We start from the raw sequence: 57,671 nt of genomic DNA, 5'->3' as shown, positions 1-57,671 counted from the left end.
GGTCACCCGGCAGGAAACCGAGCTTCTCACCGGCCTCAACCGCCGGACGCACCAGCAGGATGCGGCGGATCTGCTCGCGTTCCAGGGCATCAACTGCGCAGGCCACAGCCAGATAGGTTTTACCCGTACCCGCCGGGCCAATGCCGAAGTTGATGTCGTTGCCCAGGATCTCTTTGACGTAACGCTGCTGGTTGATCCCGCGAGGGCGGATCATGCCCTTTTTGGTGCGCAGCGAAACACTGGCTTCAGCCACCGGGTTGCTGGCGAGGTCTTGTACCGCAGACTCTTGCAGGAACAGGTGAACCATGTCCGGCGAAAGCTCGGTGGCCTTGGTTTCGCGGTACAGGCGGCGCAGCAGGTTTTCTGCCGAAGAAGTGATTTTCGGGTCGCCGATCAGCTCGAACTGGTTACCGCGATTGCGGATATCGATCGTCAGGCGTTGCTCGATCAAGCGCAGATGCTCGTCGAATTGCCCGCACAGATTGGCGAAACGGCGGGCCTCAAAGGGCTCGAGAAGGAAGCGATGTGGTTCGATGGGTGCGTTCAAGGTCGTATTTAGCCGCCCTTAGGCAATTGATATGAAATTAAGGATAACGCTAGCAGGTCAAGCGTGAAAGGACTTCACCAAATGTTTGATGTGGGAGCGGGTTTGCTCGCGATTGCACCACCGCACTCATCCAGCCGGACCGTGTTGCGTGCATCGCGAGCAAGCCCGCTCCCATAAGGGACGATGGCGTGTGGTCAGTTCAGCAGCGAGCCCCGCAACGAGTGCGGCTGGGCCGCATCAATATGCACATCGGCGAATTGCCCGATCAACTGCGGGTTGTCGCAGCGGAAGTTGACGATGCGGTTGTTCTCGGTCCGGCCCTGCAACTCGCCCGGGTCTTTTTTCGAGTAGTCAGTGACCAGGATTCGCTGGGTCGAGCCCACCATCTGGCGGCTGATCTCGAAGCCCTGCTGGTTGAGACGATGCTGCAGCGCGTTCAGACGTTCTTTCTTGCGCTCTTCCGGGGTGTCGTCCGTCAGGTCTGCTGCCGGGGTGCCCGGGCGCTGGCTGTAGACAAAAGAGTAGGAGAAGTCGAAACCCACGTCTTCGATCAGCTTCATGGTCTGTTCGAAGTCTTTTTCGGTTTCGCCCGGGAAGCCGACAATAAAGTCGGAGCTGATGCAGATCCCCGGTACGGCAGCGCGCAGTTTGCGCAGCTTGGATTTGTATTCCAGGGCCGTGTGATTGCGTTTCATCGCCGACAGAATGCGGTCGGAGCCCGATTGCACCGGCAGATGCAGGTGTTTGACCAGTTCCGGGACTTCGGCGTGGGCCTGGATCAGGCTGTCGGAAAACTCCAGCGGGTGGGAGGTGGTGTAGCGGATACGCTCGATACCGTCGATCGCCGCAACCACACGGATCAGCTCGGCAAGGTCGGCGAGGCGGCCACCTTCGGTCAGGCCGCGATAGCCGTTGACGTTCTGGCCAAGCAGGGTCACTTCACGCACGCCGTTTTCAGCCAGGTGGATCACCTCGGCCAATACATCATCGAAGGGCCGGCTGACTTCTTCGCCGCGGGTGTAAGGCACCACGCAGAACGTGCAGTACTTGCTGCAACCTTCCATGACCGACACGTAGGCGCTTGGGCCGTCGATGCGAGGCTCTGGCAGGTGATCGAATTTCTCGATTTCAGGGAATGACACATCAACCTGCGGCAGTTTGGTGATGCGCGCGGCGTCAATCATTTCCGGCAGGCGGTGCAGGGTTTGCGGGCCGAATACCACGTCCACATACGGGGCGCGATCGCGGATCGCCGCGCCTTCCTGGCTGGCCACGCAACCGCCCACGGCGATAACCATGTCGGGGTTGGCCAGTTTCAGTTCGCGCCAGCGACCCAGTTGGGAGTACACGCGGTCCTGGGCACGTTCACGAATTGAACAGGTATTCAGCAGGATGACATCAGCGTCTTCGGCGCGCGCTGTGACTTCCAGGGCCTGATGTTCACCCAGCAGGTCGACCATGCGCGAGCTGTCGTACTCATTCATCTGGCAACCGTGGGTTTCGATGTAAAGCTTCTTGGCCATGGGTGTTCATCAAGTGGTTCAAAGAACCGCACATTATAGGGGTCATAGCCGTTGCTTCCTAGCGTTGTGCGTCTGATGGCTATGCTATAGTTCGCGCCCTCTTTTTTACCTTCAGATGCTTACCCGCCCACCATGACCAAACGTGAAGCTCCAATCTACAAGGTGATTTTCCTCAACCAGGGCCAGGTGTTCGAAATGTACGCCAAGCAGATCTATCAAAGTGATCTGTGGGGGTTTCTGGAAGTAGAGGAATTCGTCTTCGGTGAGCGCACACAAATGGTTGTCGACCCCAGCGAAGAAAAGCTCAAGGCTCAGTTTGAAGGTGTGGTGCGCAGCTTTGTGCCGATGCACTCGATTGTCCGTATCGATGAGGTTGAGCGGCTGGGCACGCCTAAAATCAGTGAAGCCCGTGGTGTCAGCAATGTGATGCCGTTTCCGTTTCCGATGCCGGACAAGTAAGGGCTTTTCTTTCCCTTCCCGGGCTCGCAATCCCTTCATGGCGACAGCAAGTCCCCTTGTCGATACGCCTGCGCCCCGGCGACATGGGCAATGGTCATTCCCGCAGTCGCCATGCGCCGCAATGAGCGGACATAGAGCAAGCCTTCGCGTTGACAGACCACTGGAGTAATACGGTCCGTGATGGGGTCAATGATGTCTGCCACCACAGCCCCCGCCTGCAGGTAGTCACCCGCTTGCGCATAAAACACCAGCAAACCCCCCGTGGGACTGTTCAACGGCTCGACGCCCGCTAGCGGGGTCGGCGGGTTGAGCAATGCCGGAAGTGCTTTTGGCTGCCCTTCGACTGCACCCGCATGGGTCAAGTAGTCGATCAGCGCCTGGCTATCGTCACGCGCCAGTTCGTGGGTCACATCCGCCACCCCTCGCAGCTCAACGGTCACGGCAAAGCTGCAGCACGTCAGGGGGAAACGTGGCGCAAAGCGCGCTTGCATCTGCGCCCAGAACAGGGTGAACCATTCATCGAAGGACTGCCCGCCCGACTCGGTGGCCATAAAGCAGGCTCGGGCCCCCAGGTAACGGGCCAGGGGCTCTACCTGCGGCCAGAAGGCCGGGGCCAGGTACAGGTGTTGTACAGCTTCGAAGTCGCAGTGCAGGTCCAGGACCATATCGGCATCGCACGCCAGGGTCTGCAGGGTCTGACGCAGGGCCTGCACGTGGGTCAGCGGCTGCGTGGCGACCAGGACACGGCGCAAGACCGAGCGAATCAGTTGCGTATTGTGCTCTGGATCCTGGGTCAACTGGCCCTCGACACTATCGCCCACCTCCTGACTGACATCCACAAAGAAGCGGTTGAAATTCTGTCGGCTTTCGTTATCAAAACGCCCCTGGGGCACGTCCATCAGCACCTGCTCCAGCCCCGCCGGGTTGGCCACGGGCACCAGCACTATGTGCTTGCGCAACAGGCCGGCCTGCTCGAGCTCCAGCATGCGCTGCTTGAGATGCCAGATCACCAGCATTCCCGGCAGCTCGTCCGCGTGCAGCGACGCCTGGATATAGATTTTCCCGTGCTCTGGCGCTGGTCCGTAATGAAAACTATGGATTTGCCGACAGGTGCCCGGTACGGCGGCCAGCACATCATGACGTTGGTGGTGCATGGGGGTTCTCCTATCGGCGCGGGCCGAGAAATGCCAGCCAGCGCCGCTCGGCCAGGCGAAACAGTCCCACCAGGGCAAAGGTGGCGATAAGGTACAGCCCGGCAGCGATGACAAACGAAGGGAAGGTCTGAAGGGTGGCCGCGTTGGCATCCCGGGCGACTTTGAGAATGTCAGGGACCGTGGCGGTGAAGGCCAGGGTGGTGGAGTGCAGCAACAGGATCACTTCGTTGCTGTAAACCGGCAAGGCGCGGCGCAGTGCCTGGGGCATGACGACGCGGCGGTAGAGCTTCCAGCCATTGAAGCCATACGCCCGGGCAGCTTGTACCTCCCCCCGGGCGATTGAACGGATCGCACCGGCGAAGATTTCCGTGGTGTAGGCGCACGTATTGAGGGTGAAGGCCAGCAGGGTGCAGTTGATGGCATCGCGAAAAAATGCGCCCAGCAACGGCTGCGACTGAACGGCGGCAAGGCTGTAGATGCCCGAGTAGCAGATCAACAGCTGGATATACAGCGGCGTGCCGCGAAACAGGTAAGTAAAGCCATGCACCGGCCAGCGCACCCAGCGGTTTTCAGAAACCCGGGCAATGGCCAGCGGGATCGAGAGTACAAAACCCATGCCGATGGAAGCAGTGGTCAGCCACAAGGTCATGGCCAGACCGCTGATCTGCTGGCCATCGCTATACAAAAAAGGCTGCCAATACGACAGCAATACTTCGATCATCGCGCACCCCGCTCGAACCCCACGGCGAAGCGCCGCTCAAGCCTGTGCAATACGCTGTTGGAGGCAACGGCTATCAGCAGGTAGATCACTGCCGCCAGCACCAGGAAGTTAAACAGTTGAAAACTGCTTTTTCCCGCGTCGCTGGCTGCCTTTACCAGCTCGGCCAGGCCAATGATCGACACCAGCGAGGTTGCCTTGAGCAGCACCAGCCAGTTGTTGCCCAACCCCGGCAGCGCAAAGCGCATCATCTGCGGGAACAGCACACGACAAAAACACTGCATCGGGCTCAGGCCGTAGGCCCTGGCAGCCTCAATCTGCCCAAAGGGCACTGCGAGAATGGCGCCGCGCAAGGTTTCGGTGAAGTAAGCACCGTAGATAAAGCCCAGGGTCATCACCCCGGCAGTGAAGGCATCTATCTCTATATAGGCCCAGCCCAGCCTGTCCGTGAGTTGGCCGAGCCAGGTTTGCAGGCCGTAGAAGATCAGCAGCATCAGCACAAGGTCGGGCACGCCGCGGATCAGGGTGGTGTAAAGCCGGGCCATCCATCGCGCCGCACGGCTTGTGGATAACTTGGCTCCTGCGCCCAGCAGCCCCAGAAACAGGCTCAGCAGCAGTGATATCAGCGCCAGCTTGATCGTCATCCAGGTGCCCAGTGCCAGCAATGGCGCGTAAACCTGAAGGCCGCTCATTTATTGCTGTACAGAACAAGATCCCCGAAATACTGCTTTTGCAGCCGTGCGTAGGTGCCATCGGCATGCAGTTGGGCGAGGCCTTTATCGAGCAGAGCCTTGAGTGCTTGATTGCCCTTGAGGATGCCAATGGCGCTGGTGCCCGGCATCAGGTCGCTTTCAATCGCCTTGCCGGCCTCAAAGGCAGCACCCTGGGGAGAGCGCAAAAAGCCCAGCTCGGCTTGAACCAGATCCTGGAGGGCCGCGTCCAGTCGCCCGACTTGCAGATCAGCGTAGGCCCGATCCTGATCCGGGTATGCCACGAGTTTCGCCCCGGCCTTGGCCAGCACCGCCTTGGCATAGACCTCCTGGGTGCTGCCCTGCAGGTAGCCGATGGCTTTGCCTTTTACCGCCTGCAGGCTGGCATCCAGGCCAGCGCCTTTTTTGAACACCAGCGCATTGGGCGTGGTCATCACCTCGGACGAGAAATCAATGACCCTTTGCCGCGCCGCCGTCACCGCCATAGTGGCCAGAATGCCGTCGATCTTGCGAGCATTGAGGCTGGGGATCATGCCGTCAAAATCGATTTCGACCCACTTGCAGCTCGCCTGCACGCGCTCGCACAGGGCGTTGCCCAGGTCAATTTCAAAGCCCACCAGTGAGCCGTCGGCACTTTTCGAGGCAAAGGGCGGGTAGGTCGGGTCGGTGCCAAAACGTATGACTTGGTAATCCTTGGCCAGCGCCGGGGCAATGACTACGACACAAGCCAGCACGGCCACCACCAGCAGTGCCAGCATCCACAGTATCTTTTTCATGGATTGATTCCTTATTGTTGTTGTAATAACCGCCCGTCGGGTCGCTATTACCCGTCGGGCGACAGGTTGACCACTCAAGAAAGAACTCAAGGCGCCGGCCAGTCTTCCAGCGCCACCAACTCCCGGCGCATGCGAAGCAACCCGGGGGGGGCGTCGAACTCCCGGGCAAAGCGATGCCCGGAGTACACCGCGGCAGCAATTGTGCCCGGAGCCAGGCAATCACCGATCTGGATCACCTGCTGCACACCCCGGAGCTCGGCCTGCAGGGCGTCGAACAGACCCTGCTCAGGCTCGCGGGAGGTCACCAGCAGCACCCCTGCGGCAGGAATGAAACGCGGGCGCCCGGTGTAGGTGCACGCTGCCTGTACACCGTACGGCGTGAGGCTGCACAGCGTATGGGAGGTGATGATGGTGACATCCAGTTCCAGCAAGCGGCGCTGGATCCGGTGCTGTTCAAGGGTATTGTGGGTCCAGGGGGCAACATCTGCGGCCGGGGTGACATACAGCACCTCGACTCCCCGGGCAATCAGGCTCTCGGCCAGTACGCTGCCCATGTAGTAGTGGTCATCGTCGAACACCACCACGGGCGAAGGCAGCACAGCGCCTGCCATCACATCATCCGGCGTGAATACGGGCAGGTTTTCCAGCCCAGGGAGAGGCTGGCGCAACACACGGCCCAGGCCATCGTTGCGCCAACGCGAACCGGTGGCGACAAACACGTGGCTGGCTTCAATGTCGAGAACGTCCTGCACTTCAAGGCGGCTTTCACGGTAGATCTCGACATTGCCCAGACGGCTCAAGGCATCCACCCTGTAATCGACCACCCGCGACCAGCTCGCCAGCCCCGGTAGCCGGGACTCGCTGGCCACGCGTCCGCCCAGGGTGCGAGTGGCTTCAGCCAGCATCACTTCCAGGCCGCGAGCGCCGAGAACCCGGGCACACTCAAGACCGGCAGGGCCTGCGCCGATTACCAGCGCTCGCCCCTCGGCACGCCGGACCGGAACCTGCTCCGGATGCCAGCCGCGTCGCCATTCCTCGCCCATAGTCGGATTTTGTGTGCAGCGCATTGGCGTGCTGGTGTGATCGCCGCTGACGCAAACATTGCAGCCGATGCACTCGCGAATTTCGTCGGTGCGCCCCTGGTCGATTTTGTTGGGCAGGAAAGGATCGGCTATAGAAGGGCGGGCCGCGCCGATCAGGTCCAACACCCCGCGGCGCACCAGCGAGGCCATGGTATCGGGCGAGGTGAAACGTCCTACACCCACCACCGGCTTGCTGGTCAAGGCCTTGAGCCCGGTGAGGAATGCCTCCTGATAACCCTCTGGGGCAAACCGCGAGGTCACGCTGTCATTGGCCCAGTCGGCAACATTGATATCCCAAAGATCCGGCAGCTCGGCCAGCATGGAAAACACTTCGACGCCTTCGCTGTCCCGGGTCAGGCCGGCGCTGCCCTGCTGCTCGTCAACGGCCAGGCGCACGGCAACGGCGCAGCGGTCACCGACGGCATCCCGGGTGTCTTCAATCAACTCGCGCAGCAGGCGCACACGATTGAACAGCGCTCCGCCATATTCATCCGTGCGGCGATTGTTGCGTTGCGTCAGAAAGTGGAACGGCAAGCCCAGATCATGGCCAGCGTATACATAAATGATGTCAAACCCTGCATCACGGGCACGCAAGGCCGCAGCCCTGTGCAACTCGCGCAGTTGCTTGATGTCGGCGCGGCTCATGGCGCGGGCCTGCACCGGGTCGTAGCCGCGCACGGGGGTATTGGAGGGGGCCCAGGGGATTTCGCGGCTGGTGCGATTGGGCGCGGAATAGCCATTGAAGGCCAGTTCCACACCCGCCAGGCTACCGTGCCGGTGAACCGCGTCACACATGCGAGCCAGCGCCGGTATGTCGCGCTTGTCCCACAGGCGTGCTTCGATATAAGGCGAGAATTCGCTCAAGGGGCTGATTTCGCACTCTTCCGTGCAGACAACACCCCACCCGCCCTCGGCCTTTATTGCGCGCATACGTGCCATAGCCGAAGGATGTACATGCCCCATGCCATTACAGTGCGGTACCTGGTAAAAACGATTGCGCGTACGCACGGGCCCTATCTGGACCGGCTCAAACAAAATGTCATATCTCGGATCACGCACAGGTATTCCCCCGTTTAAAGAGTGAACTGCGTGATGACACGCCAATAGCTACTGCGCAGCGCAAGACCGTGGGCAGCGAGAGGAAATCATGAGTTGTTTCTTGTAACGGGTCAAACCCGTTAAATCGAGGGTCGCGGCCTATCATCATATTCTGTTCAAGGCTCTAAAACAGGGCTTTGAACAATGATGGGCATAATAATCATGGGTGAAAACAACGTAATCAAGTTAACTTAAGCTTAAGTAAGGTTAATCTTTATTTGGCGTAAGAATAATTACCTAGATATATATTTAACAGCTTCAAGCTGCAGCGCTCAGCCCATGAATCACCCCGTGTGCATAATGCATAAGACGAGGTTGGTCTTCACGTAGCGTTTGAGGTTGTGCAGGCGCAGCATTAAGTTGAGTTGGGTAAAAAATGTTTTCGGTGCAGGGTTAAGTGATGCGCTATGAAAAATTCATGCGTCGCTCTATTAGTGCCACTCACCATCAGTCGAGTCATGCCCTATTACGGAATAACATTCTTGCGGACTTTGGTGGCTCACAAGCACGCGAGTGACCTGGCGTTGATTTCGTATGTGCTGGCGATTTTTTCTGTAGTGGCCGTGATGCTTTCAATGTCATTGGGGGCGACGGGTAATTTAATCGCTGAACATTCGGATGACATCCAGGAAAAGCCGTATCCGGCACAGGCACGTTGTCGCCAGCAAACCAGTAAGGGTTTGAAATCAGGGCAATGGTGAAAACGGCGAGCGGGCGTCGGTAGATTGCAGCTCCTGCAAATACTTGCGGAAGATCTGTCCGAGTATCTGGGTAGCCGTTTCGAGCTGGTCGCGCGGCATTTGCTCGGCCACCATGTCGGCGGTGTCCAGGGCGTCTTCGGCGCCGTTGACCGCAGCCATTTTCAGCACGATATAGGCCTGAATGTTGTTGGCCGGCACGCCTTCGCCTTTGAAAAACATGGTGCCGAGCTGGAACTGGGCCATGGCGTGGCCTTGCAGCGAGGCTTTTTCGAAGTAGCTCAGCGCCTTGTTGAAGTCTTGCGGGGTGTTTTTACCGTCGTAATAGAACTCGCCCAACTCGTATTCGGCTTCTGCATCCCCGGCTTTTGCCGCCTCTTCACAGGCTGCAAGCGCCTCGGCGAGGTCCTCAGGCTGAGTATTGAGGGTGCAGCGACCCATCGCTGGGATCAACAACGAGTTACCGCCTGCCTGGGCAAGCAACGGCTGTAGGAGCAACAGGCAGCCCAGTGCAAGGGCGCGGCCGGTGCGGTTCATGGGAATCGACGTACCTCTGGATGACGGGTTAACCCGATCATGGGATGTATAGGCGCGCATTATGAAATAAGCAGAGGCAACCTTACAAAGTCTTTACTCGTTTTTCTGCTGCCTGAGCGCGATATCCATTGATTTAAGACGATTATGGACGGGTGGGCTAAAAGATCTGCTCATTACTGGCATAAAAAAACGGCAAGGGCGCTCGCCCTTGCCGTTTCTTGGATTATTTCAGTGCAGCAAATGCGCGTTCTGCGGCGTCCAGGGTCAGTTGCAACTCGGCTTCGCCGTGGGCGATCGAGGTGAAACCGGCTTCGAAGGCGCTGGGTGCCAGGTATACGCCTCCTTCGAGCATCAAATGGAAGAAGCGCTTGAACAGGTCGGCATCGCTGGCCATGACGTCGTCAAAGGTGACAATGTCATCGGCGCCGCTGAAGTACAGGCCAAACATACCGCCGGCCTGTGTGGTCACGAAGGGGATGCCGGCCGCGTCGGCGCGCTGTTGCAGGCCATCGAGCAGGCGGGTGGTGTAATCGCTCAGCTCGGCGTGGAAGCCCGGGCGGCTGATCAGGCGCAAAGTGGTCAGGCCGGCGGCCATGGCCAGCGGGTTGCCGGACAGGGTGCCCGCCTGGTAAACCGGGCCCAGCGGCGCGATGTGCTGCATGATCTCGCGTTTGCCGCCAAAGCAGCCGACGGGCATGCCGCCACCGATGATCTTGCCGAAGGTACTCAGGTCCGGCGTCACGCCGTAGTGGGCTTGGGCACCGCCGAGGGCGACGCGGAAGCCGGTCATCACTTCGTCAAAGATCAGAACCACGCCGTGCTGGTCGCACAGGCTGCGCAGACCTTCAAGGAAGCCTGGCGCAGGCGGCACGCAGTTCATGTTGCCGGCAACCGGTTCGACGATGATGCAGGCCACGGTGTCGCCGACTTCGCTCAGCAGCTGTGCAACCGCGTCGATATTGTTGAACTCGGTGGTCAGGGTGTGCTTGGCGAAATCTGCCGGCACGCCAGCCGAGCTTGGCACGCCCTGGGTCAGCAGGCCGGAACCGGCTTTTACCAGCAGGCTGTCGGAGTGACCGTGGTAGCAGCCTTCAAACTTGAGGATATTGTCGCGGCCAGTGAAGCCACGGGCCAGACGGATCGCGCTCATGGTCGCTTCAGTGCCGGAGCTGACCATGCGCACCATTTCCATTGACGGTACGATGGAGCACACCAGATCGGCCATTTCGGTTTCCATGGCGGTCGGGGCGCCGTACGACAGGCCGTGCTCCAGTTGCGCCCGTACTGCGTCCAGCACGTCAGGGTGGCTGTGCCCAAGAATCATCGGGCCCCACGAGCCGACGTAATCGACATAACGCTTGTCGTCCTCGTCAGTCACGTAGGCGCCTTCGGCGTGTTTGAAGAACAACGGCGTGCCGCCCACGCTTTTGAAGGCACGCACTGGCGAGTTCACGCCACCGGGAATGTGTTTCTGGGCGTTGGCAAACAGGGTTTCGGAACGAGACATGGTGGGCTCTCTCAGAATCAGGATTCGGTATTTAAATAGACAACAAGGTGTTGAAGGCCTTGGCGCGCAGGGTGACTTCCCGGGCGCTTTCGGCGCCAAACAGGCCATGCACCACGGCCAGCAGGTCGGCACCGTGGGCCACCAGCGACGCGGCATTGTCCAGGGTAATTCCGCCTATCACGCAGATCGGCAGGCTGAGGCGGGCGCGGGTCTGGTCCAGGGTCTCAAGGGTAGCGGTTGGCGCCCCGGGTTTGGTGCTGGAATTGAAAAAGCGGCCAAAGGCGACATAACTCGCACCTTCTTTGGCGGCTTGCTCGGCCAGTTCGACCTGGCTGTGGCAGGTCGAACCGATAATTGCCTGTGGCCCCAGCAGGGCGCGGGCAGGGGTCAGCGGGCCGTCGGTCTGCCCCAGGTGCACGCCGACACCCAGGCGGGCGGCCAGCTCGCCATCATCGTTGATGATCAGGTGTGCCTTGTAGCGTTCGCACAACCCGCGCAAGGCTTCGGCCTCGCGCAGTCGGCGGGCGTCGTCAGTGCTTTTGTCGCGATATTGCAACAGGGTCAGGCCGCCATCGAGGGCCGCCTCCACATAGGGCAGCAGTTTGCCAGCCAGCAACTGGCTATCAGTGATCGCATACAGGCCGCGAAGCGTCATGGGGTGAGCCTCATTGGTTACGAGCAAAAATCCAGCGGCAAGCGGCGCGGTACAAATTGCCCTTGCCCCAGTTGCTCTGCATCACGCAGGGTGCGCCATGTGTAATTGAGCGCGGTTTGCACGGCGCTGACCAGTTCTTCACCGATGGCCAGGCGCCCGGCCAACGTGCTGGCCAGGGTGCAACCCGAGCCGTGGTAACTGCCCGGCAAGCGATGGCAGGTAAAGGTGTGGCGGCTGCCGTCGCGGCTGTACAGGCGGTTATGCACTTCGTGCTCATCACCGTGACCGCCGGTGATCAGCAGGTGCCGACAAAATGGCAGGAGTTTTTCAGCGCACTCATCGGCGCTGCCATCGGGCAGTTCGGCCAGGATGCGGGCTTCGGGAAGGTTGGGGGTGGCAATGGTGGCCAGGGGGAGCAGGCGTTCGCGCATGGCGTAACCCACTTCGTCCTTGCCCAGTCGTCCGCCACCGCCTGCACGCAGCACCGGGTCACAGACCATCGGCAGATGCGGATTGGCCTGAAGCAGTTCGACTACGGTATCGACCATCTCCAGTGAACCGAGCATGCCCAGCTTGACCGCCGCAACGGTGGAGTCGCCGAGCACGGCATCGGCTTGCGCCAGTACCCACTCGCGATCCAGCACGCGGAAGTCGCGGACATTGACAGTGTTCTGCACAGTCAGGGCGGTCACTACCGGGGCGGCGTGACAGCCTTGAGCCAGCAGGGCTTCGATATCTGCCTGCAAGCCGGCACCACCACTGGGGTCATGGCCGGAGAGACAGAGGACAACGGGGCGAGAACTGTAGATATTCATGGTGCGCGAGCTTACCACCAAACAGTTTTTGCGGGCGCTTGCTCGGTGTCAGGTTAGTGGAAGTTTGTAAGCCGTTGCCTGGCCTTAAGAATCTTCGGCCTCAGCGCTTATTTAGCTCTGTAATGCCCGTACTAGAGCCTTTGTGATGAATTGTTAGATGGTGTGTATGTGCCATTAATGGCTATGTTAAAGTGCCTTCAAATTATTAACCGGTCATTCGGTCGACGCGATCTCAAAGGGAATATGGGGTTGCCCGCGTCTTCGAGTGAGCTACGTTGGGGCTGTATGCGCTATTTGCTGATGATGTTGTTGGGCTGGCTACCGATGCTGGCCAGCGCAGTCGCTTTTGACGAATCCACACAAAGCCTGCCCTTGGGCCGCGTGATGCAGGTGTTCGAAGACGCGGGCGGCGAAGCGACTCTGGCAGATGTCACCGCACACGGCGAACTGTTCGAGCCCCATACCAAAGACACGCTGAACAAGGGCTACTCGCACTCGGCCTTCTGGATCAAAGTGGATTTGCACTATCAGCCACAAGACCCGCAGGTGCATCGCACCTGGCTGCTGGAGCTGGCATACCCGCCGCTTGATTCCATCGAGCTTTACCTGGCAGACGCCGCGGGCAATTACCGGCTGGCCGAGCGAACGGGTGATGCACTGCCCTTCGACAGTCGTCAGATCAAAGAAAATAATTACCTGTTTGAGCTCAACTTCAGCCCGGGGCAAAGCCAGACGGTGTACCTGCGTCTGGCCAGTCAGGGTTCGGTTCAGGCGCCGCTGACGCTATGGTCGGCCCAGGCCTATCTTGAAGAGCAGCCCGTGCGGATTTACATCCTGGGCCTGATTTATGGCGTGTTGCTGGGGATGCTGGTCTACAACCTGTTTATTTACCTCAGCGTGCGTGACACCAGCTACCTCTACTACATCTTTTATATTGCCTCGTTCGGCCTTTACCAGCTGTCGGTCAACGGTGCGGCAGTGCAGTACTTCTGGCCTGACAGCCCGTGGTGGGCCAATGCCTCCACCCCGTTCCTGATTGGTGCATCGGCGTTTTTTGGTTGCCAGTTCGCCCGCTCCTTCTTGCACACCGCCTCCCACAGCCGCTGGCTTGACCGGGCACTGATGTTGCTGATGGGCGTGGGTGCTCTGGTGATGGTGCTCGCACTGACCACCAGCTATGCCGTGTCGTTGCGCCTGGCCACCGGCCTGGCGCTGGCGTTTATTGTCACCATTTTTACCGCTGGTGTGGTGGCATGGGTACGTGGCCTGCGGGTCGCGCGTTATTTTGTGATCGCCTGGTCGGCCTTCCTGCTCGGGGGGCTGGTCAATACGCTGATGGTGCTGGGTTACCTGCCGAACGTTTTCCTGACCATGTACGCCAGCCAGATAGGTTCGGCAATCGAGGTGGGGCTGCTGTCGCTGGCGCTTGCCGACCGGATCAACGCCATGCGTGACCTGCAGGCGCGTACGCTGCAGGAATCGGGACAGAAACTGGCCGCCATGAACCAGCAACTGGCCCGTACCAACCAGCTCAAAGACGAGTTTCTGGCAACCGTTACCCATGAATTGCGCACGCCCATGAACGGTGTCATTGGCTCTCTGGAATTGATCAAAACCCTGGACATGAGCCCTGAGCTGGAGCAGTACACCAAGACTGCGCAAGGTTCAGCACGAGAAATGATGCACATGGTCAATGGCATCCTGACCCTGACCGAACTGCAGGCCGGACGACTGGTCGCGCAACCCCGGCCCTTCAGCCTGAATGAACTGCTGCAGGGGCTGAGCGATCAGTTCAGGCCGGCGGCACGCAGTAAAGGGCTGGAGTTTTCGTACGAAGTGGGCCGCAACCTGCCGGATCAATGGGTAGGTGATGCGGATAAAATTCGCCAGTGCATGGAGTGCCTGCTGGATAACGCGATCAAGTTCACCCGTGAGGGCGGGGTGATTTTGCGTGTTACCGGTAAACCCGCAGAGACCGGGCGCTGGGCGCTGGCGTTCAATGTAATCGACAGCGGCATTGGTTTTGTTCACCAGGAAGAGGCCGAACTTTATCAGCACTTCTTTCAGGTTGATGGCTCCATGACCCGTGAATATGGCGGCCTGGGTATCGGCCTGGCGATTTGCCGGCGCCTTGTGGAACTGCTCGGCGGGCGCCTGACCCACCATTCCCAGCCGGGGCAAGGCTCACAGTTCCAGCTATTGCTGGAACTCGAACCCTCGGTGCAAACCCAGCCGCACACGACTCATTCGGCGTTGCAGCTGAGGGCGCCCGGGGAGTGTGTGGTCTTGCTGGTAGAAGGCCCGGAAAACCCTGTGGTAGTGCGCGCCATGTTGCTCAAACTGGGTTATCGCGTGCTCGGCGTTGACACGGGGCAGGCGGCCATAGAAGCGTTGCGCCGCGAGCGGGTCGATGCGGTGCTGCTGGCGTGCCCGTTGGCCCAGGTCTGTGCTACGTCGATGGGCAGCCAGCTGCTGACATTGGCCGCCTGTGCGCAGTTGCCCGTGCTGGCGCTGTTCGAGTCGCAAGCCCAGGCACAGCAAGCTCGCGAGCAGGTCGACGGGATCACGGATTATCTGCTGAAACCGCTGCGTTTTGAGGACTTGCAACAGACCTTGGCGCAACGCCTGCTGATCGACAATAACGATAAAAACGCCGAGTTTTAGGCGTTTATGCCCCTTGTTTAGCCGCAGATGCGTGCTTCACTGGCTCATTGGTACGATCCCAAGGAGCCCGCGCAATGAACTTGCATCAATACGCAGAAACCCATCAGGTGACCAATCAACCGCCGTCAATGGACGGCGTGAACCTGTACCGCATTGACCTGCCGTTGCAGTATTGGAGCCAGCATTTCGGCGCGGGATGGGCGCAGGCGCGGATTGACGAGTACGGTGCCCTGGCGGGCGGCCCGCTGATGGCTGCGGGTTTTCTGGCCAATGAAAACAAACCGCAGTTTGTCAGCCATGACCGTTTCGGGCATCGGATTGATCTGGTGGAGTTTCACCCGGCTTACCACGAACTGATGCGCACGGCGATTGAGCATGGTTTGCCGTCCTTGCCCTGGGCCCACCCGCAACCCGGTGCCCATGTGGCCCGCGCATCCATGACCTACCTGCACAGCCAGGCCGAAGCGGGCAGCGGCTGCCCCTTGACCATGACCTTCGCCAGCGTGCCGGCCTTGCGTCTGCAACCGGACCTGGCTGCCATCTGGCTGCCCAAAGTGCTGGCCACTGAATATGACCCGCGTAATGTCGATATCAGCCAAAAGGCCGGCGTGACCCTGGGCATGGCCATGACTGAAAAACAGGGCGGCACCGATGTGCGTGCCAATACCACGCGGGCTTACCCCGTAGGGGCCAAAGGGCCGGGGCAGGCCTATGAACTGCTGGGGCACAAATGGTTCTGCTCGGCACCCATGTGTGACGGCTTTCTGACCCTGGCCCAAACCGAAAAAGGCCTGAGCTGCTTTTTGCTGCCGCGCCATCGTCCGGATGGCAGCCGCAACGAATTCTATATTCAGCGCCTGAAGAACAAACTGGGCAATAGCTCCAACGCCTCCAGTGAAGTTGAGTTTCGTGGGGCATTGGCCTGGATGATCGGCGAAGAAGGTCGTGGCGTGCCGACCATTATTGAAATGGTCGCCATGACCCGGTTCGACTGCATGGTCGGCTCCAGTGCCTTGATGCGTCAGGCGCTGACCCAGGCCAGCCATCATTGCGCCCATCGACTGGTGGGCGGTCGGGTGTTGGCAGATCAGCCACTGATGCAGAACGTATTGGCTGACCTGGCGCTGGAAAGCGAGGCGGCACTGGCCCTGAGCCTGCGCATGGGGCGGGCGCTGGACAATCCGGATGACCCGCATGAGGCCAGGTTTTCCCGGTTGGTCACAGCGGTGGGCAAGTACTGGATCTGCAAGCGGGCTCCAGCCATGATCAACGAAGCGGCCGAATGCATGGGGGGCGCAGGTTATGTCGAAGACAGCATCCTGCCGCGCCTGTATCGCGAGGCGCCGGTCAATTCGACGTGGGAAGGGTCGGGTAATGTGCAGTGCCTGGACGTGTTGCGAGCCTTGTCCAAAGAGCCGGGCGTGCTCGATGCGCTGTTTGCCGAGTTGGGCGACGGGCATGGCGATGTGCGCCTGGGGCAGCACATTGTGCAGCTTAAGGCGGCGCTCAACGACACTGACGATATCCAGTATCGCGCTCGCCAACTGACAGAAGATATCGCCCTTGGCCTACAGGCAAAACTGCTGCTTGAGGCTGGTAACAGCGATGTCAGCGACGCCTTTATCGCCAGCCGGCTACAGGGCAGCGGCCGGGTTTACGGTACATTGCCGCGGGGTTTGAATGTGGCAGCCATCGTTGCCCGCGCCACCCCGCAGGTTGCCTGAATATCCCCAACCCTGTGGGAGCTGGCTTGCCTGCGATGCAGACGACGGGTTTTATCTGCCAGACCCGGTCGATGCCATCGCGGGCAAGCCCGCTCCCACACGGATTTGCGTGAGGCAGCCGATATTCTGTTTATCCCCAGCAGCCACAGGAAATCTTCGGCAGGCAATTTTGTAGCTGCCTTTAGCCATCGACACAGGCAAGATAAAGGCCTGCCCGTTCAGAAGACAGGATGCTTATCGTGACCGAAGCTTTTATTGTCGTTTCCACCGCTGAAGAGGCCGTTGACCGGCTTGCTGCCTTGCACGAGCGCGCAACCACGGCCTTGAGTCAGGCACTCAAGCGTTATCTCAAGGATCGGGTTGAACCCTCTGCGCAAGAACGCGCGCTGTTTCGCTACCCCGAACTGCGTTTGACCTACCGTATCAACGGTGAAGTGCCGACCACCACCCGTGCTTATGCCAAGGTCCAGTTACCGGGCACCTACAGTGTGACCGTCACCCATCCCGCCTCTTTCCGTAACTACCTGCTGGAACAGCTGGTGCCCTTGATGCGCGACTTCACCGTTGAAGTAGAAGTCGGCGTCAGTGAGCAAAATATTCCTTACCCTTATGTGGTCGAGCAAGGTGATGAACTGGCCGGCTCCGGCGTTACCGCTGCTGCGCTGGCGCGGGTGTTTCCGAGCACCGACCTGTCTGCTGCCACCGACGGCATCGCCGATGGCCTGTACGACTGGGAAAACACCGATCCGTTGCCCCTGGCGCTGTTCGACGCCGCGCGGGTCGACTTCTCCCTGCGCCGCCTGGTGCACTACACCGGCAGCGACTGGCGCCATGTGCAGCCGTGGATTCTGCTGACCAACTACCATCGCTATGTTGACCAGTTCATCCTCCATGGCCTTGAGCAATTGCGCGACAACCCGCGCTTTGTGCGCATGGTGATGCCGGGCAATGTGATCATCGAAAAATCGATGGACTACGGCGAGGCCCAGGCCATCGCGGCGGGGGTGGTGTGGCATCGCTACCAGATGCCGGCGTATCACTTGCAGGCCAGTGATGGTCATGGCGTGACGCTGGTCAATATTGGCGTCGGCCCGTCCAATGCGAAAAACATTACCGACCACCTGGCCGTGCTGCGTCCGCATTGCTGGCTGATGATTGGTCACTGCGGCGGTCTGCGCCAGTCGCAGACCATTGGCGATTATGTGTTGGCCCACGCCTACATGCGTCGCGACGGCATTCTTGATCGGGTCGTGCCGCCGAACATTCCGATTCCGGCCCTGGCTGAAGTCCAGCTGGCACTGCAGGAGGCTGCCGCACAGGTTACCGGTGAGCGCGGCGATGAGCTGAAAAAACGCCTGCGTACCGGCACCGTACTGACCTATGACGATCGTAACTGGGAGCTGCGCTGGGCTCAGGAACGTCCGCTGATCAACCTGTCCCGTGCTGTTGCCGTGGACATGGAAAGCGGCACCATTGCTGCCCAGGGTTATCGCTTGCGCGTCCCGTATGGCACGCTGTTGTGTGTGTCGGACAAACCGCTGCACAGTGAAATCAAACTGCCAGGTTCGGCTAATGCCTTCTATGAGCGCGCGGTCAGCCAGCATTTGAAAATCGGTATTGCTGCCGTGGACTTGATGCGCAGCCAGCTCAACTCCCTGCATTCGCGCAAGCTGCGCAGCTTTGATGAACCGCCGTTCCGTTGATCGGTGATGGTCATTTAGCGATCGGGGGACTAGCATTGCCAGCCCTGATCGCTAGATAGCCTTTTTTGTCATGTCTCGTCCCGCCCCACGCCGCCCGGCCTCGAAAAGCCTCACCGCGCCAGCTGCCAATCGCCGCGTGGCCAAAGCGCCGCCGTCTGATCCCAAGCTGTATCTGTTCAATAAACCCTTCGATGTGCTGACCCAGTTCAGCGACGAAGGCGGGCGCGCCACGCTCAAGGACTTTATCCCGATTCCGGGCATCTACCCGGCCGGGCGACTGGACAGGGACAGTGAAGGTTTGCTGCTGTTGACCAATGATGGCCAGTTGCAGGCGCGGATAGCCGACCCCAAGCACAAATTACCCAAGACCTACTGGGTTCAAGTTGAAGGCGAGCCCACGCCGGAGCAACTGCAGCAGTTGCGTGATGGCGTTGAACTCAATGACGGCAAGACCCTGCCTGCCGAAGCGCGTGCCCTGGACGAGCCGCAGCTATGGCCGCGCAACCCGCCGGTACGCTTTCGCAAAAGTATCCCGACCGCCTGGCTGGAACTGGTGATCCGTGAAGGTCGCAACCGTCAGGTGCGGCGTATGACCGCGGCAGTGGGCTTGCCGACCTTGCGCCTGGTGCGGGTACGCATTGGTGACTGGAGCATTGAAGGGCTGGAGCAGGGGCAGTACCGGGAAGTTCCGGCGCGGCTATAGGGCTCCGGATTCGATCAGGCCGATGACCACGCTTTTGATGATAAACGCGGCAACGCCCAGGCCGAGGACGAAAAACAGGATCATGGAGCCGAAGCGTCCAGCTTTGGACTTCTTCGCCAGATCCCAGACGATAAAGGCCATGAAAATGATCAGCACGCTGACCAGAATCGTCATCATCCATTCTTCAAGTACGGCAGGATCCATCGGTATTCTCCGGCGACATCGTGGGAAAAAGCCGTAGGAGTATACGCCAGGGAAGTGTGGGGATATTGATCTGGGTAGTGAGAGGATGTCGCTACACCCGTAGCAGCTGCTGAAGGCACGAAGCTGCGTTCGATTGTGAAGCAATCGCAAGATCAGAGTGCGCGTTACAACTGAAGAATCGCGTGGGCTGATTTTACGACTGCTTCGCAGCCGAACGCAGCCTTCGTTCCTCGGCAGCTGCAGGAACACTGCAACTGTGGGAGCGAGCCTGCTCGCGAAGGTCGTTCGCGAGCAGGCTCGCTCCCACAATAGGGCTTGACCTGCAACAGAGTATCTACAGGTTCTATTTTTACGTGCGCAAATGGGTCAGCGGCAGCTCGGTGCTGTTGAGCACCTGATTGAGCACAAAGCTCGAACGCACGCTGGTTACGCCTTCGATACGGGTCAATTCGCCCAGCAGCAGCTTCTGGTAGTGGTCCATGTCGGCAACCACCACTTTCAGTTGGTAGTCGGCGTCCATGCCGGTCACCAGGCTGCATTCCAGCACCTGCGGCAGGGCGCGGATGCAGGCTTCGAAGTTCTCGAAACGCTCTGGTGTATGTCGGTCCATTCCGATAAGCACGTAGGCTGTAAGGCTCAAGCCCAGCAGTTTGCGGTCGAGCAGCGCCACCTGACGGCTGATGTAGCCGTCATCCTCAAGCTGTTTAACGCGGCGCGAGCAAGGAGATGGCGACAGGCCAATACGTTCGGCCAGTTCCTGGTTAGAGATGCGTGCGTCACGCTGCAATTCCGCCAAAATGCTCAGGTCATACCGGTCGAGTTTGCTCACGAAGTTACCCTTTGTCATAACTATTGCGTGAAAGTATCCACCTTAAGTCAAAAATTGCGCAAGTAATGTTTTATCGAGCAATCTTCGCAATCGCCTGCCGCGGCCAAACGCCTATTCTTTAAACCAGAATCACTGCCCGGACATAGAGTCCACTGCGGCCCGCCGAATCAGGCCAGCCGCGGCCGCCAACCCCACAGGGTTGCCCCGGCCCCCGGGCTACGCACTGTCCAGAAGACGGAGCGAGGTGAGCCAACATCACAAGTGTTGAGCCAGGACAGAGAATTCAAGGGGCGACCGACGGGTCGCCCTTTTTTCGTCTGGCAAAAAATAAGTTGCGTTATGCACTGCCTGGCGTAGAACCGCTTCCTGAAACCCCAGTCTTATCTATAAGCCCTGTCCTTCAGTGAGAAACAGCATGAAATCGCGTATCTGGCGTTTGGCTACAGTTGGCGTGCTCTTTGTGAGCGTCAGCGGCCAGGTGTTGGCCGATGAGCGTGGTGATGGCGGCTGGCAAGGTCGGCCACAGGGTGCAGACAATCATCAGCCGCGGCCGAATCAACAAGGTAATAACCTGCCGATCCAGCCGCGCCCCGACAGGGTTCAGCAGACTCAGTCGCCGAACCGGGGCGGCAATCAGAATTGGTATGGCGGCGGTTACGCTCCTGGCCCGAATAACCGTCATCCCAACGACCAGCGCTGGGCCGGTCGCCCGTCCGGGCATGGCAATGGCTGGGGCCCGGGGCCGCAATATCGCCCGGGTAATGTGGTAGAGCGGTTCCCCGGTCAGCACTGGCAAGTGCCGTATCGCGGCCAGAATTACTACTTTTCAGGCGGCTACTGGTATCGCCCTCAAGGCCCGCGTTACATCGTGGTGCAGCCACCTTATGGACTGCGCGTAGGGTTTTTGCCTGATTACGCTAGGGAAGTGTGGTTTGGCAGTACCTTGATGTTTCTCGCGGCGGGGGCGTATTACGCCTATCAACCTGCAACTCGCGATTACATCGTGGTCCAGCCGCCGACGGTCTACCAACAGCCCGCGAGCAACAACTATGAGATGGTGGCTTACCCGATGAACGGTCAAAGCCCGGCCCAAATCGGTCAGGACCGTTATGACTGCTATCGCTGGGCTGTGGAGCAAAGCGGCTTCGACCCTGCCAAGGCGACATACGCCCCAGCGGCGCAAGTGGTGCAAGCCTATCGGCAGGCGCAGGGCAGTTGCCTGAGCAGTCGTGGTTATCAAGTGACGTATTGATCTGAAGCCTGCTAAGGAGCCTTGCTCAGCCTCGGTTTGACCACTTCCTTCGGGTCTGCATGCACCAGCACTTCGGCCCGCGGATAGACCTGTTCAATGGCTTCAGCCGCGCGGTCACAGATGCTATGGGCTGCGGACAACGTCAGTTCACCCGGCAGCTCCAGGTGAAACTGCACAAACCAGGTATTGCCCGAGATCCGTGTGCGCAGGTCGTGGGCGCCGAGCACGCCGGGCACGCTGCAGGCCAGATTCAGCATGTTTTCACTGACATCCGTGGGTAACTCCTGATCCATCAACACGGCAAAACTCTCACGGGCGATCTGCAGTGCGCTCCACAGGATATACACCGCAATCCCCAGGCCAAACCAGGCGTCCAGCTGCGGGAAACCCACACTGGCCAGCACCAGCGCCAGCAAAATACTGCCATTGAGCATCAGGTCCGAGCGGTAATGCAGCGAGTCGGCGCGCACCGCGTTGGACCCCGTGGCCTTGATCACCCGGTGTTGCAGCACCAGCAGTGCCACGGTCATCAGCAACGAAAAGACAATGACGCCAATTCCGATCCACGGTGCGCCTACCGGCTCCGGGTTTTTCAGCCGTTCCACCGCCTGAAAGGCAATCAGCACTGCACTCACGCCAATAAACAGCGCTTGCGCCATGCCCGCCAGGGACTCGGCTTTGCCGTGACCATATCGGTGATCCTCATCGGCGGGACGCAGCGCGTAATGCACGGCCAGCAAATTGAGAAACGAAGTTACGCCATCGAGCAGCGAGTCGGTCAGGCCGGCGAGCATGCTGATCGAGCCACTGAGCCACCACGCGATGGCCTTGGTTACGATCAACAGGCTGGCCACCGCCACTGATGCGCGGGTTGCCAGACGTAACAGGCGGGCGTGTTCCGGGCTGCTGGTCATGGTGCTTTCCTGATGAATGATGACGTGCTTCAGGCTGCTGGCTGCAAGCCATACATAGCCAGTTGCTGGGCGCTGCCCCGGTGCTGGATCAGGCGTGGATCGTTCAGCGGAAAGCTGCGGCCCAGTTCGCTTTCAAGGATGGCCTGGAGCTTGGCGTTATCCACCTTGCCGTCTGCGCCGATGGCTTCGCGCAGTTTTTCCGGGGCGATTTGTGCGGTCTTGCCCGGCGGGAAATAAATTGCGCCGGTGGCGAAGTCGACACCGAAGGCGATCAGCCCCGGGATCACATAAAACAGCAGGCCCACGGCATCCAGTACGACGATCATGGGGTCGATCTTGCCGTCGATCTGGCCGCGGCGGTCTGGAAAGAAAATACTGCCGCAAGCAGTCAATTGGGTGAACAGTGCCGCAACCACGACACCGCCGATTACTCGCGAAGGCATACGCATACTTAAAACCTCAAACATGTTCAAAGGACTGGATCATTACTGTTCGCCGTTATACTCGCCGCTCTGTTCTGGAGCCACCATGATTTCTTTGCCGATTGATGAAGTTTTACCTGCGCTGCGCCTGGCCCTGGCCGAGCGCCATGAAACCGTGCTCGAAGCGCCGCCCGGCGCCGGTAAAACCACCCGTGTGCCGCTGGCCCTGCTCAACGAGCCCTGGCTGGCCGGGCAGAAGATCCTGATGCTCGAACCCCGGCGCCTGGCGGCCCGTGCGGCGGCCGAGCGGCTGGCCAGTGAACTGGGTGAAAAGGTTGGCGAAACCGTAGGTTACCGTATACGCCTCGACAGCAAGGTCGGCCCCAACACCCGTATCGAAGTGGTCACCGAGGGCATCCTTACTCGACGTCTGCAGCACGATCCGTCGCTGGAAGGGGTGGGCCTGCTGATTTTTGACGAGTTCCATGATTTGCTGATTTGTTCTGTTTCTGCTTTTGCTTATCAGGATAATCAATCACTGCCCACAAGGCATTGATGCTCCTGCTCCTTCTTCCCCTTTAGCTCCATCATCCTGCGATTTCTTTACCCACCTCCCCGATATGCTAGATGAAGTAGGGTGCGCTATGTCGTCGCAATCCGAGTGATTTCCTTGGATCAGCAGCAGATTGAAATTCATGAACGGGAGAGTGGATGACAAGTGGATGACAAAGGCAAGATCTGGAGGTAAGAAGGCGGATGCGGGTTCAGCACGGTGACTCCATAGAGTGACGACGTCCTAATCCCGTCCTGACGCACCTATAATTCACCTTCCCTTCCAAATTCCGCAGTCACACCCTGTCATCATCCCACCCCCACCCCCACCCCCGCCCCCATTTGAGTAATCTCAAGCGATACTACTCTCGCCATCTTCAGGCTGAACGAACGCTGAAAGTGGGTTGTTACCTCACCCTGAACAACCTTGCTGAGAACTCACAACCCGAAACGCTGTGGTAGTGGCCAATTGCTCAGCGCGAGGGCTACTATGGCGCGTTGTTGCCATCGCTTCACGTCAAAGACTTCCAGGGAGGGTCGCTATGTGGGTTGATAACGAGACGGAAGTAGACTTCCTTAATTTCTCTGGGGTTGCTGACACAGTTGCCGAGATCGTCTATCAGGCGAACGGCCGTCCAATTTCCATCGGCGTGTCCGGTGCTTGGGGAGCGGGCAAGTCGTCGATGATCAAGCTGATCCAGGCGTCCCTTAAAGACCCGCCCGAGCGCAATGAGAAGCAGGCTAAGGACTTCGTGTTCGTCGAGTTCAATGCGTGGCTATACCAGGGCTACGACGACGCCCGAGCCGCCCTAATGGATGTGATCGCATCACGCCTAGAGGCTGAGGCCCAGAAGCGAGCAAAGGGGCTGCAAAAAGCAGCTGAGTTGGTATCACGTGTCGATTGGTTGCGTGCTGCGAAGCTCGCCAGCAGCACGGCCATTTCGTTTGCGACTGGTGCACCGACACCTGGGCTGCTGGGCGAGATCATCGGGCTGGTTGATCGACTTCGATCCGGAACGGTTGATCAGGACACGATTGAAACACTGCACGACACTGCTGAGCAGGCCAAGCAGGAGGCTGAGAAACTCTTTCATAGCGCGCCTCCCAAGAAGTCTCCACCGAAAGAGATTCAAGCGCTCAGGGATAATTTTGAGGCTATCTTGGATGATCTGGGTGTTACGCTGGTCGTGCTGATCGACGACTTGGATCGCTGTCTACCCGAAACGACGATTTCTACACTGGAAGCCATCCGACTCTTCCTGTTCCTGCGCAACACGGCATTCGTGATTGCCGCTGACAACGAGATGATCAAGCACGCCGTTCGCAAGCACTTCAGCGGTGTGCCTGACGATGTCCTCGTCACCAGCTACTTCGACAAGCTGATTCAGGTGCCGATTAGGGTTCCTCCTCTGGGCACCCAGGAAGTCAGGGCCTACATGATGATGCTGTTCTTGGAGAACAGCACGCTCCCCAAGGACGTGCTCGAAGAAATCCGTATCAAAGTACGCGGGCAGCTTCGGACAACTTGGCAGGGTAGTCGGGTAGATCGCGCCTTTATGCAAGGCTTGTACAACGACTACCCAACAGAGCTGATCGGCAAGTTTGACACTGCTGAGCGCCTGGCCGCTGTCATGACGTCGGCTTCTGGTATCCAGGGTAACCCCCGACTCATCAAGCGTTTCCTGAACGCCCTAGCTATCCGGATGAGCATCTCTCGCGCCCAAGGTGTCGGTGTCGACGAGGCTGTGCTGGTTAAGCTGATGCTGTTCGAGCGAAGCGGCAATCCCAAGGCTTACGAGGAACTGATGAAAGCCGTGGCTACCGATAAAAATGGCAAGCCAGCCATGCTCGGCGAGTGGGAAGCGGATATCAAAAAAGGCAAGAATCTGTCACTGCTGCAGCCCTGGGATCAGCTTTTCGTGAAAGAGTGGCTAGCTCTGCCTCCTGCATTGGCGGACAAAGACCTGCGTGGAGCGATTTACGTCAGTCGTGAGCATGCGCCGATCATTACGGACGAAGATCGGCTTTCGTCGGAAGCAGCGGAGTTGCTGACCGCGCTACTCGAAACGCCGGGAATGGCCATGCATCTCAAAAGCCGGTTGGCGCTCATCGCACCGGTCGAGATCAACGTGCTGATGGATCGCCTCCTGGATAAGGCGGGCGGTGAACAAGAGTGGGGCGTCCCAGACATTCTTGAAGCTTTGCTGGTTGTTGGACGGCTTGATGCCCAGCAGGGGCATCGACTGGCTGCATTTCTGAAGGAGCGTCCGCCTGCCCAAATCCAAGCGGGTATTGTGCCGAAGCTAACCGATGAAACATGGGCAAAGTCGGTGTACGAATTCTGGCTGACGGCTGACGTCAGCGGGCCGGTGAAGGCTGCAATAAGGAAATTCGATGGGAACCTCACAAAATAACGATGGGCCTGGAAAAGGCCTGCCGTTTGTACCACCGTGGACACCTCCGCTGCCGCCGTTACCTTCTAAGCCGCCAGAGCCTCCGGAGGATGACCCTCATGACGATGGGCCACCTGAACCGGATAAGGACGAGCCTAAAGACGGCGATGACGTTGTCGATGATCCCAGACCAATGCCGCAGGCACCTCCACCCCTAGCGCCGCCAGGGCGATTCGGTGGTGCCCGACGTGGCCTTGGCGACTACGCGAGCAATGGTGATCGCGGTAGCTTGCGCAAGAGCCTTCGGGAGTATGTGCGTCATGGGTACGGCGGCGCCAAAACCACCACTGCTCGCTTTGGCGGCACTGCGTCGATCGCGGGTGTGTTTGGCAACACGCTGGAAGCTGTCGCTGGTAGTAATAATCAAACCGGCCCAGCCGTGCTTGATCCTGCCCTGTGGCAGGGCAAATCTGCTTCTGAGGTCATGGATGCGCTGGTTGAAGCGGTGCGTCCAGTGGACGGTACCCAAGATGCAGAGGCCGAGCGTGCTTCCATTCGAGGCTCGCTTTCTGATGTTCTAGTGCGTTATCCAGATGCCGATCTACTCAATCTGTCGGTTGAGCAGCGGGAGTTTGCCATCGAGCGTTTTACTGCGATGGACGTGTTCCATCGGTTTGAGCTCGACCTAGGCAAAACTATCCAGGAAAAGGCCAAGTCGGCGTCCATTGCAGTGCGTCGCTTGAAGGAGATCAAGGATTACATCAGAGAGTGCGTCTCCGCATCGTTCCGCAAGATCGCTGCATCGAGTGCGCGTTTGACCACGGGTCGAATATCCCAGATGGTCACGCAAGCGTTGCAAGACACCTTTGAAGTGTTTGAGGGGTACGTAGAATGAAATTCGTGTGCGGCCCAGTTGGCTTCAGTGTGCCGGGCGCCGAAGATGCCATTCAGGTGGTGATCTACGGCAAGGCAGAGAAAGGGCAGGTAAGCGTAGGTGGTTATGCTCGAGAGCTTCTGGAGAAAGCCCACCTGGAGATCAATCCCCAAGCTTGGGATTTCCTAAGCATTGCGCTTGCGGTAGTGGCGGCAGACTTCACTGCTATTCGGGCAAAGAGCGCTGATGCTTGGACGCGCGTGATCAATCTCGAGATCGCCGTTCAGGATACGGTTTTCTGGAATAGCCAGGCGCGAGCACTTGAAGGGGCTTTGCGTTTCCTCACCACGGATCGTTGGACGCTTTCTTTCCATGCGGGCGGTTTTGGCCCTCCTGCTCAGCTGCAGGCCTTGCACCCAAGCGAAGATTCAGTGGTGCTGCTGTCGGGCGGGCTAGACAGCTTGATTGGTGCCATCGACTTGGTGGAGCAGGGCGTGAAGCCTTACGCGGTTAGCCAGATTGTGAGAGGCGATGGAGAGAAGCAGGCCACCTTCGCGAAGAGCCTGGGTTTGAACCGGATTGGCCTCAATCACGTTACCAAGTCCCCTGGCCAACAAGAGCCTTCGCAGCGTGCGCGCTCAATCATTTTCTTGGCATTTGGACTTGCGGTGGCGACCTCGCTTGATCGTTACCATCGGGGTGAGACAGTCCCACTCTACATCTGTGAGAACGGCTTCATTGCCATTAACCCTCCCTTAACGATGTCGAGGTTGGGGAGCCTGAGCACAAGAACAGCACATCCTGAGTACCTTGGACGGCTCCAACAGATCTTTGATGCTGCCAGCATCAATGTGCAAATCCGAAACCCTTATGCCCTAATGACCAAGGGTGAAATGCTCGCCGCATGCCGAAACCAAGAGCTGCTCAAAGAGCATGCTGTGGCCTCAACCAGTTGCGGGCGTTTCCAACGTTTCGGCTACAAGCACTGTGGGCGGTGTGTGCCTTGCCAGGTGCGTCGTGCTTCCTTCAAACGCTGGGCTGCGATAGGCGACGACACCCGGTATGTTTACGACAACCTAAGTCAGGATGATCTGCAGCACGGGAAGTTTGAGGACGTGCGATCTGTTGGCATGGCGTTAGCCAATGTTGCCCAAGAGGGATTTGAGCACTGGCTGGGACATTGTCTCTTTTCGCCCTTTATCCAGGATCGAGCTGGCTACAATGCGATGCTTGCTAGAGGATTGAACGAGCTTGGCCACCTGCACCGGGCCTACCAAATCACCTAGCTGATTCATCGCAACGCCTCGTAAAGCTCAGTGCGAGTCGATGCTGTGCTTCAAGTGCGGCATCGACATAGGTAACCTCACGGGTTGACCTTTACAAGGCCGTGAAGGCTGATGTGCGCTGGTAAGTCAGCTAGGGAGTACCTTTTTACGACATTAATGAGAGCTGTGGAGAAGTGCATGTTGGATGCTGGGTTTTTCGATCCGCGTATGCCGTGGTGCTTTGAGCAGGTCGCGCAGGATTACAGCCAGAAGCTCGCCGCGCTTGGTAAATGGCTTTTTGTGGGGAGTGGCGCGTTGTTTTTTGTTCCGCTAACCCAGTGGATGGCACTTGGATTGGCCGGTGCTCTGCTTGTGACTGCTGTCATCCTGGGGCGTGCTTACAATGAGCATGTCGATGAATTCATCAAGCACACTTCGGTTGCAAATCTCGTCAAGATCTTCGCTCCAACGTGGCGATACATGCTCATTACGAGCCTTCTTCTCGGGGTTGGCTTAGGACTGAATGAGTGGAGTTTCTTCGCCGAGCATAAGCAAATCATTATTGGTTTGTTTGTTTCGGGCGGGATTCTGGATGTGGCAAAAGGCTTCTTCAGCAACTGAAGAATGGCGGGTAGCGGGCCGGTTTGGCCAGTAATCTGCCACGCAGAGCCGCTACCAGACGAACCTTTGTATACTGCCCCGCATGTCGCAGGAGTACACATGAGTTCATTGCCGATCAATGCCGCGTTGCCGGCTCTTCTTGAAGCCCTCCACAAACGAGATGAAGTGGTGCTCCAAGCACCGCCAGGTGCCGGTAAGACGACGCTCGTCCCGCTCGCTTTGCTCAACGAGCCTTGGCTGCGAGGGCAGACGATTATCATGCTCGAGCCACGACGGCTTGCAGCGCGCGCAGCTGCGGAGCGAATGGCCAGTGAGCTTGGTGAGAAGGTCGGTGAGACCGTTGGGTATCGCATTCGCCTGGATAGTAAGGTCGGGCCGAAGACGCGAATTGAGGTGGTGACAGAGGGGATCCTGGCGCGCCGTCTGCAGAGCGATCCTTCTCTCGACGGTGTCGGCTTGGTGATCTTCGATGAATTCCACCTCCGAAATTTGGATGCGGATCTAGCCCTAGCTCTGACTCTCAATGGCCGCGAACTCTTCCGCGATGATGCACCACTGAAGGTGCTGCTGATGTCGGCAACACTTGAAGGGGAGAGGCTATCGCGCTTGCTTGATGATGCTCCAATCGTGACCAGCGAGGGCCGGATGTTTCCGGTTAAGACGATCTGGAGCAAGCCCCAACAGCCGGGTGAGTACATCGAGCCGCGAGTCATCAGTGCGTGCTTGGATGCGCTCGCTGAACAGACCGGCAGCGTGCTGGTCTTCCTTCCAGGCCAAGCGGAGATTCGTCGAGTCGTGACGGGCTTGGAAGAGGCTCTGAGCAACTCTCCATCCCTTCAGCCTGACGTACTTCTTTGCCCTCTTCACGGCGAGCTCGACCTGAATCAGCAGCGGGCTGCGATTGATCCTGCCCCATCAGGAAAGCGGAAGGTAGTACTGGCAACGAACATCGCTGAGACGAGTATTACCATCGACGGTGTGCGTGTCGTTATCGATGCAGGACTTGAGCGGGTTCCTCGCTTCGACCCTCGCAGCAGTATGACCCGCTTGGACACTCAACGCATATCCAAAGCAAGTGCAACTCAGCGCGCTGGTCGAGCAGGCCGAATCGAGCCAGGTGTGTGCTATCGACTCTGGTCTGAAGCCCAGCATGATCAGATTCCCGCTTTCAGTTCACCTGAAATTCAGCAGGCAGATCTCACAGGCTTAGCTCTCCAATTGACGAAGTGGGGCGTGCAGCCGGGTGACCTGAAGTGGCTTGATGCTCCGCCCGCAGCTGCTTACTCCCAAGCGAGCGATTTGCTTCGGCGCCTTGGCGCGTTGCAACCAGATGGGCAACTGACAAAGCACGGGCAAGCTATGGCAGAGCTGCCGAGTCATCCACGGATTGCTCATCTCCTATTGCGAGGTCACGAGCTGGGTCTGACTGAGACGGCGTGTAACATTGCAGCGTTGCTCGGCGAGCGCGATATTCAGCGTGGTGGTGGAGCAGACCTTCACAGCCGTTTGGCCATCATGTCCGGTGAGCAGAGAGCACAGCGCGGGGAGCAAGGGGGGGGCCAACGCGCGAAGCAACTCGCTAGGCAATATCGGTCATTCTTGCGCGGCCAAGCATCGCAGCCAGTCGCTGATTCAAACCACCCTCAATGGGTGGGCTGCCTGCTGGCCTTGGCCTATCCCGATCGGGTAGCGCAACAGCGCCGCGCTGGCGGGGCTGAGTATCGTTTGGCGAATGGTCGTGCGGCGATGTTCACCGAGACCGATGTGCTGATGAAGCATTCGTGGCTGGTGATCGCTGACTTGGGTAGCCGACAGGGGCAGCGGGAAGAGCGAATCTACCTCGCGGCCGACTTGGACGAAGCATTGTTCGAGACTGTGCTGAAAGAACAGGTTACCCAGGTGGACGAGCTCTACTGGGATGAGCGGGAAGGTGCTTTGCGCGCTGAGCGACAAGTGAAAGTAGGGGAGTTGATTTTGTCCCGCTCACAACTGGCCAACCTGGGCGATGAGGCTCGTGTACAGGCGTTGCTTAACTTTGTTCGTCGTAAGGGTTTGGAGCTTTTGCCCTGGACGCCCGAGCTTCGCCAGTGGCAGGCGAGGGTGGAGTTGCTGCGCATATTGGATGAAGAGTCGGGTAACCGAAGTGAGTGGCCTGACCTACGTGATGAGGCATTGCTGCAGTCCCTGGAAGAGTGGTTGGGGCCATATGTCGGTAAAGTCACTCGCCTCAGTCATTTTGGCCAGCTCGACTTATCGTCCGTCCTGCGCAACCTTCTGCTCTGGCCTCTTCCGCAGCAGCTTGATTCCCAGGCGCCCCAGACGGTTTCGGTACCGTCTGGATCGAATATTCGAATCGACTACAGTGAGCGACCTCCGGTTCTTGCAGTGCGACTCCAGGAGCTGTTCGGGCAATTGGATACGCCACGCATTGCGAATGGACGACAGGTGCTCAAGCTGCATCTTCTGTCACCGGCACGCCGTCCGGTACAGGTTACTCAGGACTTGGCGAACTTCTGGGCGTCGACCTACATCGAGGTGAAGAAGGATTTAAAGGGTAGGTACCCAAAGCATTTTTGGCCTGATGACCCTTTGATCGCGGAAGCTACCGCACGAGCTAAACCGAGAGGAACATAGCTAGGCTTCAGGCAATTTATAGGTATCGTATTATAACTCTGCGAAATGAGAGCTTGTTTACCGGTTGGCAGTTGATGGAGCGTGGCGCAGTCAAAGGTCATCCCCCGAAGGATCAGTCCTTCTGCCAATACCGCTGAACCGTCGATGTGGGCAGGCCTAGTTCACGGGCAGCTTCCGCTTGGGTCTTGCCCTGCTTTCTCAGGCTAATCACAGCACTGACGCTCTGGGCGTTCGCTCGAGTGCCACGACCGCGCTTTTTCAACGCGCCATCCTGCATTTGATCCTCCATGATATTGAGTCCCCCCGACTCTATGAAGCAAAGGAGTTCCTTTTGCGCCTTTTTCAACTCGGACTCGGGAGATTCTTTGTCACGGATCGCCAAGCACAACGCCATGAGCGTAAGAAGGTTGATACCGAGCGTCTCGGCCACTTTTACAAGGGTCGGTAGCGTAGCCTGGATTTTCCCTTGTTCCAGCAAGCTTAGGTTGCTCTGGCTGATAGTCCCTGCTAGGGCTTCATAACCTAATCCTTTCAGTTTCCGGATGGTGCGTAGGGTGATGGCTAGCTCTTCCTTCACGTTCAGTATCTCAAAAGGAAGAATAGAGCCACAGTCGTGTAGGCCCACCAAATATCATATGTTGTTATTGGTGAGCTGCTTCCTTATCATGTCCATTCAATGGGCGGCGCGCTGACCCGCAAATTGGGGATGCTTCAGCAGCTTCCCTATCTGGCTGCCAAATGTATTAGCAGCGTTTATCTAGAGGATCGCCTTGAGCTAAGCCGATCAAAGGTTTGGCAGGGCAAGGACTGGGTTTTTTGCCGTGTTTGTAACTTATAACAGTGAACTGCAGGGGCAATTTAAAGCGCCGGAGAGTGTTCGGATGCTCTGGAGATCAGTGGACATCAGTCGTTGTGAATACTCATTTCTGATCGAAGGCATGGGATGGGAGGATGGATGCATAGGCCCGGTTGCGCATCTCGTCACGGATGTGAGCACCATCCAAATGATGCGCGCAGCAGAGGTTGGTAATTTCCTGAGCGTGAGCAAAATCCATCTTATCCAGCCGCCTGCAAAGAATAATCAGGGCTCATACACCATGGAGCCTCTATCCGATATTCGGATTCAGGCCGGTACCGAAAGGAATCCGGTCTACGAGTTCGTAACGGATGTAGGCCGGATCTACACGAGCGCAAGGCAATGAAGTTCCATGATCAGGAGGACACATGGCTGTGACTCTGGATGATGTCACTTAATCTTTTTACGGCGCATCAGCGGTCGCACTAGGCTGGCATGGAACTGCGAGTGGGCTCGTTAGCTACTGCTGCTACATAAAGAGAAAAATGCTATGAAGCTGCAAATTTATTCAGATTTGCATAACGAATTCTCGCGATTCGAACCTCCTACCAGCGACGCGGACGTAGTGATTCTCGCCGGCGATATTGATATCAAATCGCGTGGAGTCTCATGGGCGAACGACACATTCCAGTGCCCTGTTATCTATGTGTGTGGCAATCACGAATATTACGGCGGCCACATAGGTCACACACTGCGAAAGATGAAAAACGCTGCATTGCCCCATGTGCATGTACTCGAAAACGAGATGCTCATTCTCGATGGCACACGCTTTTTGGTCACAACGGCCTGGACGGATTATTCGGCTACTGGTGATGTGGTTGCGGCAAAGCGCGTTGCTTGGGATTCGATGAACGATTTCTTGGTGATTCGAGCCGACTTGGATTACAGACGCCTGCGTCCAGATGACCTAGTCGCGAAATCAATGAGGGCTCACCGATGGTTAACCCAAGAGCTTAATAGACCTTTCGACGGCAAAACAGTGGTGGTCACACACCATGCACCAGTGTTGGATCGTCTGGGTGACGATCACCCCGGACATCTGGCTGCAGCCTATGCGAACGATTGGTCAGAGCTACTTAGTAAGGCTGATCTGTGGATACATGGACACACGCATTTTGCAGCAGACTTCCTTAAGAACGGGTGCCGAGTGTTTTCAAATCCGCGCGGATATCGGGGGCAAAGTACAGGCTTCGATCCTGAGTGCTTGGTAGAGGTTTGATGGTGAGTATTTCTCTGCAGTTCCATGCTTTAGGCTCGTAGTCGCTAGATCAAAACTAGCGGGTATGAGATTGCTCGAACGGTCGGTATTTAGAGCGAATTTGAGGGTTGTGAATGGTCACTTTAAATGAAATCTCGCAGCTGCTTTACGGCGTAGGGGAAGAGATGCCTGGCTGGCAGGGCACCCAGGACGAACTAATTGCATTGGCCGCAAACGCCTTCCCTGGCAAAGCCTTCTGTGTTGTGGAGCAGTGGATCCTGATCGACCTCACTGTGACACCTGCGGAGAAGGAAAAACTCACCGGGCTTGGTCTATTGCCCGCGACCCTGTTCGCCCATGAGGTCGTGCTCGATAGCCGTAATCGATTTCAACCCACCATGTGGGTACGCAGTAATTTCGGCGTGTCTTCCAACGCTTACATGTTTGAAACCAAAAATACTGTCTATCTCCTGCTTGGGCCTGGACTGAGAAAAGAGGCTGGCATTGGTGCCGCTTTTTCAATGAAGGTAGGGTGAGCGATGCTGGCCGACGGTGTATTCATGGTCGTTTTGGAGCTTGAGTTGGATGCCTGAAGTAATTGAGCTGGAATTTCATAGTAAAGATGTCAGCGAATTTCAGCTGCACCGTTTGGTGCGAGCAAGCTTTCGCAAATACACGGTGCCTGTCACGGCATTCATCAGCGACGCTTTTATTGCAGATGACACATGCGTCGGGGTGTCCTTCGACCATTCGAAGCGTGACGATGCATACCACAGGGTGGATGGTTCCATTCTTCTCACAGGTAAAATTCAGTCAGCGAGAAAAGAGGGCCGGTTTTGGTTGCTCGAGACTCAAGATGGTAATTACGTCATCACTAGCTTCAGGCGAGACCTGGGCAGAGCTAGCTTTTTGAAGCTTCTCCAGTCCGCCGATAGATCCTAATCGGTAGTATGAAAGCCATCATTTGATAACCTGGTAGGGCCGTGTCATATGCCAGATGAACGATGGTCAGTCGTTAGGGCAATAGCCCATTTTGACGAGTTGCTCGACCAGGTGATCACGACTCGCAAACCAGTTTTCGTTGATGGAGAACGCAGGACTGCGGTGTTCATTTCAATGGAGGAGTGGCTGTCGATTCAGGACAAGCTCATTGCTCGAGCTCCCTCAAACCTCTGAACTTTCGCTTGCTAGGCCTCTTACGGTTTTAGTCTGCTGCGCTCCGAGTCCACCATGCGGAGCGCTTCAAGCGGCATCTGTCCTGTAACGCTCGCCTTAGCTCAGTAACCGAGCTCGTTCAGCAGCTGTTGCAAAAAACCACGGCGCCTACGAATCGCGCACAGGATTAGATAGTCGCGGTCGGTATCGGTTGTTGAAATATGCCCGGCGTCCACCAAGCCATGGATGTAGCCTTCAGCTTTTCCTCTCGCCTCCAGCAGGGCTTCGATGGAAGTGCTTTTGAAAATGTCGCCAGCAATGAGCTGCCACCGCTTCTTCTGGCGGTTCCCAACGGGGTCGTCGGAAAATTTCGGTGCGTTGATAAGTGTGTTGAAATCGGCAAGTGCGTCAGGTGTGTTCAAAGCGAATTCTCGGAACGGTGATAACTGAGTTGAGGCTATCATGCGCACACTAAGTCGCTTGTTGTGAGCTGGTTTTTGTAGGCGCTGGCGCGAAGGGACGACTTCAATGATGGTGCACGCTATCGGTGGCACCTTTGAACATTGCGGAGCGTACAGGCAGTGTTATTCAGCGATTACATTCTTAGCCCGGAGTTGGTATGGGATATCTCAGCCTAGAGGACATCTACCCGGATGACGTACACAAATATGGCCATATGCGGGTAGGAATGACCGATCTCTACGTTAAAGACAATCACGCCGCTTATGGTGTGGTGACGCGTGGCGAATGCCGCGAGCTGACCAGTAGGTTACTGCGTGACGAAACAGTGCAAATGATCATTAGCGCTAATCTCGCCGCATTGCCAGAGGACTACGATCCGTGGATTAGGCGGATCGAACGCAATCGCGCCTTACACGCTAGGTATGGGGACAAATTCGATCCATGGGGAGACGACAGACCTTCATGAGGGCTTCGGCGAAGCCCGTATAGCGGTTCGTTCCAAGGATTATGGGGGCGGCTACTGTTGGCTGGAACGTGCGCATATCCTTACGTAACGTCGTACCCTCCTGCATACATAATCCCATGTTTGGATGTTGCGCGTAGGCATCATGACAGGTGGGGTTTCGGGAAGTTTTGGTACAAATAATACGCGTATTTGCAGTGCTGCTATTTTCTAGAGTATGGGTGCCTTGGGGGAACACAGGTCGTGCCAAAATAAGCGCTTTTCAGTTGATGCCTCTCTCCAAAACCGAAATCTCTTCTTGACGAAGATTGACCCGCTGACGATCTTTTGAGTAGTTGCCGCATCCTTTCACCCGCATGGAGAGTCATATGAGCGCTGGTCATAGTCACGGTCAAGCTCGTGCAGGACACGAGAAAAAATTGTGGATCGCTTTGGTGTTAACGACAAGCTTCATGATCGCGGAGGTCATTGGGGCTTTTGTGACAGGCAGCTTGGCGTTGTTATCCGATGCGGCTCACATGCTAACCGATTCCACTGCCTTGGCTATTTCATTGATAGCTATTCAAATTGCCAAACGCGCTGCGGATAAAAAGCGGACATTCGGCTATGCACGATTTGAGATCCTCGCAGCTGCTTTTAACGCGATTTTGTTGTTCATGGTGGCGGTGTACATCTTGTATGAAGCTTATCAGCGGTTTAAAGCCCCGACAGAAATCCAATCGACAGGGATGCTGATCGTCGCAGTGATCGGACTAGTTGTGAACCTTGTTTCAATGCGGTTGCTAATGTCTGCCAGTGCCGAAAGTCTTAACGTAAAAGGCGCGTACCTAGAAGTATGGAGCGACATGTTGGGCTCCATGGGCGTAATAGGGGCGGCATTGATCATTCGTTTTACCGGATTCACTTGGGTTGACTCGATCGTTGCCGCAGCTATCGGCCTGTGGGTGCTTCCCAGAACCTGGGTTTTGCTCAAAGAAAGCATGAACATCCTGTTGCAAGGGGTTCCGGATGGCATCGATATCGCTGAAGTGGAAGCGTGCATCAGGGCGGTTGAAGGCGTTGAGGATATCCATGACCTGCATATCTGGGCCCTGACCAGCGGCAAGAATGTCATGAGTGCTCACCTTGTAATCTTGCGTAGCTCCCGATCTGAGCAAGATATATTGGCTGAGGTGACTCGGCTGATGAGCGAGGTATTCCATATCAGCCATACGACTCTTCAACTGGAAAACTTGCAGTTTCATGCAGCGCTTGAAGAAAACGAAGGCATGCAGCACTAGAGCGGGATCTTGCAAACATCTCATGTCGGAGTAGGGGTTGCTGCGATTTACTCAGAACTCAGCGGACATTAAAAAACCTGACCACAGGCGCATGTCCAGTGGTGCAGGGAGGGTTGCACAGGTTTGTTGCGGGAATTTACCCTTGAACCTTTCTAGCCTGTTGCCAAGTGGTCTGTCCGTCGAGGTTTGGGAAGCTCAGCCTGAAAACGGTCATGCTGCCAGGCATGCTTTGAACATCCGCAGTTCCCTGGTGGAGGTTCATGATCGATCGAACAATAGCTAAGCCAAGACCAGTGCCACCTTCAGCACGCGAGCGACTTGTATCAATCCGATAAAAGCGGTCAAACAAGTGCAACAGATGCTGAGGTTCGATTCCTGCTCCAGGGTTGCCTACAAGTAGCGATACCTGTTCGGCATAGTTTTCAATAACAATTGAAATAGATTGTCCCGCAGGGCAATGGCGAATTGCGTTGGACAATAGATTGGATATTGCTCGCTGTATCATTAACCTGTCGCCAATCGTCTTGCCAGTTCCGGTAACATTCAGGGTGATACGTTTCTCTTCCGCAGACAGTGAAAACAGATCGACCACCTTAAATGCTTCATCTTCTAAGGTGATTGTTTCGAACGGGACAAGTGCCGCGGGATGGCTGACCTGAGCTAAGAAGAGCATATCCGAGACAATTCGCGTGACACGCCCCAACTCCTCGGTGCATGACTCCAGCACAGCTTTGTATTCTTCTGCCGGACGCTCCCGAGAAAGGGTAACCTGGGCCTTGCCCATCAAATTGGTGATCGGGGATCGTAATTCATGGGCTAAGTCATCTGAAAATTGCGACAACTGCTGAATACCGCTGTCGAGCCGGTGCAGCATGAAGTTGATGCCATGAGCCAACTCACTAAGCTCCTGAGGCATTTTAACAACAGAAAGTCGATGGTTGAGATCTTGAGCCGAGATCATGGCGGCGACCTTCCGGAACTCTCTCAGTGGAGAAAGTCCTTGTTGTACTACGGCCCAAGCACTTGCTCCGATGAGTATTAGTAAAAGCGGTAGTGCAATAATCGTCGACCTAAGGTACGCGCTGAGCAGCGCTTCATCGTTCGCACAATCCATCGACAGCAATACGGGAACGCTTACACCGTTCTTTAATGGGATGAGCTTGGATGCGGTAAGGAAGTGTCGACCTTCACCATCTGAATTGGTGGAATAGGAAACCTTGTCAACGGCAGCAGTCGCAGCTTTCAACTCAGTCCGCGGATCCGACAATCCAGGCCCAAATTTCAGTAAGGGCGTCCTGAGGTTTTTCAGATCATAGATGGTCAGATTCAGATTGTCATGTCCCATGACTTGATCCAGTAACGAATGCGGTTTTGAATTTACGTCGGCCGTGTCATCGTATAGCGAGAGGCTATGTTCAACCTGCTCCATCTTATTGATCAGGCTGTTTTTTGCCAACTTATCCAGCTCATGCGTCAGCGCAAAAAAGGCCAAGACAGCCAAAAAAACTACCAACAACGCCCCCAAGATACTTACTGTCAAACCTAGTCGCATTGACAGGCTGACCGGCTTCATACTCGCGCCTCTAATACGTAACCAACACCGCGAAGGGTGTGGATCAACTTGTTATCGAAGGGGTCATCTATTTTGGCCCTCAGCCTACGGATTGAAACCTCGACAACGTTAGTGTCGCAATCAAAATTCATATCCCAGACCAGTGAAATGATTTGGGTGCGAGAAAGCACTTCTCCAGTCTGGCGCATCAGCAAGTGCAACAGCGCAAACTCCTTGGTTGTTAGATCTATGCGCTGCTCACCGCGAAAAGCACGATGACGTCCTTGGTCTAGTTCCAGGTCGGCTACTTTTAGTACCTGCGGGACAGGTATGTGCTCACTGCGTCGCATCAGGGTTCGTACCCGTGCAAGTAACTCAGGAAACTCAAACGGTTTAACCAGATAATCATCGGCACCCAAATCTAGTCCGCGTATCTTGTCCGCTAGGCGCCCTCGGGCCGTCAACATCATGACCCGGGCATTACTGCTTTGTCGTAGACGTTCAAGAACACCCCAGCCATCAAGTTCGGGAAGATTAACGTCAAGTATCACCAAATCATAAACATGTTGGCGCGCCAGATGTAGTCCATCCGCGCCATTTATCGCACGATCAACAATGTAGCCACTTTCAGTCAGTCCCTGATGTAAGTATTCGGCAGTTTTGAGCTCGTCCTCAACTACAAGGATTCGCATAACATTTCACCTTCTTAATGACTAGAGTTAAAGGGGTTCAGAAAAGTAATAAACGTATACTGTGGTTTTCTGATTGGTATTGTCTTTTTATAAGATTCTCAATCTTCATATGGTTTGAATAACTTACGAGATGACAGCCTTCACTCTAAAGCCTGTAGCTGCTTTAGGGTCAAGCCAAAGCTGCGGTTTTGAGGCGCCAAAGCTAGGGTTGCGACAATCTGTCGCGGGAAATAATCCATAGGCTATATATCCATAGAGAGCTCATATGAATACCCCAATTCGACAAGTGCGCTTCGGCAGATAATTGCTGAATTTTTGTTTCATCATATTTCCGCCTTAAGTTTTTCTTTTTTAACACCTCCTATATTAGAGCAAAACCTACAGCAGTAGAGCTGGATAACATATTTGTAATTCTTCAGTCACCTTGTTGATAGATGAAGAACTCTACAGTTATCACGTTGAGAAAATTCGCTTTAAAGGAAGTATAAAATTGCGTTGGCTTAGAAAGTTAGTTACCCCCTTGCGTACCATAAAATCCTTGTTGGTAATAGGCCTAAGTTGCACGTTTGCACTATCAGGCACGGCTTTTTCCGCTGGTTCGGTTTCACAGGCGCTGACAATGGATCAAGTGCTTCAAATGGCGTTTGCCAACAACCCTGACCTAGCGGCAGCACAGTGGGAAATTGGTATCACTCAGGGAGATCGGCAGCAGGCGAGCTTGATTCCCAATCCTGAGTTGTCTTGGGAGGCTGAGGATACCCGGCGTAATTCGCGCACTACGACGGTGATGATCAATCAGCCGATCGAGCTTGGTGGTAAGCGAGGCGCTAGGATCGAAGTGGCAAGTCGAGCGCAAGATGCAGCCGAGATTGAATTGGAGCGCAAGCGTAATGTTCTACGTGCCGATGTCATTCAGGCGTTTTACAACACATCTACGGCTCAGCAAAGGTTGCTGTTATCACGTCAATCACTTGAGCTCGCACAGCGTGGCTTGAATGTAGCTCAAGGTCGCATCAGTAGTGGCAAGTCATCGCCTGTTGAAGGTACGCGAGCAGAAGTCCAGTTGTCGGAGGTACGCCTAGAGCTGAAACGGGCAGAGCGAGAGGAGGCAAATGCCTATCAACAACTCGCTCGAGTCATTGGTGTGCCTTTGCCGGCGTTTGCGTCTGTAAGTGATTCAAGTCAGCCAATGCCAACTGTACCGGAACCTTCGCTGCTCCTTAATCGCATCGGTCAGACTGCGGAGTTACGGTTGGCAAAGCTGCAAATTGACCAGCGTGAAGCCTCACTTGGCTTGGAGAAAGCCCAGCGCATTCCTGACCTAACCGTAAGTTTAGGTAGCCAATACGATGAACGGGAGCGTGAGCGCGTGAATGTCGTAGGGCTGTCGATGCCCATCCCATTATTCAATCGTAATCAGGGCAATGTGTTGGCAGCCGCCCGCCGAACTGATCAGGCCCGCGACCTTCGCAATGCCAGCGAGTTACGCCTGCGCACAGAAATTCAGACCACTCTAGCTCAGTGGAAGACAGCGAACACTGAAATCACGTCGTTCAATCAAACCATCCTGCCTGCCGCGCAAAGTGCTGTAGATACCGCTACCCGTGGTTTCGAAATGGGGAAATTCAACTTCCTAGATGTGCTAGATGCCCAGCGCACCTTAATCAGCGCGCGCGGCCAGTACATCCAGGCCATTGCCGAGGCGACAGACGCCTGGGTGCGTATCGAGCGAATTTTCGGTGATGTCGACAAGCTCACTCATACCCCTTGAATTTCATATAACACTTTTTTAACCGCTACTCAGCATCGCAGTGCCACGGTAATCCGTGACTGCCCACTGAGCTGCGTAGGGAGTCCCATGGATAAAAAACAAATCCTTGTCACCGCACTGACCCTCACGGTGGGCATATGTGTTGGTTCGCTCTGGATGGGTAGCACGTCAACAGCGTCCACCGGCGTACAGACGCAAGAAGAGCAGGGCCACGATGCTGATCACAGCAACGAGGGTGCGGCCAAGGAGTCAGTTGATGGCGGGCATGAAGAAGGGGAAGCAGAAGAAGGTCACCTGACTCTGAGCGACGATCAGATCAGATCTGCCGGCATTCAGTTAATCGAAGCTAAGGAACAGAGCATCAGCCTCTCATTGCCGTTTCCTGGAGAAGTCCGTTTCGATGAAGACCGTACTGCGCATGTGGTACCCCGGGTTCCTGGTGTCGTCGAGTCGGTACATGTCAATCTTGGCCAAACAGTGAAAAAAGGTCAGCTACTAGCCGTGATTGCCAGTCAACAAATTTCTGATCAGCGCAGTGAGCAAGCCGCAGCGCAACGTCGTCTAGAGTTGGCGCGCACTACCTACGAGCGTGAACGCCAGTTATGGCAGGACAAAATCTCTGCCGAACAGGATTTCCTTCAAGCCCGTCAGGCTCTGCAAGAGGCCGAAATCGCTGTCAGTAATGCCCGACAAAAAATCAGCGTACTTAGTGGCAGCTCGGTGATCAGTGGTGGCAACCGGTATGAGCTGCGTGCACCGTTCGATGGCGTTGTGGTCGAAAAGCACTTGGGCCTTGGTGAGGTTGTCAGTGAAACCAGCAATGCTTTTACGCTCTCGGACTTGTCGCATGTTTGGGTGACTTTTGGCGTTTCCCCTAAGGATTTGAGCAAAGTCCTGGTGGGCAAGTCTGTCACGGTTAGTGCCGCTGAGTTGAATGCGGAAGTTACGGGTGCCGTGGCCTACGTTGGGAGTTTACTGGGTGAGCAGACTCGTACCGCCACTGTCCGTGTGTCCATAGCGAATCCGCAAGGGGCTTGGCGTCCCGGGCTGTTCGTAACCGTACTGGTTGATACCGATACCCGGCTGGCGAAAGTCGCAGTACCAGAAGCAGCAATCCAGACGGTCGAGGATAGGCCAACAGTTTTCGTTCGAACTGATGACGGGTTTAAGGCGCAAGCAGTAGTAATAGGTAGTCGTGCAGCAGGTCTGGCTGAGATCACAGAGGGCCTGGAGCCCGGAGCTCAAGTCGCTGCTGCCGGCAGCTTCATTCTGAAATCAGAACTGGGTAAAGCCTCGGCTGAACACGCCCACTGATCCGCCACTTCCACGAGAAGGTTCTCATGTTCGAACGCCTAATCCAATTTGCCATCGAGCAACGCATAATCGTCCTGCTCGCGGTTCTCCTCATGGCCGGACTCGGCATTGCTAGCTACCAGAAGCTGCCGATCGACGCCGTGCCCGACATCACCAACGTCCAGGTGCAAATCAATACTGGTGCCGCAGGTTTCTCGCCACTGGAGACTGAGCAGCGCATCACTTTCCCTATTGAAACCGCCATGGCAGGTCTGCCGGCACTTGAGCAGACGCGTTCACTCTCACGCTCGGGGCTTTCACAAGTTACGGTGATTTTCAAGGAAGGCACCGACCTATTCTTCGCCCGGCAATTGGTCAATGAACGATTGCAGATGGCAAAGGAACAATTGCCCGAAGGCGTGGAAGCTGTCATGGGGCCGATTTCTACCGGTTTGGGTGAGATTTTTCTGTGGACTGTCGAGGCCCAAGAAGACGCCGTAAAAGAGGATGGTAGTCCCTATACGCCGACCGACCTGAGGGTAATCCAAGATTGGATTATTAAACCTCAGCTGCGCAACGTTCCTGGGGTCGCCGAAATTAACACCATTGGCGGATTCGCCAAGGAATACCAGATTGCTCCGGATCCAAAACGCTTGGCCGCTTACAAGCTGACCCTGACAGACATTGTGACCGCGCTGGAAAGCAACAATGCTAACGTAGGAGCCGGCTACATTGAGCGCAGTGGCGAACAACTACTGATTCGTGCCCCTGGCCAAGTGGCGACCACCGACGACATCGCCAATATCGTGATCGCCAACGTCGATGGCACCCCTATACGTATTAAAAATGTGGCGACCGTGGATATTGGGCGTGAAATGCGTACCGGTGCGGCGACCGAAAACGGTCGTGAAGTGGTACTCGGCACGGTGTTCATGCTGATAGGCGAGAACAGCCGTACCGTCTCTCAGGCCGTTGCAGTCAAGCTAGAGCAAATCAACCGTTCACTGCCTAAAGGGGTGGTTGCGATCACTGTTTACGACCGTACTAACTTGGTAGACAAGGCTATTGCCACGGTCAAGAAGAATCTGATTGAAGGTGCAATCCTAGTAATCGCGATTTTGTTCCTATTCCTAGGCAATATTCGCGCAGCACTGATCACTGCCATGGTCATTCCTCTAGCCATGCTCTTTACCTTCACAGGTATGTTCACCAACAAAGTCAGCGCCAACCTGATGAGCCTGGGGGCTCTGGACTTCGGTATTATCGTCGACGGTGCAGTGGTTATTGTCGAAAATGCTATACGGCGCCTCGCCAATGCGCAGCACCATCACGGGCGCCTCCTCACTCGCTCCGAGCGCTTTCACGAAGTGTTTGCAGCAGCCAAAGAAGCCCGTCGACCACTGATTTTCGGGCAGTTGATCATCATGGTCGTTTATCTACCTATTTTTGCCCTGACCGGTGTCGAAGGGAAAATGTTCCACCCCATGGCGTTCACCGTCGTGATCGCCTTGCTAGGCGCTATGCTGCTGTCCGTAACCTTTGTTCCTGCGGCAATTGCCATGTTCGTGACGGGCAAAGTCAAGGAAGAAGAGAACGTGATAATGCGAGGAGCGCGACGGGCTTATGCCCCCGCGCTGGATTGGGTCATGAGTCATCGATCGCTGGCATTTGCCATGGCATTAGGTGTCATCGCTGCGAGTGGCGTGGTCGCCAGTCGAATGGGCAGTGAGTTTGTACCTAGTCTCAGCGAAGGCGATTTTGCACTGCAAGCATTACGAGTACCCGGTACAAGTCTGACGCAATCGGTGGAAATGCAGCAGCGCCTGGAAAAGCTTGTGCTGGAAAAAGTGCCTGAAGTCGAACGGATGTTTGCTCGAACCGGTACTGCAGAGATTGCTTCCGATCCAATGCCGCCGAACATCTCTGATAGTTATGTGATGCTCAAGCCGAAGGATCAATGGCCTGATCCAAGCAAGTCCCGGGAGACGTTGACAGAAGAGATCCAGAAAGCAGCGGCTGCTATGCCCGGTAGCAACTATGAGCTTTCCCAGCCTATCCAACTACGTTTCAACGAGTTGATTTCAGGCGTGCGAAGTGATGTGGCGGTCAAGGTCTTCGGTGATGACATGGCAGTGCTTAACAGTACCGCTGCGAAAATTGCCGCGTCAATGCAGGGGGTCGATGGCGCCTCCGAGGTTAAAGTCGAACAGACAACGGGGCTACCTGTACTGACCATAAACATAGACCGCGACAAAGCCGCACGTTACGGTCTGAACGTTGGAGACGTTCAAGACACCATTGCGGTGGCTGTCGGTGGCCGCCAGGCCGGGACGATGTATGAGGGAGATCGCCGCTTCGACATAGTGGTGCGTTTATCCGACGCCATGCGTAAGGACGTTGAGGGGTTGTCCACACTGCTGATTCCAGTCCCGGCGCTGCTCAATGGCAATGCCGATCAGATCGGTTTTATTGCCCTTTCAGAAGTGGCGACCCTCGATCTTGTACTTGGCCCGAATCAGATCAGTCGTGAGAACGGTAAGCGTCTGGTCATTGTCAGCGCGAATGTACGTGGACGGGATATCGGATCATTCGTTAAGGAGGCTAGCATCGCCATTGATCAACAGGTAGAGATTCCGGCCGGTTATTGGGCTACCTGGGGTGGGCAGTTTGAACAACTTCAATCAGCTGCCAAACGCTTGCAGATAGTTGTCCCTGTGGCTCTGCTCTTGGTATTCACCCTGCTGTTCATGATGTTTAACAATCTCAAAGACGGCATGCTGGTATTCACCGGGATTCCATTCGCATTGACGGGTGGTGTTATGGCTTTGTGGCTACGTGATATCCCGCTGTCGATCTCGGCGGGTGTTGGTTTCATTGCATTGTCGGGTGTGGCAGTGCTGAACGGTCTGGTGATGATTGCTTTTATCCGCAACCTTCGAGAAGAGGGACATTCGTTGAGTTCTGCGATCAATGAAGGAGCGCTGACGCGGTTGCGCCCAGTATTAATGACAGCTTTGGTGGCATCCCTTGGCTTTATCCCCATGGCTCTAGCTACTGGAACAGGCGCGGAAGTCCAGCGGCCCCTAGCTACCGTTGTGATCGGCGGAATACTGTCCTCAACTGTGTTGACCCTACTGATACTTCCTGCGTTATATCACTGGGCACACCGTAAAGATGAAGAGGCAGACAGCGAAAAACAAGAAATAGTATAGCAGTTTGTTTTTAAAGCCCGCTGCTGATCCTCATTAGCGGGCTATTTATATCAATGATGACGGATATGTAATCTTAGTGCCACCGTATTGATAGCTTCGTATTGATACTCTAATACCAGTATTTAATATGAGGTGTCGAAATGAAAATCGCACAAATTTACGCTCTTGTAGGAGCATTGATTCTTTCTTCCACTGCATTGGCTGAGGGTGGTGGAGACCGGACTATTGCTAGAGCTACTCAAGCTACCGAGCAGGCTATGGAGAAGTTTTTAGCCAAAGAGCTGAAAAAAACTCCTCCGAAAATGTCAGGCGGTGATAAGGGCCCGATTAGTAAGTAAATGTAGTGGTGCTACACATAAGCCCCGCCCCGATTCCGGTTGCGGGGTTTTTATTGACATGTGAGGTGCAAAAAGTGAAGACTATTAATTATGTTATTTTTATTGTGGTCGCTGCGATCTCTTCAAACGTATTTGCTAAAGATAGTGACAAGGTTTTTGAAAAAAGAATGAGTGCCAACTCCGTAGCTATGGAGCAGTATGCGATTAGGCATGGAAAAAAAATTCCCGTAGCTAAGCAATATAAATACGGAATGAAATTAGATGTTGTGAATGTAGTTAGCATGGTGCGACCAGCGGAAGGGTGCGGGGTGATGCCCGCAGCTATGACATACGAAGACTCTGAAGGAGTACTGAATACAGTCAGATACACAGTGGCAGGAAAATGCCGTAAAGGTGGTTAGCCTCTACGCTCTTGGCATAGGGGGTCATATTTTTGAAGTGCGTCATAAGACATAAAATGTGGGGGGTGTTTACTGCAGGCATAAAAAAGACGCCCCGAAGGGCGTCTTAAAATACATCGTATTTAGATGAGTAATCTAAAAGTGGATGCGGAGCTTCAACTTGACAGCAGTGAGTTCCAGGTTTTTGCAAGGGTGTTAATTACCTGTAGCAGTCTAGCCAGATGCGCTAGCAGATTGCTATCTATGAACTCCAGTTTACTATAGGTGACTTAAGCTAACAGGAAGATGATTGAAAAATTACATTTTTGAAATTTTCCAGCTAAAACGGAATGTTCGTCTAGGACGATTCATCCTGCGCAGATCTTAAAGAATAGCTAATGGATACTCAATAATCACACGAACCTCATCCAGATCCGACTCAAATGTGGTTGCGCGAGTATTAGCTTGCCGTAGGCGGAAAGACATATCTTTCAAGGTACCTGTCTGAACGACATATTTTACTTCGATGTCACGCTCCCAACGTTTCTGGTCAGTAAGTGGGTTTCCATCCGCATCGCGTCTCATGTACGTCGTATTGGCGTTAGAGTAATCAGCATCAGTGCCACGACCGTAACGCGTCATAAACGACAAGCCAGGCACACCATACGATGTCATGTCGAGGTCGTAGCGAACCATCCAAGAGCGTTCTTTAGGTGAGTTAAAATCACTGTACTGAATTGAGTTATCAAGAAAGATTGAGTCCGACTGACGCAGGTAATCGAAGTCGTTATTTCCATTATTTCGCTGATGGGATAGTGCAAGTGTGTGCGCACCATACTTCACGCCTACTTTACCGCTCCATATGTTATTGTCGAAATCGCCAAGTAATTTTTTTCCTTCATCGACAGCCTTATAATAGTTAAGGCCTCCGAATACGGAAAGCTCATTTGATAATGAGTAGTTTACTCCGGTGCCAGCATAGTATTGATTCCATACGTCCTTGAGGCGACTGGAGTAAAGACTAAGGGTGACGTTTTTGTTTAAGTTATAATCACCACCAAAGTAGCCTGCCCAAGGCGAGTTAACAGGCCCGGCATAGAAGGTCGCAAAGTTGTCGCGCATGTTGCTCGAAACTGGCTGGCTCATGGCATGTAGGCGACCGCCCTGAACGGTCAAGCCTTCAATGCTAGTATTGGTTGCTGTGACGCCAGTGAAACTTTCCGGTAGTAGTCTTGAGTCGCCAGCAGCCACAACTGGGGTGGATGGGAATACGTCACCGACTTTTACTACGGTGTCAAAGGCGCGAATTTTTGCCGCACCTCCCACTTTTGTGTATTCGTCCCTTGCCTCTCCGTTGCTATTGACTGGAAGGACATCAAATGAACTACGGCCGCCATTACGGCCGCCACCCGTGTCGAGTTTTATTCCAATCATAGCAAACGCATCCACTCCGACACCGATTGTGCCCTGGGTAAATCCAGACTCGAATTTAGTAATAATCGCGTTTGCCCATGCTTCTGAATATCCATTGCCTGTAGGGCTTGACTCTCCGTTACGATGTTCGCGATTGAAGTAGTAGTTGCGGTTAAGGACGGTAAGGCTACTATCCTCTATAAAACCGCCATTTTTTTCTTCCGCAATCACCATTGACGGCACAGAGCTGACAACCATTGCCATAGCGGCTATCGAAAACTTTGTATTGTTAATCATTAATCACTCCTTCGGTTCGGCAGAACTAGAAAGCACTTCGGCTGGAATTGTTGTTTGAAGGAAGCTGGTCGCGCTTCCTATGTCATCGCCGAGTTGTATCGTTGCAATCTGTAGATAACAGGGGCATGATTGAGAAATTACAATTTTGTAATATTCGGCGGCTTTCTTGGAGTGTTGACGCGCGTGCCGTGCGATCAGCCGTTTGCGGCTCTGAGTTTTTACAATGCTAGTTGCTACACCGTGCTCACTTAGCGACCAGAAATCTTTAATTCGCACGTGAGAGGTGCGGATGCGCGGTGCTCGACCAGCTATAAGAGCATGGATAAAATTAGTTTAGACTCCCAGCCTTGGAGTCAGCACTAATTAAGGAATCAAGGAAGTGTCGGATGAATGATTTACCTGAAACTTATCGTAGTTTTTCCTTACGGCTGGCCCAGCTGTAAGCCGCGTCAAGTGAAGATCCAAAAAAAATCCGAACACATACGAAGTCGTCGAAACCAAAATCGGCAACCACTAGATGCCATGAATTTTAAGTCGGATGATTGGGCTTTTGCGCAGGAAGCGCTTGTCAGTCCGCTCTTCCTCCGCGACCATGAGCGCGGAGAGCTTGTCCTATCCTCGGTTTTGATTCAGTTGTTCAGTGACATTGTTTATGCGGAACATGGTGGACGGATACATCATCGCTCCGGGATTGTCGGTCAGGACATGCGCCCCTGCCCACGCAGCCATCTCGCCGTCGCCTGAATCATCAATGAGCAGCTTACCTCACACAGCACGACGATCAGATTTGGTCTCAAGAACGAGGGGGGCGGCCTGACCCTTGTAGGACAGCGTTACTGCGTCAGCCAGGGCATGGAAGGAAACTTCACACCATTGGTGAGAAGGAGTACATCGGCTGCAATTTTGTAAGCGACAGTATCGAACTGCTACGCCCAAACTTTCCCGAAAATAAGGTGGGGTTCTATAAGCCATCGAATCTCATCGATGCGATCCAGCGGCGTGAGGTAATGCTATGGGTAACCCGCTTCAGCTCTCCAAGTTGGTTGGCATACAAGCCTCAGAAGTTGCTGACGCCGGCAGCGGTGCCCATTGTTTTATCCGGGGGCACGTTGCAGCTCTGCAAGCACTGCGGTTGGTGATTTAAACCTGCCCTAGTAAGTCTAAGGAAATTACGCGCATCTTGCAGGCATAGCGAGAGAGCTTCAAGCCGCACGCCTAGCACGCCTAACGACGATTGGACATTGACTCGATAATGCGGCATTGCTCGATCACGCCACCCTCGCAACAAGCTATCAAGCGCTCCAATTCCGACTCCAAACCTTGCAGGTCTCGGATGCGCACTCGAACCTGCTCTAACTGCCCTTCGACTTTTGCGTCCACCCCAGCGCAGGAAGCGTCGCGTGTATCAGCAAAGCCTAGTAACTCTCGAACATCGTCAAGACTGAAGCCCAGTGCGCGGCTACGGAGTATAAACAGTAGACGGTCGCGCTCCTCGTCGGTGTAGAAGCGATAGCCCGATGCTGAACGACCTGCGGAGGGCAGGAGGACGACCTGCTCGTAATGGCGGATGGCTATCGCTTTGGTATCGGTCGCCTTCGCCAAGGCTCCGACTGTATATGTGGTCGGACTCATTTCGCTTGACCTTATAGTTGCTAGAACCTTCATTCTACGCGCCTTAGGTGATAAGCAAATCTGCGCGCGCTCAAAAGAAAGCGGACTGAATCCTATGGAAGCACCGTTAAAACAGCATCAATCCGGAGCTTGGGCACTACTGCTCTGTGCTTGGTTGCTCGCTCTGGTATCAACAATCGCCGTGCTATTCGTTGGTGAAGTCATGGGGCAACTGCCCTGTGTGCTCTGTTGGTTTCAACGAGCCTTCATGTTTCCACTCGTCCTTGTATTGGGCGTCGCCTGCTTTTTATCGGACGCCGGTGTTTGGCGCTATGCACTGCCATTAGCAGTTGTGGGCTGGCTCATCGCTCTCTATCACAACCTGCTTTATTTCGGACTGATCCCTGAAAGCATCAAACCTTGCGGGGCTGCCTAAACGGGCACGATCCATATGCTTACCTGAAAGATGTTCTTATAAGCCTGCCGACGCAGCGCGCGAGTAAGATTAACGAGCTGCTACCGCATAGGTGGGCGCCCGCTTAATCGCGCAGGGTGTTTTGGGCTTATGTCTTCGCTGGCATCTACATTTTGCGCCACACCAAAGCAGGAATTGCTCGGATGTAAATTAGTTCGCTGACCAACTCAATCAGCGTTTGAGTAATGACTGCTGCCGCAGCGAGCCCTCTGATTTCCTCTGGCAAGGCCAATGCCAGTGGCAGAACCACCAATGAATTGCGTGTCGAGCTACTGAAAGCTACTGATCTTGCAGTGATGGCCGGCAATTTGAATGCTCGCGCAACCAGCGCACCAACCAATGGTGCCAAGAGCATGAAACCAATGTAGACAGGAATGACGGGCAGCAGCTTGTCCATGTCTCTGACCACCGCTGAAATCTGAGATCCGATCACTGCGACCAATACCGCTGCCATAGCCGGTACAGGCATCCAAGCCCAAGCGTTGTTCCAACCCTCAACGACGCGTGACCTTTTTGTACCGGCAGCTGTTGCTACCGCCAATACCAAGGGCAAAGCAATCAGCACTACGAAAGCCTCAACAAATGGGCCCACCGATATAACCACCCCCGAGTCATTACCCAGCATGAAGGCCAGATACAGGGGCAGTAGCACAAGCTGAAGCAAGAGTAGTAACGGCGTTGCCGCCAGAGTCAGTTTGGAGTCGCCCTTACCGATATGGGTAAACACCACCACATAGTCGATACAAGGCGTCAGCAAGACCAACAGTGCACCCACCAAAATCGCTGGGTGACCCGTTAGGCCCATGGTCAACGCCCAAACCAACAGGGGGATGGCGACGAAGTTGGCTGTCAGCAGCGCCGTCATGAAACGCTTGTTTGCAAGCCCTTCACGGAGATCCAGGAATGGGATCTGTAGAAACATGGTGTACATCAGCACAGCGATGGCTGGCGTCACCAACGCACCTAACGCTTGAGAAGCATTAGGTGCGAGCAGACCTCCGATAGCAGCGACAATGACCGCGACGAAGTAGACGGGAATCTGGTTCTTCTCTAGCTGTTCTCTGTCCACAAAATGCCCTTAAAACGCGTGAAATCAATTTTCGATTGAGCAGGGTAATATCTGTAGCTACTACAGGTTCAAGAAAATGCTTGGGGAATTCGCATGTCAGGAATCGGGGCGTTGTCTAAATCAACGGGTTGCCACATTGAAACTATTCGCTATTACGAGAAAATAGGCCTTTTACCTCCGGCGCTGCGGTCGACCGGCAGGCACCGAATCTACACAGAGAAGCATCGTTCAAGACTCGTCTTCATCCGTCAGAATCGTGAGTTAGGCTTTCCCCTCGACGATATCCGAGAACTCATCGCGCTCGCAGCAGATGCTGATCGTCCGTGCGCTGACGCGCTGTCGGTGGTCAAGAAGCACCTAGCAGAAGTAGAGTCGAAGGTAGCTAAGCTCCAGCAAATCCGGATAGAGCTGCTCTCAATGGCAGGCACGTGTGAGTCAATTTGCTTGGGTTCAAACTCCCCAGATTGCACGATTGTAGAGTCCTTGTTCGAACCCGCTGCTGGGACGCGCTCCGGTTGCTGCTCCTAGGCGAATCAAGAAGCGTGGGGGAAGCAAGATGCCATCGAAACCGAATAACGGTAAGCGTCCGAACTACACCGCCTTGCAACTCAAACCTTAATCCGTTTAAGCCACTGATTCACGCGCTCGCACTCAAATGCCGCCGGATCAAAAACATCGCCATGCCATTCAACCATGTCGTCATGCTCTGGATGATTGGGGTTGCCCATGGCCTCCAGAAAGTCCTCATAACCAGGCCCGCCACCCACGTCTTCCGGTGGGCAAGCATTGGCGCCATCGATGCAGTACGGCACCTGAGGACACGCAACCGCCGGTAACGTCTTTTCGACCTTGATACTGTGATGCCAACTGTCACCAAAGTCGTAGAGATAATTAAATGTCCGCTTTCCGCTCAGCGCCTTGATCAGCGTTTTACGGGCTTCAGGGTTTACCGTCGGCCCCCAACCATCAGGGTCGGGCATGCCGTAATTCTCACCGGCAATTTCAAACTCATGCAGATGGCTATCACTCCAGCCCATCACGACCTGGATGACATGGTGCAGTTTGCCCAAGGTGATGTTTTCAGGCACCGCGAACCGACGCCAGATCGTCGGAGTGATCCACTTCAGCTCAATGTGCAGCAGCAACAGGTCGGGGGCGGGTTTGGGTAAACGGACAGTTTTAACCATGGATCAGGCAGCCTCGCAGAATTCAGTCAGTGTGAGAGAAACGTTCCAGGGCAGCAGTTCGTCGACCCGATTGATTGGGTAGTCGGCGATGCGCTCCAGCACGTGTGTCAAATAGGCTTGCGGGTTCAGGTCGTTGAGCTTGGCCGAACCCACCAGGCTGTAAATCGCAGCCGCTCGTTCTCCGCCGGCATCGGAACCGGCAAACAGGTAGTTTTTGCGGCCCAGCGCGACGGCGCGCAGCGCCCGTTCGGCGGCGTTGTTGTCGATTTCGATTCGGCCGTCATCGCAGTAGCGCGTTAAAGCCTGCCACCGGTTGAGGGCATAGAGGATTGCACCGCCCAATGTCGATTTTTTCGACAGTTGAGCCAGCGTCTGGTTAAGCCACGCGTGCAGGTGCTCCAGCAGTGGACTCGCCCGACTTTGCCGAACCGTTTTTCTATGATCTGGCGGTTGTCCGCGGATCTCGCTTTCGATGGCATACAGGGCCGCAATCCGTTGCAGCGCCTCACTGGCAAGTGGTGAAGCCTGGTCTTTGTAGACATCGTAAAACTTGCGGCGGGCGTGAGCCCAGCAGGCGGCTTCCTGAATGCTGCCTGCAGCATACAGCTGAGCGAAACCGGCGTAGCCGTCAGCCTGCAAGATCCCGCTGAAGCTCTTGAGATGAGCACGGGGATGTTGCCCCTTGCGATCCGGGGAGTAGGCAAACCAGACCGCCGCCGGTGTCGTGTAACCGGCAGGTCGGTCGTCCCGCACGTATGTCCATAGGCGAGCCGTTTTGGTTTTGCCGTTGCCCGGCGCAAGTACACCAATCGGCGTGTCGTCGGCATGAACTTTATGGCCGCTCATGACATGACGCTCAAGGGTGTTGATCAGCGGCCTGAGCAATTGACTGCTCTGGCCGACCCAGTCGGCCAGAGTTGAGCGCTCCAGATCCACGCCCTCACGGGCGTAGATCTCGGATTGCCGATACAGCGGCAAATGGTCAACAAACTTGGAGACCAGCACGTGGGCCAGTAGCCCAGGGCCTGCAAGGCCTCGGGCTATCGGGCGACTCGGTGCCGGCACCTGAGCGATGTGCTCGCAGCAGCGGCAAACCCACTTGGGGCGAACATGGCGGATCACTTTGAAACGCGCTGGGACGTACTCCAGCACCTCAGACACATCCTCCCCCAAATGGCGAAGTTTCCCACCGCAACCGGAGCATTGCGATTCGGGCTGATGGACGTGAATTTCGCGAGGCAGGTGTTCAGGCAACGGCTTGCGCCGAGAGACGACGCGAGGGGGCGGTTCGATTGGTGGTGTCAGTTCAGTCTGGCTGACTTGCAACTCTTCAAGGCTCAACTGGAGTTGGTCGATCATGGCGTCCAGTTGCTCGGAACTGCGACCGAACTGCATACGACGCAGCTTGGCGATCATCATTTTCAAGCGCTCAATCTCTGCCCGCTGGGCAGAGACCAGAGCCTTCAAGGCTTGAAGATCGTTAGGCAAAGAGTCGGTCGCGAGCGTCATGACCGAATGTTACTTGGGATTTTTTCAGCGTGGCAAGTCAGACCGCGAGGATGGGTGCTGTACGAATTGGCCTGCGCCAATCAATGCCTTCCAACAGCATCGACAACTGCGCAGCCGTCAGCGACACGCTGCCGCTGGTTGCTTGCGGCCAGACAAAGCGTCCTTGTTCCAACCGTTTGCAAAACAGACACAACCCGTCGCCGTCCCACCATAGCAATTTGATCCGGTCACCGCGCCGTCCGCGAAAAGCAAAGATCTGACCGGAGAACGGATCGGCTTCAAGCTGAGTCTGCACCAGTGCGGCTAAACCGTCGAAGCCACGGCGCATGTCCGTGACGCCGGCAGCGATCCAGATGCGGGTTCCAGCGGGCGGAGCAATCATCGCAGTAACTGCTGCAAGATGAGTTGCAGGGTCTGCGGGTCAGGCGTGCCAGTGATGCGCAGCTTGGCTTTTCCCGCCTCAACAACGATCACGGAATGACACTCAGGCGGTGACTGAATGACTTGCGGTAAATCTATTGGCGCCTCGATCACCTGGACAGGCAAAAGCGTTGCACTCTGGCTGGCCGGGCCGAACAAGCCCTCTTGATATTGCTGCCGCCAGCGAAAGACCAGGTTGGCATTGACGTCATGCTCACGAGCGATCAACGACACGGAGGCGCCAGGCTGGAACGTGGCTTCGACAACTTTGCGTTTGAACTCTGGCGGGAAGTTGGGGCGACGACCGGGTCGACGGGCTGGGGCAATGATATCCAAGATAGTGTCCACTAAAAAATGGTGTCCACTATCTTGGCCAATTCGGAGGGCTGTCAGCAGAGGGTGCTGGCCGGACGGTTACGAATAACGCGAAGGTCTCGAAGGTATATTGAATCGCCCCGGCTTTTCTAGACACTCTCCAAGCTCGCTGATTGCAATTGCTATCGATATAGTGCCCAGGCGCTGTGCCGCATTTATCGCACACCCTAATAAAAACTCATAGGTGGCAATGCACTTTAGGTAGAGCGGCATCCGTGTGGACAGGACAGGGATTATCAGTTGGCGCAACCGATGAGCACCTCGACATAATTGTTCCCGATACCATCCTGCAACTTGTGGCCAAAAGCGCAAGCGGAGCGCGCCGGCCCACGATGGGCCAGAGGCTTGAGAATGGAAGCCCGAAGCGTATGGCGTAATGCCCCCGATACGGAACATTAAGTTCCTTTTGCCCCGTTATGTACCCAGATGGGGGGCACTACGGGGGGCACTGTCCTGCGTGTAGCAGTGGACGGTCGTCATCACCGCCAGGCGTTAAAGAGACTTAGGCTGGCCGTCATACCTAGAAAGCTCGAGATCCCGCAGCGCCATCAACTCGTCACTCCGTCGCATAAACTCATCTGGAGTTATTTTTTTGAGCTTGAATTCGTTGTAAAGAGCATCGGAGTTCTTCTGATAAAGCGTTAACGTATTAGTCTTGTGCACGCTTTCAGCCGCATCACCTATGCTCTTATCTCCTTCGAATACCTTTGTTAGATAGTCTCTGAGAGACTCAATGCTCTTGTGGCCTGTCCACTCCCTAACTTTGCGTAAGAATTCCTTGTCGCTGATAAGTGCTGCTTGGAACTCATCCTTGCTTTCATACTTGTGTCGTTCGACGAGCAATCTGAACAAGTTCGTGATAAAGGCATGGCGGAACATATGCGCGCATGCTTGCTCTTCAATTCCAGCCGATTCTCTGATCTTCGAGACTATCGACGTTATAGTCTCAGGTGCGATCGGTTTTGCTGTTATTTCAGATATGAGCAAGTAGTCGTTTTGGTTTTCTGGGTGTGCTTTGATCAACTTCTGTCTTGCGGCTAAGTATTTTTTGACCTCATTCAATGCAATCGCATTCACCGGAACTTCACGGACAAATGCTTCGCCGCGCTTAAGCGTTACCAGCTTTAGCATTGGATACTTCATCAGCAGGGCATCACGCAGTGACGATGTTGTCAGGGATGCGATTTCCGATCGCCGAGCGCCTGTATGCTGAAGAAGTGTGAGCAGTGCAAGGTGTCGCGCTTTGAGGAACTCGGACTTGCCGCTATCATTTACCGCCTGCACCATCTTGTCAATGTTATGCTCAGAAATTGGGCTTCGTGTGTGCTCGCGGAAAGGTAGGGGGAAAGAGTGGTGCGAGATCGTAGTTGTTACTTTGTGTTGATTGTTGAAGGTGCGAATTACTTCTTCGGTGGTTAACTTGATGGTGCCTTTTGGTGATACGAAGTTGAGGTCGCCATAAAATTCGCCAATCCAAGCTAGGAACTTTAAGCACTCTCTACCTATGTTGATGGTGGTTCTGTCTGCTCTTTTTGGTTTATCAGGTTTTCTAGGGTTGGGCTCTTCAATTAGCTCAATGATGAAATCTTCAAAAAACTTGTCGGTTATGTGATAAGGGTCGACCCTGTAATGCCAGCAGCGTCTTATCAGCTGGCTAATGTTGCTCGCGTACTGGCCAATCGTTCCACCCTTGCTGTCCTGCCTTCGACCATCAGCAGAAATTTGCTCATGCTTCTTGGATAGTTTTAGCAAATAGAGATTGGCGATATGGCATGGCTCGTTATTTGGCCACTTTATGTATGGGAATTTGTAGAAGGCATGCTTGCGCGTCTTACCTCCGGAAAATCTCTGGAACAGATCTACATGATCTAGCGTTTCCACCAGAAATTCTTCATTCATTTTTCTTACCCTTGGCCGTGATAGATACGACCGATGCCTTCTGTATAGGCGGGATTTGATACATTTCAGGGTTTAGACTGGTTATTGCAGTGATACGCTTTAATATTTCCGCAGCGCGAATCTTGCGCGTCACTTCATCTTGTGCGCTGACTACGCCATCCAGCTTACTGCGGACATCCGATAAGGTTTGCAGGAGTATCAAGTTTGAGCGCTTCTGTACATCAAGGCTGAGATTAAGCTCCGCCAATTGCGCCAGTATCGCCTCTCTAGTTCTATTGTTTTTCGTGGGTGTTTTTTTTTCCTCCTTGTTGATAACCGACGCAGCATTTTTACGTAGGCGATCTATTGCAAGGAATCCACCCGGTATTCGCTCTTCGCTTCTTTGCTTAAATGTGTTTAAACTTATGGGTGATATATGTAGCGTCTCTCCCTCAACGATCGTTTCCAAAGCGAGCTTCGCCAGAGATGCCTGGCTAATAAGGGAGTCCCTTATAACGACACTTTTGAGGTACTTGTAAGGCGTCGCGATTATCGCTAGTAATAACTTTCTCGTGTTCTCAATCGAGGCGGCTTGAATGGTTTTTCCCTCATCCCATTTCATCTTGTTTCCTCACAACAACAAGTATGTCAACCCGTAAACCGTTATCACTCTCCAGGAAAACTGGCTCCATGGTCATTTGGTCGCTTTCCATAAGAAAGTCAAAGTATTCTGCGAGCTGTTCTGCATCCATTAATGACACGTTTCGGGTGCCGAATTTAGCCTCAATCAGATCAACCACATCAGTATAGTACGTGGCGCCGCCAGAGGCGATACGCTCGCTGAGGGCTTGCGACAAGGTGTTTTGAAGCTCCTTGCCTGGCAGCTCCTCCGTAATGTAATTCCAGATGTGCGCCGGGTCAGTGTGCCCGAACATCCACTGCAGGATGCCTACGCTTGCCCCGTACCCACAATGGAGGAAGATTAAGGCAAAGAACCGCCTCAGTTGGTGTTGGCGGATGTAGTAGCGACGCCCCAAACTGTCGCGCTCGACCTCAAAGTAATCACAAAACAGATCAATATTTTTGTAGTAGAGGTAAACGTCGCAAGGCGTCAAAGAACTTGTGCCTATGATGCCTGGGGACGAAAACAAGGGAAGGTGCTGATCGATGAAGCCGATGCTGATCAGCTCTGTCTGGAAGTCAATGAGCGTCTGAACCATTTCCGCCGCTAGGGGATCAATGGGGCGGGCGTTTCGAGCCCTGCGACCTTTTAGACCCCGACTAGACTTGGCGATAGGGGCGATCAGCCACTTTTTGTCCGCGCTGAGACAGTTGGCAGGATCGAGGCCGCGTAGTTCACAACCCCGTTTCGCCATCGTTGCTCCTACCAACAACTGGATAGATCCGTAATAGACCGCGATGAGTTCCAGTAGCCCTACATTGCCCCGTAGCTTGCTGAAATACAGTTCCTTGCTTTCTTTTAGTTCAGTACCAGGATCCCTTCCGTTGGAGCGAGTAGAAATTCCTAGGTACTGGACGCCAAGTTTAGCGATGGAGGGTTCGAGTAGCGAGAGGATAGTTGTGTCTGGGATGCCTGTGATGTTGACCTTGTGTTTCACGGAATATTTGGCGATGTTCACATAGCTTTCAAGAAGCTGCGGGCCGTATTCAAAGTTGTAGTGGTCTAATGAAACCGGACACCCATTTAGGCGAGAATGCTCGCCAGATCGAGGTGTCAGATGACCAAACAAC

Annotated in this window: 51 protein-coding genes and 5 pseudogenes (1 of these 56 running past the window's edge); 27 read left to right on the top strand and 29 right to left on the bottom strand. The window is 55.3% G+C overall.

Translation table 11 applies throughout. From position 1 onward, the window contains the following. Positions 1-547 carry the 5' portion of a PhoH family protein gene (locus GHN92_RS12195; protein WP_153380255.1) on the bottom strand. It extends 473 nt beyond the left edge of the window, so 547 of the gene's 1,020 nt are visible here — the first part of the coding sequence; its start codon is at positions 545-547; its stop codon lies beyond the left edge, outside the window. A 194-nt stretch (positions 548-741) separates the two neighbouring features. Continuing rightward, the gene (gene miaB, locus GHN92_RS12190) at positions 742-2,070 is read right to left on the bottom strand and encodes a tRNA (N6-isopentenyl adenosine(37)-C2)-methylthiotransferase MiaB (protein ID WP_094999422.1); all 1,329 of its coding nucleotides are present in this window, start codon (positions 2,068-2,070) and stop codon (positions 742-744) included. A 132-nt stretch (positions 2,071-2,202) separates the two neighbouring features. Here miaB and GHN92_RS12185 point away from each other — a divergent pair, with 132 nt between their 5' ends. Continuing rightward, positions 2,203-2,529: a DUF1820 family protein gene (locus GHN92_RS12185; RefSeq protein ID WP_016779282.1), complete on the top strand. Its 327-nt coding sequence runs from the start codon at positions 2,203-2,205 to the stop codon at positions 2,527-2,529. Between the two features lie 35 nt (positions 2,530-2,564). Here the strand turns inward: GHN92_RS12185 and GHN92_RS12180 are convergent, their stop codons facing one another. The 9 genes from GHN92_RS12180 to GHN92_RS12135 form a co-directional block, all read right to left on the bottom strand. Continuing rightward, a complete protein-coding gene (locus tag GHN92_RS12180) occupies positions 2,565-3,683 on the bottom strand; it encodes a succinylglutamate desuccinylase/aspartoacylase family protein (RefSeq protein WP_153380253.1) in 1,119 nt (372 codons plus the stop codon). Positions 3,684-3,693: 10 nt separating this feature from the next. Beyond that, positions 3,694-4,404: an ABC transporter permease gene (locus GHN92_RS12175; RefSeq protein WP_094999420.1), complete on the bottom strand. Its 711-nt coding sequence runs from the start codon at positions 4,402-4,404 to the stop codon at positions 3,694-3,696. Beyond that, the gene (locus GHN92_RS12170; protein ID WP_095019043.1) at positions 4,401-5,093 is read right to left on the bottom strand and encodes an ABC transporter permease; all 693 of its coding nucleotides are present in this window, start codon (positions 5,091-5,093) and stop codon (positions 4,401-4,403) included. The genes GHN92_RS12175 and GHN92_RS12170 overlap by 4 nt, the downstream gene beginning before the upstream one ends. After that, positions 5,090-5,887, bottom strand: coding sequence for a transporter substrate-binding domain-containing protein (locus tag GHN92_RS12165; protein ID WP_094999418.1), 798 nt, complete (start codon positions 5,885-5,887; stop codon positions 5,090-5,092). Before GHN92_RS12165 ends, GHN92_RS12170 begins: the two co-directional genes overlap by 4 nt. Positions 5,888-5,973: 86 nt before the next feature. Continuing rightward, entirely contained in the window at positions 5,974-8,028 is a 2,055-nt protein-coding gene (locus tag GHN92_RS12160; protein ID WP_178102624.1) for an FAD-dependent oxidoreductase, read from the bottom strand. Positions 8,029-8,753: 725 nt separating this feature from the next. Further along, entirely contained in the window at positions 8,754-9,302 is a 549-nt protein-coding gene (locus GHN92_RS12150; protein ID WP_094999416.1) for a tetratricopeptide repeat protein, read from the bottom strand. Positions 9,303-9,525: 223 nt separating this feature from the next. After that, positions 9,526-10,809, bottom strand: coding sequence for a glutamate-1-semialdehyde 2,1-aminomutase (gene hemL / locus GHN92_RS12145; RefSeq protein WP_095019041.1), 1,284 nt, complete (start codon positions 10,807-10,809; stop codon positions 9,526-9,528). Positions 10,810-10,840: 31 nt separating this feature from the next. Further along, entirely contained in the window at positions 10,841-11,464 is a 624-nt protein-coding gene (gene thiE, locus GHN92_RS12140; RefSeq protein ID WP_153380248.1) for a thiamine phosphate synthase, read from the bottom strand. A 17-nt stretch (positions 11,465-11,481) separates the two neighbouring features. Continuing rightward, positions 11,482-12,279, bottom strand: coding sequence for a hydroxymethylpyrimidine/phosphomethylpyrimidine kinase (locus GHN92_RS12135; protein WP_094999413.1), 798 nt, complete (start codon positions 12,277-12,279; stop codon positions 11,482-11,484). A gap of 285 nt (positions 12,280-12,564) precedes the next feature. Between GHN92_RS12135 and GHN92_RS12130 the strand changes: the two genes are divergently transcribed. The 4 genes from GHN92_RS12130 (at position 12,565) to GHN92_RS12115 (ending at position 19,073) form a co-directional block, all read left to right on the top strand. Next, the gene (locus GHN92_RS12130; protein ID WP_094999412.1) at positions 12,565-14,943 is read left to right on the top strand and encodes a hybrid sensor histidine kinase/response regulator; all 2,379 of its coding nucleotides are present in this window, start codon (positions 12,565-12,567) and stop codon (positions 14,941-14,943) included. Positions 14,944-15,017: 74 nt separating this feature from the next. Next, positions 15,018-16,667 (top strand): acyl-CoA dehydrogenase family protein, encoded by a 1,650-nt coding sequence (locus GHN92_RS12125; protein ID WP_153380246.1) that lies wholly within the window; start codon positions 15,018-15,020, stop codon positions 16,665-16,667. A gap of 230 nt (positions 16,668-16,897) precedes the next feature. Beyond that, positions 16,898-18,370, top strand: coding sequence for an AMP nucleosidase (amn, locus tag GHN92_RS12120; RefSeq protein WP_153327098.1), 1,473 nt, complete (start codon positions 16,898-16,900; stop codon positions 18,368-18,370). Between the two features lie 136 nt (positions 18,371-18,506). Further along, the gene (locus GHN92_RS12115) at positions 18,507-19,073 is read left to right on the top strand and encodes a pseudouridine synthase (protein WP_176464972.1); all 567 of its coding nucleotides are present in this window, start codon (positions 18,507-18,509) and stop codon (positions 19,071-19,073) included. Here the strand turns inward: GHN92_RS12115 and GHN92_RS12110 are convergent. Then, a complete protein-coding gene (locus GHN92_RS12110) occupies positions 19,068-19,277 on the bottom strand; it encodes a DUF2788 domain-containing protein (RefSeq protein WP_016779292.1) in 210 nt (69 codons plus the stop codon). The two genes, GHN92_RS12115 and GHN92_RS12110, sit on opposite strands and share 6 nt — an antisense overlap. Before the next feature lie 349 nt (positions 19,278-19,626). Continuing rightward, positions 19,627-20,124, bottom strand: a complete 498-nt coding sequence (locus GHN92_RS12105; protein ID WP_016779293.1) for an Lrp/AsnC family transcriptional regulator — start codon at positions 20,122-20,124, stop codon at positions 19,627-19,629. Positions 20,125-20,521: 397 nt separating this feature from the next. Here GHN92_RS12105 and GHN92_RS12100 point away from each other — a divergent pair, with 397 nt between their 5' ends. Then, positions 20,522-21,358, top strand: a complete 837-nt coding sequence (locus GHN92_RS12100; RefSeq protein ID WP_094999408.1) for a DUF6515 family protein — start codon at positions 20,522-20,524, stop codon at positions 21,356-21,358. Between the two features lie 11 nt (positions 21,359-21,369). On the opposite strand, the gene GHN92_RS12095 is transcribed toward GHN92_RS12100, so the two are convergent. Together GHN92_RS12095 and GHN92_RS12090 are read right to left on the bottom strand one after the other, a co-directional pair. Further along, positions 21,370-22,272 (bottom strand): cation diffusion facilitator family transporter, encoded by a 903-nt coding sequence (locus tag GHN92_RS12095; RefSeq protein WP_094999407.1) that lies wholly within the window; start codon positions 22,270-22,272, stop codon positions 21,370-21,372. Between the two features lie 29 nt (positions 22,273-22,301). Then, entirely contained in the window at positions 22,302-22,721 is a 420-nt protein-coding gene (locus GHN92_RS12090) for a polyribonucleotide nucleotidyltransferase (RefSeq protein ID WP_094999406.1), read from the bottom strand. Positions 22,722-22,800: 79 nt separating this feature from the next. Here GHN92_RS12090 and GHN92_RS12085 point away from each other — a divergent pair. The 6 genes and pseudogenes from GHN92_RS12085 to hrpB form a co-directional block, all read left to right on the top strand. Beyond that, a pseudogene (locus tag GHN92_RS12085) lies at positions 22,801-23,184 on the top strand (DEAD/DEAH box helicase); the annotation flags it as partial. Positions 23,185-23,788: 604 nt separating this feature from the next. Continuing rightward, positions 23,789-25,660 carry a P-loop NTPase fold protein gene (locus GHN92_RS12080; RefSeq protein WP_016779298.1) on the top strand — a complete coding sequence of 624 codons (1,872 nt, stop codon included), beginning with the start codon at positions 23,789-23,791 and terminating at the stop codon, positions 25,658-25,660. Continuing rightward, positions 25,641-26,534: a Qat anti-phage system associated protein QatB gene (qatB, locus tag GHN92_RS12075; protein ID WP_029611211.1), complete on the top strand. Its 894-nt coding sequence runs from the start codon at positions 25,641-25,643 to the stop codon at positions 26,532-26,534. Before GHN92_RS12080 ends, qatB begins: the two co-directional genes overlap by 20 nt. Then, positions 26,531-27,799, top strand: coding sequence for a Qat anti-phage system QueC-like protein QatC (qatC, locus tag GHN92_RS12070; protein ID WP_016779301.1), 1,269 nt, complete (start codon positions 26,531-26,533; stop codon positions 27,797-27,799). Before qatB ends, qatC begins: the two co-directional genes overlap by 4 nt. Positions 27,800-27,976: 177 nt before the next feature. Further along, on the top strand, positions 27,977-28,399 hold the full coding sequence (locus GHN92_RS12065; RefSeq protein WP_029611212.1) for a hypothetical protein: 423 nt from the start codon (positions 27,977-27,979) through the stop codon (positions 28,397-28,399). A 99-nt stretch (positions 28,400-28,498) separates the two neighbouring features. Further along, complete coding sequence (gene hrpB, locus GHN92_RS12060; protein ID WP_016779303.1) at positions 28,499-31,033, top strand: ATP-dependent helicase HrpB; 2,535 nt, start codon at positions 28,499-28,501, stop codon at positions 31,031-31,033. A 112-nt stretch (positions 31,034-31,145) separates the two neighbouring features. Here hrpB and GHN92_RS12055 read toward each other — a convergent pair whose 3' ends face one another. Beyond that, the gene (locus tag GHN92_RS12055) at positions 31,146-31,610 is read right to left on the bottom strand and encodes a helix-turn-helix domain-containing protein (protein ID WP_228795880.1); all 465 of its coding nucleotides are present in this window, start codon (positions 31,608-31,610) and stop codon (positions 31,146-31,148) included. A 319-nt stretch (positions 31,611-31,929) separates the two neighbouring features. On the opposite strand from GHN92_RS12055, the gene GHN92_RS12050 reads away from it, so the two are divergent. The 4 genes from GHN92_RS12050 to GHN92_RS12035 all read left to right on the top strand — a co-directional run bounded on the left by GHN92_RS12050 (position 31,930) and on the right by GHN92_RS12035 (position 34,029). Further along, complete coding sequence (locus GHN92_RS12050; protein ID WP_169716047.1) at positions 31,930-32,235, top strand: hypothetical protein; 306 nt, start codon at positions 31,930-31,932, stop codon at positions 32,233-32,235. A gap of 144 nt (positions 32,236-32,379) precedes the next feature. After that, complete coding sequence (locus GHN92_RS12045; RefSeq protein WP_016779305.1) at positions 32,380-33,108, top strand: metallophosphoesterase family protein; 729 nt, start codon at positions 32,380-32,382, stop codon at positions 33,106-33,108. Positions 33,109-33,221: 113 nt separating this feature from the next. Continuing rightward, positions 33,222-33,623: a hypothetical protein gene (locus tag GHN92_RS12040; protein ID WP_003444076.1), complete on the top strand. Its 402-nt coding sequence runs from the start codon at positions 33,222-33,224 to the stop codon at positions 33,621-33,623. Positions 33,624-33,672: 49 nt separating this feature from the next. Further along, complete coding sequence (locus GHN92_RS12035; protein WP_003444074.1) at positions 33,673-34,029, top strand: hypothetical protein; 357 nt, start codon at positions 33,673-33,675, stop codon at positions 34,027-34,029. A 335-nt stretch (positions 34,030-34,364) separates the two neighbouring features. Here the strand turns inward: GHN92_RS12035 and GHN92_RS12025 are convergent, their stop codons facing one another. After that, the gene (locus GHN92_RS12025; RefSeq protein WP_050901279.1) at positions 34,365-34,664 is read right to left on the bottom strand and encodes a hypothetical protein; all 300 of its coding nucleotides are present in this window, start codon (positions 34,662-34,664) and stop codon (positions 34,365-34,367) included. Positions 34,665-35,319: 655 nt separating this feature from the next. On the opposite strand from GHN92_RS12025, the gene GHN92_RS24160 reads away from it, so the two are divergent. Continuing rightward, the gene (locus GHN92_RS24160) at positions 35,320-35,469 is read left to right on the top strand and encodes a DUF3703 domain-containing protein (protein ID WP_306452953.1); all 150 of its coding nucleotides are present in this window, start codon (positions 35,320-35,322) and stop codon (positions 35,467-35,469) included. Positions 35,470-35,535: 66 nt separating this feature from the next. Next, positions 35,536-36,447, top strand: a complete 912-nt coding sequence (locus tag GHN92_RS12015; RefSeq protein ID WP_016779308.1) for a cation diffusion facilitator family transporter — start codon at positions 35,536-35,538, stop codon at positions 36,445-36,447. Positions 36,448-36,583: 136 nt separating this feature from the next. Here the strand turns inward: GHN92_RS12015 and GHN92_RS12010 are convergent, their stop codons facing one another. Continuing rightward, positions 36,584-38,020 carry a heavy metal sensor histidine kinase gene (locus GHN92_RS12010; protein WP_095018414.1) on the bottom strand — a complete coding sequence of 479 codons (1,437 nt, stop codon included), beginning with the start codon at positions 38,018-38,020 and terminating at the stop codon, positions 36,584-36,586. Further along, entirely contained in the window at positions 38,017-38,691 is a 675-nt protein-coding gene (locus GHN92_RS12005; protein WP_003444058.1) for a heavy metal response regulator transcription factor, read from the bottom strand. The genes GHN92_RS12010 and GHN92_RS12005 overlap by 4 nt, the downstream gene beginning before the upstream one ends. A gap of 547 nt (positions 38,692-39,238) precedes the next feature. Here GHN92_RS12005 and GHN92_RS12000 point away from each other — a divergent pair. The 5 genes from GHN92_RS12000 to GHN92_RS11980 all read left to right on the top strand — a co-directional run bounded on the left by GHN92_RS12000 (position 39,239) and on the right by GHN92_RS11980 (position 45,706). Beyond that, positions 39,239-40,462, top strand: coding sequence for a TolC family protein (locus tag GHN92_RS12000; protein WP_228795938.1), 1,224 nt, complete (start codon positions 39,239-39,241; stop codon positions 40,460-40,462). A gap of 87 nt (positions 40,463-40,549) precedes the next feature. After that, entirely contained in the window at positions 40,550-41,776 is a 1,227-nt protein-coding gene (locus GHN92_RS11995; RefSeq protein ID WP_003444054.1) for an efflux RND transporter periplasmic adaptor subunit, read from the top strand. A gap of 26 nt (positions 41,777-41,802) precedes the next feature. Continuing rightward, entirely contained in the window at positions 41,803-44,967 is a 3,165-nt protein-coding gene (locus GHN92_RS11990) for a CusA/CzcA family heavy metal efflux RND transporter (RefSeq protein ID WP_016779310.1), read from the top strand. 140 nt (positions 44,968-45,107) lie between these two features. Next, entirely contained in the window at positions 45,108-45,305 is a 198-nt protein-coding gene (locus tag GHN92_RS11985; protein WP_016779311.1) for a co-regulatory protein PtrA N-terminal domain-containing protein, read from the top strand. A 74-nt stretch (positions 45,306-45,379) separates the two neighbouring features. Next, positions 45,380-45,706 (top strand): DUF2790 domain-containing protein, encoded by a 327-nt coding sequence (locus GHN92_RS11980; protein WP_081481051.1) that lies wholly within the window; start codon positions 45,380-45,382, stop codon positions 45,704-45,706. A gap of 363 nt (positions 45,707-46,069) precedes the next feature. On the opposite strand, the gene GHN92_RS11975 is transcribed toward GHN92_RS11980, so the two are convergent. Next, a complete protein-coding gene (locus GHN92_RS11975) occupies positions 46,070-47,395 on the bottom strand; it encodes an OprD family porin (RefSeq protein WP_016779312.1) in 1,326 nt (441 codons plus the stop codon). A gap of 390 nt (positions 47,396-47,785) precedes the next feature. Here GHN92_RS11975 and GHN92_RS11970 point away from each other — a divergent pair, with 390 nt between their 5' ends. Beyond that, positions 47,786-48,139 carry a hypothetical protein gene (locus tag GHN92_RS11970; RefSeq protein WP_016779313.1) on the top strand — a complete coding sequence of 118 codons (354 nt, stop codon included), beginning with the start codon at positions 47,786-47,788 and terminating at the stop codon, positions 48,137-48,139. Positions 48,140-48,619: 480 nt separating this feature from the next. Here the strand turns inward: GHN92_RS11970 and GHN92_RS11965 are convergent, their stop codons facing one another. After that, positions 48,620-49,027, bottom strand: coding sequence for a helix-turn-helix domain-containing protein (locus GHN92_RS11965; RefSeq protein WP_029611214.1), 408 nt, complete (start codon positions 49,025-49,027; stop codon positions 48,620-48,622). A gap of 94 nt (positions 49,028-49,121) precedes the next feature. On the opposite strand from GHN92_RS11965, the pseudogene GHN92_RS11960 reads away from it, so the two are divergent. Beyond that, positions 49,122-49,436 (top strand): annotated as a pseudogene (locus GHN92_RS11960) (disulfide bond formation protein B); the annotation flags it as partial. A 2-nt stretch (positions 49,437-49,438) separates the two neighbouring features. Further along, positions 49,439-49,549: pseudogene (locus tag GHN92_RS11955) on the top strand (transposase domain-containing protein); the annotation flags it as partial. Between the two features lie 38 nt (positions 49,550-49,587). Here the strand turns inward: GHN92_RS11955 and GHN92_RS11950 are convergent. Then, positions 49,588-50,550 carry an arsenic resistance protein gene (locus GHN92_RS11950; RefSeq protein WP_016779316.1) on the bottom strand — a complete coding sequence of 321 codons (963 nt, stop codon included), beginning with the start codon at positions 50,548-50,550 and terminating at the stop codon, positions 49,588-49,590. A gap of 93 nt (positions 50,551-50,643) precedes the next feature. Here GHN92_RS11950 and GHN92_RS11945 point away from each other — a divergent pair, with 93 nt between their 5' ends. After that, positions 50,644-51,078: a helix-turn-helix domain-containing protein gene (locus tag GHN92_RS11945; RefSeq protein WP_016779317.1), complete on the top strand. Its 435-nt coding sequence runs from the start codon at positions 50,644-50,646 to the stop codon at positions 51,076-51,078. A gap of 80 nt (positions 51,079-51,158) precedes the next feature. On the opposite strand, the gene GHN92_RS11940 is transcribed toward GHN92_RS11945, so the two are convergent. The 7 genes and pseudogenes from GHN92_RS11940 to GHN92_RS11910 form a co-directional block, all read right to left on the bottom strand. Then, positions 51,159-51,737 carry a plasmid pRiA4b ORF-3 family protein gene (locus GHN92_RS11940; protein ID WP_082136488.1) on the bottom strand — a complete coding sequence of 193 codons (579 nt, stop codon included), beginning with the start codon at positions 51,735-51,737 and terminating at the stop codon, positions 51,159-51,161. Positions 51,738-51,740: 3 nt separating this feature from the next. After that, positions 51,741-53,246, bottom strand: coding sequence for an IS66 family transposase (locus GHN92_RS11935; protein WP_153380244.1), 1,506 nt, complete (start codon positions 53,244-53,246; stop codon positions 51,741-51,743). Positions 53,247-53,283: 37 nt separating this feature from the next. Continuing rightward, entirely contained in the window at positions 53,284-53,628 is a 345-nt protein-coding gene (tnpB, locus tag GHN92_RS11930) for an IS66 family insertion sequence element accessory protein TnpB (protein WP_048351026.1), read from the bottom strand. A gap of 193 nt (positions 53,629-53,821) precedes the next feature. Next, positions 53,822-53,930: pseudogene (locus GHN92_RS24440) on the bottom strand (transposase); the annotation flags it as partial. Positions 53,931-54,533: 603 nt separating this feature from the next. Beyond that, positions 54,534-55,940 (bottom strand): site-specific integrase, encoded by a 1,407-nt coding sequence (locus GHN92_RS11920; RefSeq protein WP_095018412.1) that lies wholly within the window; start codon positions 55,938-55,940, stop codon positions 54,534-54,536. Next, the gene (locus tag GHN92_RS11915) at positions 55,933-56,541 is read right to left on the bottom strand and encodes a hypothetical protein (RefSeq protein ID WP_095023445.1); all 609 of its coding nucleotides are present in this window, start codon (positions 56,539-56,541) and stop codon (positions 55,933-55,935) included. The genes GHN92_RS11920 and GHN92_RS11915 overlap by 8 nt, the downstream gene beginning before the upstream one ends. Continuing rightward, a pseudogene (locus tag GHN92_RS11910) lies at positions 56,528-57,671 on the bottom strand (hypothetical protein); the annotation flags it as partial. The pseudogene GHN92_RS11910 and the gene GHN92_RS11915, both read right to left, overlap by 14 nt.

The sequence above is a fragment of the Pseudomonas sp. FSL R10-2964 genome, from assembly GCF_009600035.1.
Taxonomy (GTDB): domain Bacteria; phylum Pseudomonadota; class Gammaproteobacteria; order Pseudomonadales; family Pseudomonadaceae; genus Aquipseudomonas; species Aquipseudomonas bubulae.
The sequence above is the reverse complement of the archived record's forward strand: the minus strand, read 5'-3'. Positions and strand labels throughout refer to the sequence as shown.

Coding starts and splice junctions, on each gene's coding strand:
- miaB (WP_094999422.1), bottom strand. CDS start 2,070: ATGGCCAAGAAGCTTTACATCGAAACCCACGGTTGCCAGATGAATGAG.
- GHN92_RS12185 (WP_016779282.1), top strand. CDS start 2,203: ATGACCAAACGTGAAGCTCCAATCTACAAGGTGATTTTCCTCAACCAG.
- GHN92_RS12180 (WP_153380253.1), bottom strand. CDS start 3,683: ATGCACCACCAACGTCATGATGTGCTGGCCGCCGTACCGGGCACCTGT.
- GHN92_RS12175 (WP_094999420.1), bottom strand. CDS start 4,404: ATGATCGAAGTATTGCTGTCGTATTGGCAGCCTTTTTTGTATAGCGAT.
- GHN92_RS12170 (WP_095019043.1), bottom strand. CDS start 5,093: ATGAGCGGCCTTCAGGTTTACGCGCCATTGCTGGCACTGGGCACCTGG.
- GHN92_RS12165 (WP_094999418.1), bottom strand. CDS start 5,887: ATGAAAAAGATACTGTGGATGCTGGCACTGCTGGTGGTGGCCGTGCTG.
- GHN92_RS12150 (WP_094999416.1), bottom strand. CDS start 9,302: ATGAACCGCACCGGCCGCGCCCTTGCACTGGGCTGCCTGTTGCTCCTA.
- hemL (WP_095019041.1), bottom strand. CDS start 10,809: ATGTCTCGTTCCGAAACCCTGTTTGCCAACGCCCAGAAACACATTCCC.
- thiE (WP_153380248.1), bottom strand. CDS start 11,464: ATGACGCTTCGCGGCCTGTATGCGATCACTGATAGCCAGTTGCTGGCT.
- GHN92_RS12135 (WP_094999413.1), bottom strand. CDS start 12,279: ATGAATATCTACAGTTCTCGCCCCGTTGTCCTCTGTCTCTCCGGCCAT.
- GHN92_RS12130 (WP_094999412.1), top strand. CDS start 12,565: ATGCGCTATTTGCTGATGATGTTGTTGGGCTGGCTACCGATGCTGGCC.
- GHN92_RS12125 (WP_153380246.1), top strand. CDS start 15,018: ATGAACTTGCATCAATACGCAGAAACCCATCAGGTGACCAATCAACCG.
- amn (WP_153327098.1), top strand. CDS start 16,898: ATGCTTATCGTGACCGAAGCTTTTATTGTCGTTTCCACCGCTGAAGAG.
- GHN92_RS12110 (WP_016779292.1), bottom strand. CDS start 19,277: ATGGATCCTGCCGTACTTGAAGAATGGATGATGACGATTCTGGTCAGC.
- GHN92_RS12105 (WP_016779293.1), bottom strand. CDS start 20,124: ATGACAAAGGGTAACTTCGTGAGCAAACTCGACCGGTATGACCTGAGC.
- GHN92_RS12100 (WP_094999408.1), top strand. CDS start 20,522: ATGAAATCGCGTATCTGGCGTTTGGCTACAGTTGGCGTGCTCTTTGTG.
- GHN92_RS12095 (WP_094999407.1), bottom strand. CDS start 22,272: ATGACCAGCAGCCCGGAACACGCCCGCCTGTTACGTCTGGCAACCCGC.
- GHN92_RS12090 (WP_094999406.1), bottom strand. CDS start 22,721: ATGCGTATGCCTTCGCGAGTAATCGGCGGTGTCGTGGTTGCGGCACTG.
- GHN92_RS12080 (WP_016779298.1), top strand. CDS start 23,789: ATGTGGGTTGATAACGAGACGGAAGTAGACTTCCTTAATTTCTCTGGG.
- qatB (WP_029611211.1), top strand. CDS start 25,641: ATGGGAACCTCACAAAATAACGATGGGCCTGGAAAAGGCCTGCCGTTT.
- qatC (WP_016779301.1), top strand. CDS start 26,531: ATGAAATTCGTGTGCGGCCCAGTTGGCTTCAGTGTGCCGGGCGCCGAA.
- GHN92_RS12065 (WP_029611212.1), top strand. CDS start 27,977: ATGTTGGATGCTGGGTTTTTCGATCCGCGTATGCCGTGGTGCTTTGAG.
- hrpB (WP_016779303.1), top strand. CDS start 28,499: ATGAGTTCATTGCCGATCAATGCCGCGTTGCCGGCTCTTCTTGAAGCC.
- GHN92_RS12045 (WP_016779305.1), top strand. CDS start 32,380: ATGAAGCTGCAAATTTATTCAGATTTGCATAACGAATTCTCGCGATTC.
- GHN92_RS12040 (WP_003444076.1), top strand. CDS start 33,222: ATGGTCACTTTAAATGAAATCTCGCAGCTGCTTTACGGCGTAGGGGAA.
- GHN92_RS12035 (WP_003444074.1), top strand. CDS start 33,673: ATGCCTGAAGTAATTGAGCTGGAATTTCATAGTAAAGATGTCAGCGAA.
- GHN92_RS12015 (WP_016779308.1), top strand. CDS start 35,536: ATGAGCGCTGGTCATAGTCACGGTCAAGCTCGTGCAGGACACGAGAAA.
- GHN92_RS12010 (WP_095018414.1), bottom strand. CDS start 38,020: ATGAAGCCGGTCAGCCTGTCAATGCGACTAGGTTTGACAGTAAGTATC.
- GHN92_RS12005 (WP_003444058.1), bottom strand. CDS start 38,691: ATGCGAATCCTTGTAGTTGAGGACGAGCTCAAAACTGCCGAATACTTA.
- GHN92_RS11995 (WP_003444054.1), top strand. CDS start 40,550: ATGGATAAAAAACAAATCCTTGTCACCGCACTGACCCTCACGGTGGGC.
- GHN92_RS11990 (WP_016779310.1), top strand. CDS start 41,803: ATGTTCGAACGCCTAATCCAATTTGCCATCGAGCAACGCATAATCGTC.
- GHN92_RS11985 (WP_016779311.1), top strand. CDS start 45,108: ATGAAAATCGCACAAATTTACGCTCTTGTAGGAGCATTGATTCTTTCT.
- GHN92_RS11975 (WP_016779312.1), bottom strand. CDS start 47,395: ATGATTAACAATACAAAGTTTTCGATAGCCGCTATGGCAATGGTTGTC.
- GHN92_RS11970 (WP_016779313.1), top strand. CDS start 47,786: ATGATTTACCTGAAACTTATCGTAGTTTTTCCTTACGGCTGGCCCAGC.
- GHN92_RS11965 (WP_029611214.1), bottom strand. CDS start 49,027: ATGAGTCCGACCACATATACAGTCGGAGCCTTGGCGAAGGCGACCGAT.
- GHN92_RS11945 (WP_016779317.1), top strand. CDS start 50,644: ATGTCAGGAATCGGGGCGTTGTCTAAATCAACGGGTTGCCACATTGAA.
- GHN92_RS11940 (WP_082136488.1), bottom strand. CDS start 51,737: ATGGTTAAAACTGTCCGTTTACCCAAACCCGCCCCCGACCTGTTGCTG.
- GHN92_RS11935 (WP_153380244.1), bottom strand. CDS start 53,246: ATGACGCTCGCGACCGACTCTTTGCCTAACGATCTTCAAGCCTTGAAG.
- tnpB (WP_048351026.1), bottom strand. CDS start 53,628: ATGATTGCTCCGCCCGCTGGAACCCGCATCTGGATCGCTGCCGGCGTC.
- GHN92_RS11920 (WP_095018412.1), bottom strand. CDS start 55,940: ATGAATGAAGAATTTCTGGTGGAAACGCTAGATCATGTAGATCTGTTC.
- GHN92_RS11915 (WP_095023445.1), bottom strand. CDS start 56,541: ATGAAATGGGATGAGGGAAAAACCATTCAAGCCGCCTCGATTGAGAAC.